The following is a 57,182-nucleotide window of genomic DNA, read 5'->3' on the forward strand; positions in this document are numbered from 1 at the left end:
CGTGAGGCTTGATCCTATAACCAGTGTGTTTTTCCTGGTGTGAGTGTCGTGAAGTGTGCCGATACAACTCACAACCCTACAAACGTAGTACTACGCTTCTTCCGAATTGGTTTTGTTGAGCCTCGCTCAGCAGAACATACAAGTTATGCCTGATGACCATAGCGAGTTGGAACCACCCCTTCCCATCCCGAACAGGACCGTGAAACAACTCCACGCCGATGATAGTGCGGATACCCGTGTGAAAGTAGGTAATCGTCAGGCTCCCCCTAAAAACCCCTTGCTAACTCGTGTAGCAAGGGGTTTTTGCTTTTCTGGGAAATTCCGCCTGGATCGATATCCATTTCTCGCTTAGCATCTGGCCTCGGGGTTAGCGAAAGTTCGGGGAGCGAAACAGGTGGTCGATCAGGATCGGAGCAAGCGCCATGCAAGATGGCGTGCGGGAGCTGCGTGGGTTGTTACCACCATGGTTGTCTGGGGACTCGGTGGGTGTACGTCGCAGGGAACGTCTTCGAAACACACCTCGGCGTTGACTTCGACGGTACAGAGCGGTGACATTGCCCCGCTTTCCGCTGCCGTGACTCCGGAGGGATTGCCGCCGCACTGGGAGACATATCTCGTCACCCGCAACAAACGGCTCACCCATTATGAGCAGACGATCGACAGCCAAGGCATCGCGGTGATTCGCGCCTCGGTCGATAGATCCGCGTCCGGCATCGCACAGAAGCTCAACGTCCCGGTGTACCCGGGCGCCAAGCTGACGTGGCGCTGGCGTGCCGATGCCATCCCCGCGAGTGCCGATATTCGCACGAAGGCATTCGACGATGCGCCTGTACGCATCGCCCTTGCGTTCGATGGCGATCCCGCAAAACTCACCATGCAAGATCAACTGCATCGCGAATTGGCGCGTATGGTCAGCGGTCGCGACTTACCGTTTGCGACCCTGATGTACACCTGGGGCGATGATAAATTCTCGGTGGACGATATCGTCACCAATTCTTATACCGGTCGTATTCGCTCCCTCGTTGTCGAGCGCGGTGACGAGCACCTTGGAAGATGGCAAACGTATTCTCGCGATATCGCCAGGGATTATGAGAAAGCGTTTGGCGAACCTCCAGGGCGTCTGATCGGTATTGCAATCATGAGCGACGGTGACAATACTCGATCGAAATTCACCGCATGGTACGGTGACATTCGTCTCGAAACGGATGGTGTTCCCACGACAACGGCCGCGAAATAGCGCGATCTCGTTCGAATCAAAAGCGAAAAAGCCGGCAAGTGATACTTGCCGGCTTTTCTTATTGTCGCCCGAACCCAGGGATCAGGCAGCTTACGGATGGCGTCCAAAATAGGTCTCGACCAGCGTGACCCAGTAGGTGCCGCCAAGGGGGAGCAGATCGTCGTTGAAGTCATAGCTGGCGTTGTGCAGGTTGCACGGTCCGAGGCCGTGGCCCGTGTCCCGGTGGGTGCCGTCGCCATTTCCGATGAAGACATACGCCCCCGGCTTCTCCAGAAGCATGAACGAGAAGTCCTCGGCGCCCATCGTGGGCTCCACCTTGTCGTTGACGTTTTCGTTGCCAACCACCTCGCGCATCACGTCGGCACAAAGCGCTGCCATGCCAGGGTCATTGATGGTCGGCGGGTAGTTGCGAAGGAATTCGATTTCCGCCGAGCAGCCAAGCCCCTTGGCCACGAATTCGGCGATCTCGCGCATACGGGTCTCGATGAGATCCAAGACTTCAATGGAGAACGTGCGAACCGTGCCGCCCAACCATGCCACATCGGGAACCACGTTCGTGGTGTCGCCTGCATGGATCTGCGTAATGGAGAGCACTGCGGCGTCGATCGGCCGCTTGTTGCGCGTGATGATGCTCTGCAACGCCTGCGCCACCTGCACGGCCGCAATCACCGGATCGATGCCGGCATTCGGAATGCCCGCATGGGTTCCCTTGCCGCGAAGCGTGATCTTGAATTCGTTGCTCGAGGCCATCATGGGACCAGGCGTCACGGCGAATGTACCGGTCGGCACGCCCGGCCAGTTGTGCATGCCGAACACTGCCTGCATGGGGAAGCGCTCGAACAGGCCGTCCTTGATCATTTCACGAGCACCGCCGCCGCCTTCCTCGGCCGGCTGGAAAATCAGGTAGACGGTGCCGTCGAAATGGCGATGCGTCTGGAGATATTTCGCGGCGGCAAGCAGCATGGCCGTGTGACCATCGTGACCGCAGGCGTGCATCTTGCCTTCATGCTTCGACGCGTGGTCGAACGTATTGGCCTCACGAATCGGCAGCGCATCCATATCGGCGCGCAGACCGATCGCGCGGTCGCTGCTACCTTGCTTGATGATGCCGACGACGCCGGTTTTACCGAGTCCGCGATGAATGGGGATACCCCATTGGGTCAGCGTATCCGCCACCACATCCGATGTGCGCTTCTCTTCGAAGCACAGTTCGGGATGCGCGTGAATATCACGTCGGATGGTTTGGATTTCGCCGCGAGCGGCGTCGATTTCTGGAATGAGCTTCATGTTCGGGTTTCCTGCGTGGCGCAATGGTCCATCTTACCCCTAATGACCGGGTCTGACACCTTGGTAGGAAACGTCCGAGCGCTGCACCGGACACGTCTGGAAAATGTCGCAAGTGACCGTGCCGCGGGGTGAGGCGGGGGGGAACGTAATACAATATCGTCAACGTCGCGCCGTTGGCGGTCGCGGCAATTTCGTAAAGAGAGGAGTCGTTACATGACGACCAACACCCGCGTCGTTCGGGCCGCATGCCCGCATGACTGTCCCGATACGTGCGCAATGCACGTCACAGTGGAAAATGGCGTCGCGATCAAGGTCCAGGGCGATCCGGACCATCCGACGACCAAGGGCGTCTTGTGTACGAAAGTCTCTCGATACACCGAACGAACCTATCATCCGGATCGCTTGTTGCATCCGCTCAAGCGTGTCGGACCGAAGGGCAGCGGGCAATTTGCGCCAGTCAGTTGGGATGAGGCGCTTGACGAGATCGCCACGCGACTGGGGGCGATTGCGGCACGCGAACCCGAAGCAATTCTCCCGTACAGCTACGCTGGCACGATGGGATTCGTCCAAGGCGAATCGATGGCTGCAAGGTTCTTCAACAAGCTCGGCGCGTCCGACCTCGATCGCACGATCTGTGCGAGCGCAGGCGCTGCGGGGCTGCGATACACATACGGTGCTGGCGTCGGCATGCACGTCGAACACTTTGTCGACAGCAAGCTGATTCTTATCTGGGGCAGCAATCCGATTACGTCGAGCGTGCATTTCTGGGCCATCGCGCAGGAAGCCAAGCGTCGCGGTGCGAAGTTGATCGCCATCGATCCCTATCGTTCGCTCACGGCGGAAAAATGCCATCAGCATATTGCCTTGCTGCCAGGCACGGACGCGGCGTTGGCATTGGGCATGATGCATGTCCTGATCGATGAAGACCTGGTCGATCACGAATATATTGCGCGACACACGGTGGGCTACGCGCAGCTCAAGGAGCGCGTACGACGTTACACGCCGGCTCGCGTCGCGGAAATCTGCGGTATCCCCGAAGACACAATCACGACATTGGCGCGGGAGTATGCGAACGCGAAGCCCGCGGCGATCCGACTGAACTACGGCATGCAGCGAGCCAGAGGCGGCGGGCAGGCGACCCGCGCGGTTGCGTGCCTGCCGGCGCTGATTGGCGCGTGGCGCGACCCGGCGGGCGGGCTGCTGATGTCGACGTCCGGTTACGCACCCGTCGATTCGGTGGCACAGGCACGGCCCGATCTGCGACCGCATCAGAAAAAGCCGGCCCGCGTGGTGAACATGAGCGCGATCGGTGATGCCCTTTGCCATCCGGGCGACGATTCGTTCGGGCCGAAGATCGAGGCGCTGGTGGTCTACAACAGCAATCCAGTGGCGGTGGCGCCGCAGTCGGGAAGGGTGGCAGCGGGCTTCGGCCGGGAGGATCTCTTCACGGTGGTGTTGGAACATTTCCAGACCGATACCGCAGATTATGCGGACTTCGTGCTGCCGGCAACGACGCAGCTCGAGCATCTGGATATCCACAAGGCTTACGGCCATACCTATCTGCTGGCGAACAATCCAGCCATTGCGCCGCTCGGCGAAGCCAAGCCCAACTCGGAAATCTTTCGTCTGTTGGCGGGGCGCATGGGATGGCAGGAGGCCTGTTTCTCCGATACCGACGATCAATTGGCCGCGCAATCCATTCGCTGGGACGATGCTCGCATGGCAGGGGGGGACTGGGAGACCCTCAAGCGTAATGGGTGGATCCGATACGATCTGCCGGACGCGCCTTTTGCGAACGGGCAGTTCTACACGCCGTCGGGCAAGTGTGAGTTTTATTCCGAGCGCATGCTGCAGGAAGGTTTCGATCCGCTACCCGACTGGGTGCCGCCGTACGAATCGGTGGCGAGCAATCCGGATCTGGCGGCACGCTATCCCCTGGCAATGATTTCACCGCCAGCCCGTCACTTCCTGAATTCGAGCTTCGTGAATGTCGATAGCCTGCGTGCCTCGGTGGGAGAGCCGACGCTCGATATTCATCCCTCAGATGCCGCGCCGCGAGGCATTGAGAATGGCGGCGATGTGCGAATCTTCAATGATCGAGGCATCTTGAGCGCAAAGGCTCGGGTGACGGAGAAGGCGCGTGAAGGCGTCGTGGTGGGTCTGTCCATCTGGTGGAAGAAACTCGCCCCGGACGGCAAGAATGCCAACGAGGTCACCAGCCAGCAGCTCACCGATCTGGGACGGGCGCCAACGTTCTACGATTGTCTGGTCGAAGTCGCGCCGGCATAAGACCGGCCGTCACGCCTGCCGATGCCGAGCTGACGCCGAGGAGCCTGTGATGTCTGACCCTGCTGCGATGCCCACACTGTTCCCGGGACTCTCCGCATATCGGCGTTCGACGTTGCGCGCCGCCGTGGGGTTAGCCGCCGGCTGGGCGCTACTGTTCGGTCTTGCCGGATGCGGCCAGGTTGGCTACTACGCGCAGTCGATTAACGGGCACTTCACCGTGTTGCATCAGGCGCAGCCGGTGTCCGATCTGGTTGCCGACCCATCGGTTGCTCCGCATTTGCGCACGCGGTTGATAGAAGCCGAGCAAATCCGAAGCTATGCCGTGTCCGCGCTCAGTGAGCCGGACAACGGGAGTTATCGTAGCTATGCGGACCTCAAGCGACCGTTCGTCGTCTACAACGTCTTCGCCGCGCCCGCGTTATCGCTGAAGCTTCGCGAGTCCTGCCTGCTGGTCGTCGGATGCGTCGAGTATCGGGGCTATTACTCTCGCGAATCCGCCGAGGCTTATGCGGCCGAGTTGCACCGAGATGGCTGGGAGACATTCGTCGCGGGGATTCCGGCCTATTCGACGCTGGGCTATTTCGACGATCCGCTGCTCAACACTTTCATCTATCTTCCACGCGCGGAAGTGGCGCGGATGATTTTCCACGAACTCGCGCATCAGATTCTATTCGTTCGGGGCGATACGGCATTCAACGAGTCTTTCGCCGTGACGGTGGAAACCGTGGGCGTACGGCGCTGGTTGACGGCGCACCCCGACGCAGCAATGGAATATGAGCGATACGACGCGCACCGACGCCAGTTCCGTCACTTGGTGGATGGTTATCGCAAGCGCTTGGAAACCCTGTACGACGGCTCGGAAACGGACGCGCAAAAAATCGCGACCAAGGACGCGCTGTTCGCCAGCATGCGTGCTGACTACGAGCGGTTGAAGGCGTCCTGGGGCGGGTACAAGGGGTTTGACCTTTGGTTTGCGTCCCACCTGAATAACGCCAAGATCGGATCGTTCGCGACGTATAACCAGTGGGTGCCGGCGTTCATGGCGTTATTGGCAGAGGAGCACGACCACTTGCCTGCCTTTTACGCGGCTGTCAAAAGCTTATCGAAGCGGCCAGAGGCTGAGCGCATCGCGGCGCTCACCGCGCTAGACAACACCCCGGCGGCGGCGGCTGCGCGCGACTTACTCGACAAGCCGATGCAGGCGCGGCGCTAGTCTGGCTGAGAAACCCTGCCGAACCTGAATCCGACGGTCGAAGGTCGAAGGGCGAAGGGCGAAGGGCGAAGGGCGAAGGGCGATGCCGAGCCTTGCGCGTCAACGCGGCGCAGGTCGAATGTTGGAGATCTCGGATCTAAAGTGAGCGTAGGTATAGCCGTTTCGGATGGAACACGGCGCCTCGTACCCCTCAGGCAATCACCGACTTCAGGTCGCCCAGCAGGGCATAAAGCTGCTTCTGCCTGTCTTCCGGCAGCCTTCCCAGGCGCTGCTCGATCCACTGCTCATGAGCACGAGCCATATCGGAGAACGCCTTTTTGCCGCGTGGCGTGAGCTTGATCAGAAAGGCGCGCCGGTCGTTGGCGACCGTCTGCCGCGTAACCCATCCCTCCTTCTCCAACTGATCGGTAATGCCTGTGACGTTTCCGCCGGTGACCATCATCCGCTTGCTAAGCTCCCCCATCTTCAGCCCCTCGGGATGTCGGTCGAGTTGCGCGAGCAGATCGAAGCGAGGCAGCGTGCAATCGAACTCCTGGCGCAAGCGCGATCGGATGTCCGTCTCGATCATATTGGCGCAAGTGAGGAGCCGCAGCCATAGCCGCAGGGCATCGTGCTCGCGATCGTGGGCTCGGGTTTCGAGATCGAGAGAGTCGGCGTCGGCGAGGCTCATGTTGGGCAAGGTGAAATTTACAGTATGGAAATTTTAGGTTTGAAATAAACCCTCGGTCAAGCTGGGATCGTCACGAAGTCTCGGCGTACCCTATGCTGGCAAGCGGCAAGCGGCAAGCGGCAAGCGGCAAGCGGCAAGCGGCAAGCGGCAAGCGGCAAGCGGCAAGCGGCAAGCGGCCACTGACGGCAATTGCTTCTTCGCGGGCACCATAAAAAAAGGGCACCCGAAGGTGCCCTCTCGTCAAAGCCTAAGTGACAGAAGCTGTCAGCTTAGAACTTGTGACGAATACCAGCCGTAACGGCGAACTGGTTCGTGCTTTGTGCAAAGCCTTGGCCGTTCATCGAAGCGCCGCCAGGAGCATCGTTGTTGGCGTGTTGCCACAGACCAACCAGGTACGTGTCCGTGCGCTTCGACAGGAAGTAGTCGACGCCCAGGTTGACTTGGTGGTACTTCGGCGACAGGTCGGTCGTGCCCGATGCCAGCTTCGTCCAGGTGTACGTGTAAGCCAGGCCCAGTTGCAGAGCCGGGGTCAGCATGTACTTGCCGTTCAGTTCGACGTTGTCGAACTTCCAGCTGCCGCCGCCGATGTAGTCATACTTGCTGTGGCTGTACACCAGGCCGACCGTAGCCGGACCGAAGGCGTACGAACCGCCTGCCGAAGCAATGTATGCCTTGTCGCTCGTGCCGCCAGCCGACATCGCCGTGTTCTGGTCGCCGCTCAGCAGCACGCCGCTCGAGTTGCTGCCCGGTGCGCCGAGATACAAGTAGCCAGCGCCCAAGGTCAACGGACCGTTGGCGTAGCCCATACCAACCGACCATGCACGGTTGTTCGCGAAGCCCGTGCCCGTCGAACCATTGTTGGCCGAGTTCGAGAAGCCGTACAGAGCGCCAGCGCTGAAGCCGTTGTAGTTGGCGGTCGTGTACTTGATCGAGTTGTTGACGCGGAACGAGTTGTTCAGGTTGTCGTTATCGAACGGGTGAGCGCCCGAATACGTTGCCCATTGGCTACCCGAAGCGAACGGGCCAACGAAGTCAACCACGGAGTCGTACTGACGACCGATCGACACCGTGCCAGCCGTTGCGCTGCTCAGGCCAACGTAAGCTTGACGACCGAACAGGCGACCGCCTTGTGCCGACATGCCGTTGTTGACGTTGAAGCCGCTTTCCAACACGAAGATCGCCTTCAGGCCACCGCCCAGATCTTCAGCGCCCTTCAGGCCCCAACGCGAACCTTGCAGGTTACCGCTGTTCAGCGAGATGTTCTTGGAGGTGTTGGCGGTGCCGGCAACGTTGCCGCCCGTCTTGTTCACGTACGTGAAGCCACCGTCGATGATACCGTACAGGGTCACGCTGCTTTGAGCGTGAGCAGCGCCAGCGAATGCGCCGAGCACACCCAGAGCGAGAAGCGACTTTTTCATTGAGTGATCTCCAAAGGATTGTGAGATTTGTTTAACAAGGTCACTAGTGATAACGTCCTTGCTAATCAACTTCGCGAGAAGTTGGACGTAATGTAACAAATTCACTGTGGGCGGCAAAGGAAAAGGCCCGTTTTGCGCGGGTTTGCGGCGTCCTTTGTTTCGTTTACGCAACAGCCCGCAAACCGGCGTCCAGCGGGGCTTTCATGCGTTTGCACCCGCGCAAGGCACGCCGGACAAAGGCGCGTATCATCCGTGAAGGGCGTGATGCAATCGTCTGACGTCCCACATGGTGAAAAATTGAAGTGAGTTGAAAGTACGATGTTTTCCGACAACCTGATCTCCGAACTTGACCGCGGCCTGCGAGCGATCGCCGGCGTTACGCAAGCCTCCCGCCCGACACCTGCTGTCGATGCTTCCCTCTCTTCTATATTGAGTGACGCACCGATCGGCGACGACGCGTTGACGCCGCAAGAGCGGCGGCACGTTGCGGGTCTCATGCGCGTGAATCACGTGGGAGAGGTTTGCGCGCAGGCGCTTTATCAGGCACAGAAGCTGGCGACAACACGTCCGGAGTTGCGCTCCGCCTTCGAGCACGCCGGCAAGGAGGAAGAAGATCACCTCGCCTGGACGGCGCACCGTCTCTCGGAACTCGGCTCGCGCCCGAGCCTGCTCAACCCGCTTTGGTACGCCGGCGCGTTTGCCATCGGCTTCGTGGCGGGCAAGTGCGGCGACAAAGTCAGCCTGGGCTTCGTGTCGGAGACGGAGCGTCAGGTCGAGCACCATCTTGATAGCCACCTCAACGACTTGCCACCGCACGACCTGCGCTCGCGCGCCATCGTCGACCAGATGCGCCGGGACGAGATCGAGCACGGTCAGGCGGCGCGCGACGCCGGCGGGATCGAGCTGCCGGCCCCCGTGCAGCGTGTGATGCGCGCCGCTGCCAAAGTCATGACGACGACCGCCTACCATATATAGAGCGTCTGACGCGTTTCCTCGACTGACCCCCACCTTTCGTGTCGATCTTCCCCTTGTGTGACGCGTGCCGGCCGGCAATTGCCGCGCCCTGGCTCGGCGTAAGCGCGCACTACGCGGTAGCGATAGTGCTGGCGGGCCTCCCGCAAGGCGGCGTCTAAAGTTTGAGGTTCCACATTCACTATCGCAGTTATGTCTTTAATTTTCCTGACAAAATTCCGTTTTCCGGCTTTAGGAAAGTGAGCTAAGTCATTGTTCTGTCTGACAAATTCCCTCCGAAATTCGGGTGAAACGCTTGACCGCCCAAACACTCTCCTCTAAAGTGGGAAATAGTGTGAGAAAGTGTATTTTTGTGTGGTGTAGGGCACAAAATCTTTCTCTTTCGGCATGACGGGCAGGCGGACGAAACCTCACGGGAGCGCACGTGTTTCAGGGAGCCTCGGCACTTTCACTGGATGCGAAGGGACGGATGTCGATTCCGGCCCGGCATCGTGACGTGCTGCAAGGCGACGCGCAAGGCAAGGTGACGATCACCAAGCACCCCGACGGATGTCTGCTGCTGTTCCCGCGTCCCGAATGGGAAATCTTCCGCGGCAAGATCGCCGCACTGCCGATGGACGCGCACTGGTGGCGACGCATCTTCCTGGGCAACGCTGCCGACGTCGAGATGGATTCGGCGGGGCGTGTCCTGGTGGCGCCCGAGTTGCGCGCGGCCGCGGGCATGGACAAGGAAGTCATGCTGCTGGGCATGGGCAGTCACTTTGAACTCTGGGATGCCGCGACGTACGCCGCCAAGGAACAGGCGGCGATGGCGCAAGGCATGCCGGATGCACTGAAAAACTTCACTTTTTGACAGATCAGGTGGTCCGACGAGCATGACGCACGCGGTGGAAACGGTTATGCAGCACCGCACGGTCCTGCTTGAGGAGGCCGTGGATGCCTTGCTGTGGCGCGACGACGGCGTCTACGTCGACGGCACCTTCGGCCGCGGCGGGCACAGTCGCAGGCTTCTTGAGCGGCTGGGCGCCAAGGGGAGGCTGATCGCGTTCGACAAGGATCCCCAAGCGATCGCGGAGGCGGCAAAAATTGCCGATCCGCGATTTTCGATTGAACACGACAGCTTTGCGACGTTGCGCGAGGCATTGGCCCGGCGCGGTATCGACAAGGTGTCGGGGGTGTTGCTGGATCTGGGCGTGTCGTCACCGCAGGTCGACGACCCCGCGCGCGGATTCAGTTTTCGTTTCGATGGCCCGCTCGACATGCGCATGGATCCCACGCGCGGTGAGTCGGCCGCCGATTGGCTGGCCCGGGCAACGCTGGAAGACATGACGGAGGTCATCAAGGACTATGGGGAAGAACGGTTTGCTTTTCAGATTGCAAAGGCGCTTGTTGCTCGCCGGGCAAACGCCGATCGCCTCGGTCCACTCGTCAGCACACGCGAGCTTGCCGAGATCGTGGCGGGCGCCGTCAAGACCCGTGAGAAGGGCAAGGACCCGGCAACACGCACCTTTCAGGCTCTACGGATTCACGTCAATCAAGAGCTTGCGGACTTGCAGATAGCCCTCGACGTAGCGGCCGATGTCCTCGAACCGGGAGGCAGACTCGTGGCGATCAGCTTTCATTCGCTGGAAGACCGCATCGTGAAGCGCTTCATGCAAGCGCGCTCGAGTGCGCCGGTGGTGGATCGCCGCGTGCCCTTGCGCGCCCACGAAATCCCCGAGCCGCCGTTCAAGGCCAGCCGCAAGATCAAGCCGTCCGCCGCCGAGGTGGAGGCGAACCCGCGTTCGCGCTCGGCGATCATGCGGGTCATGGAGCGGGTGTCGACATGAGCCGGCTCAATGCGCTTCTGCTCGTGTTGCTCATCGGCTGCGCGCTGTCGCTGATCAATGCCCAGTATCGGGCGCGCGGTACGTTCGTCGAGCTCAATCGCGAGCAGGCGCTCGAGCATCAATTGTTGCAGGACTGGGATCGCCTCCAGTACGAACAGAGCTCACAAAGCAAGAGCGCCCGCATCGAAAGCGTTGCACGCAACGACCTGAAAATGCAGGCCGTCTCGCCCGGACGCACGCAATATCTGTCCGCACCGGCCGGTAGCGCCGGCGCGATGGTCGACGTGCCGGTGCCGAGCGCGAGTGCCGCGTCCGCGCCCGAGAGCGGAGGCAAGCGATGATTCGTCGCAAGGACGCCAAGGCCAAGACCAAGGATGTGCAGTTCTCTGCCAGCCCGGTTCTGTCCGTGCGTCTGCCGATGTGGCGCTCGAAGATGCTCGTCTTCGTGATTTTCGGCGCATTCGGATCGCTGGTCGCGCGCGCCTTCTGGATTCAGGGCCCGGGCAACGCCTTCTATCAGCGCCAGGGTGAGAGCCGTTACGAACGCACACTGGAGATGTCCGCCACGCGCGGCAAAGTGTTCGACCGTAACGGACAGGTGCTTGCCACCAGTCTGCCCGTCAAGGCCATCTGGGCCATTCCCGAAGACGTGCCCGACGATATCTCGACGCAACAGGTGCGCCAGCTCGCGCGTCTGCTCGAGATGGGCGAGCCGGATCTGCGCCGGAAGCTGAATCAGGAAAAGAGCTTCGTCTACGTGAAGCGCCAGGTGTTGCCGGACGTGGCCAAGCAGGTCGCCGATCTGGACATCCCGGGCGTGTACCAACGCAAGGAATACAAGCGCTTCTATCCGGAAGGCGAGATTGCGGCCCACGTGGTCGGCTTCACGAACGTGGAAGATATCGGGCAGGAAGGCGTGGAACTGTCGATGCAGAAGGATCTGGCCGCCACGCCGGGAAGCCGTCGCGTCATCAAGGATCGTCTCGGCCGGGTGGTCGAGGGCGTCGACATCCTGGCGCAGCCGCGCGACGGCCATGACATCACGCTCTCGATCGACAGCAAGATCCAGTTCCTCGCCTACAGCGAACTGAAAGACGCCATCGAGCGCACCGGCGCGAAGGCCGGCAGCGCCGTGGTGCTCGATGTGCGCACGGGGGAAGTGCTGGCGCTCGCGAACCTGCCGACATACAACCCGAACAACCGCACCAACCTGACCGGCGCGCAGTTGCGCAACCGGGTGATGACCGACACGTTCGAGCCGGGCTCGATCATGAAGCCGATCACCATTGCCGCCGCCCTCGAAAATGGGCACGTGACGCCGACGTCGACGGTGATGACGACCGGCCGGGCCAACTTCTTCGGCGCGAACATCACGGACACGCACGACTACGGTCTGCTTACCGTGGCGGGCGTCATCCAGAAGTCCAGCAACATCGGCACGGCCAAGATCGCGCTGCAGATGAAGCCGCAGGAAATGTGGGACATGTTCACGAGCGTTGGCCTCGGTCAAGCGCCGAAGATCGGTTTCCCCGGTGCGGTGGCGGGACGTTTGCGTCCGGCCAAGAGCTGGCGTCCGATCGAGCAGGCAACGATGGGCTACGGCTATGGCCTGTCGGCGTCGCTGATTCAACTGGCGCGTGCCTATACCGTGTTCGCGCATGACGGCGAGCTGCTGCCGATCTCCATCTACAAGACAGATGGCAGCGTCGTGAAGGGCACGCCAGTGATTTCTCCCGCGACGGCCCGCGAAGTGCGCAAGATGCTGGAAATGGTGACGTCGCCCGGCGGTACCGCCACGCGGGCGCAAGTGATCGGTTATCGCGTCGGTGGCAAGACCGGCACGGCGTACAAGCAGTCGGGCAAGGGATACGACAAGAGCAAGTATCGCGCGTCGTTCGTTGGCATGGCGCCGATGTCCGAACCGCGCATCATCGTAGCCGTGACGCTCGACGAACCGGGGCGCGGGTCGCACTACGGCGGCGTGGCCGCCGGTCCGGCGTTCTCGGCGATCGTGGGCGGCACATTGCGCGCGTTGAATGTGGTGCCGGATTCGCCGGTAACGAAGCTCGTCGTGAGCGACAAGGTGGAGGAGAGCGAGCCATGGGCACCGTGACCCCGACGCCGCAAAACCCCGCCACGCTCGCCCTCATCGCAGACGCCGCCGAGCGCGCCACGCTGACGCAGGCGTGGGACTGGCTACGCCGTACGGTGCCGGCCGGTGCAACACTGCAGGCCGACAGTCGTCGCGTGACGTCGGGCGACGTCTTCGTCGCGTACGCTGTCAAAGGCGCCGACAGCCGCGGCTTCATCGCCGACGCCGTGGAGCGAGGCGCCGCCGCAGTGCTTTGGCAGAGCGGCGACTTCACCTGGCCGGCGTCGCTGGGCAGTCTCGCGAACGTGCCGGCGTTCGGCGTGCCGCGACTCGACTGGCTGGCGGGCCCGCTGGCCGCGCTCTGGTGCGGCGAACCGAGCGTCGGCATGACGACGTTGGGCGTGACCGGCACGAACGGCAAGACATCGTGCAGCCAGTGGCTCGCACAACTGCTGTCGAAGGCCGGCACGCGCAGCGCGGTGATCGGCACGCTGGGCAGCGGCTTTCCCGGCCATCTGACGGTGACCGGGTTCACCACGCCCGATGCGGTCCAGTTGCAGCGCAGCCTGGGCGACCTGCGGGCGCAGGGCGCGGCGGCGGTCGCGATGGAAGTGTCGTCGCACGGTCTCTATCAGGGGCGCGTGAACGGCGTGGCCTTCGACATCGCTGTCTTTACCAATCTGACGCAAGACCATCTCGATTACCACGGCACGATGGCCGAGTACGAGGCGGCGAAAACACGTCTGTTCGACTGGCCGGGCCTGAAGGCTGCGGTCATCAATCGCGACGACGCGATGGGGCAACGCCTGCTCGCGCGTCTGACCGGGAAGACGCCGGTCTATGAGTACGGCCTGCATGGCGACGCGAAGTCGGCGCATGGCAACATTGTGCTGCGCGCCGAGGATATCCGCGCGACCACTGCAGGTACGCGCTTCACGCTGCATCTCGGCGATCACAGCCAGCAGATCACCGTGCCGCTCATCGGCGAATTCAATGTGAGCAACGCGCTCGCCGTGCTGGGTGCGGCGCTTGCCGCCGGTGTGCCGCAAGACACCGCCATTGCCGGGCTCGCCGCACTCACCCCCGTGTCCGGGCGTATGGAGCAAATCGGACAGCCAGGGCAGCCGCTGGTCGTCATCGACTACGCGCACACCCCCGACGCGCTCGACAAGACGCTCGACGCGCTGCGGCCAGTGGCCTCGGCGCGTGGCGGCAAACTCGTCTGCGTGTTCGGTTGCGGTGGCGACCGCGATACGGGCAAACGTCCGCAAATGGGCGCAGTGGCGGAGCGTCTGGCCGACGCCGTCGTGCTCACGAGCGACAACCCTCGCACGGAAGTGCCGGCCGACATCATCGCGCAAATCGCCGCGGGCCTTGCGCACCCGGGCGCGGCACGTTGTATCGAAGACCGGGCGAGCGCGATTCTGCAGGCCGTGCGCGGAGCGCAAGCCGCCGATGTCGTGCTTATCGCCGGCAAGGGACACGAAAGTACGCAGGAAATTATGGGTAAGAAACGGCCGTTCTCCGACCAGGAACATGCGCGTCTGGCACTCGCCGCGCGTGCGACCACCGTGCGCGGAGGTGGCGAATGACGATGATGTGGCGATTGAGCGATGCGCAAGCCGCTGTGAGCGATTCGCGCGTGACGGGCGAACCCACGACCGGCTTCTCGCGCGTCGTGACCGACAGTCGCTCGGTGCAGCCGGGCGATCTGTTCGTGGCGATCCGGGGCGAGCGCTTCGACGCGCACGACTTTCTGGCCGACGTGGCGCGCGCAGGGGCTGCCGCGGTGGTTGCGTCGCGCGTGCCGGAAGGGTTCGCGACGCCGGCGCTCATCGTGCCCGACACGCGCGTCGCGCTGGGCGAGCTGGCGGCCGCGTGGCGCCGCCGCTTTGCGATTCCCGTGGTCGCCGTCACCGGCAGTAACGGCAAGACCACCGTCAAGGAAATGATCTCGGCGATCTTTGCCGAGGCGGTGGGCGGCGAGGCGCGTCTGGCGACCGCCGGCAACCTGAACAACGACATTGGCCTGCCGCTCACGCTGTTCCGTCTGAAGGACAGCGACAAGCTTGCGGTGCTCGAGCTGGGCATGAATCACCCCGGCGAAACGGCGTACCTCGCGGCGATTGCACAACCGACGGTGGCCGTCATCAACAACGCGCAGCGAGAACATCAAGAGTTCATGGTGAGCGTGGCCGCGGTCGCTGAAGAGCATTCAGCCGTGCTGGCAGCGCTGCCCCACGACGGGGTTGCCGTGTTTCCGGCGGAGAGCGAATTTGCGCCGATGTGGCGCGAGATCGCCGGCAAGCGCCGTGTGCTCGACTTCGCGCTCGATGGCCGCGCCGCTGTCTCCGGACGCTACGACGTCGCCACGCGCGTACTGCGTGTGGCGTCGCCCGCCGGTGAGTTTTCGCTTGCATTGCCGCTGCTCGGTGAGCACAACGCGCGCAATGCGTTGGCTGCGATTGCCTGTGCGTTGGGCGCGCATGTCGACATTGGCTCGATCGTACGGGCACTCGAAGGGTTTTCCGCCGTCAAAGGCCGTCTCCAGGTGTCAACGCTCTCCAAGGGCCCGCTCGCGGGTGTCACATTGATCGATGACACCTATAATGCGAACCCCGATTCGGTCCGCGCCGCAATCGACGTTCTGGCGCAGACGCCGGCCCCACGGGTGCTGGTGCTCGGCGACATGGGCGAAGTCGGCGACAACGGACCGGCGTTTCATCGCGAGGTGGGCGAGTATGCCGCCCAGCGCGGTATCGATCGTTTGCTCGCGATGGGCGAGCAGACGACAGCCAGTGTCGCGGCCTTCGGCGACGGCGGCGAGCATTTTTCCGACGTGACGGATGTGGCGCCGCTCGTGGCCGAGCTGAATGCCACGTTGAGCGCGCCGGCCACGATATTGGTCAAGGGAAGCCGCTTCATGCGGATGGAGCGCGTGCTTGAGCAGTTGCGCGCGACGAGTGAAAGCGGGGGCGGCAACGCCCCTGCCAAGTGATAAAGGATTGATGGAATGTTGCTGACGTTGGCGCAATGGCTGCAAGCGGATGCGAGCTATTTGCGCGTGTTCAACTACCTGACGTTTCGGGCCGTGATGGCAAGCCTCACGGCGCTGGTGATCGGCCTCGCGTTCGGGCCGATGGTCATCCGCAAGCTCGCCGAAATGAAGGTGGGCCAGGCGGTGCGTACCGATGGCCCGCAGACTCACCTTGTGAAGTCGGGCACGCCCACGATGGGCGGTGTGCTGATTCTCATCGGCATCACGGTCGCCACGCTGCTGTGGGCGGACCTGAGCAACCGCTTCATCTGGATCGTACTGACGGTCACGCTGGGCTTCGGCATCATCGGCTGGATCGACGATTACCGGAAGGTCGTCTACAAGGACCCCCGCGGCATGTCGTCGCGCGAGAAGTACTTCTGGCAATCGATCATCGGCCTGTTCGCGGCGATCTATCTGGCGTTCTCCGTGTCGGAGACGAGCAATCTGAAGGTCTTCGAGCTGTTCATCAGCTGGGTGCGTAACGGCTTCCCGCTCGATCTGCCCCCGAAGGCCGACTTCATCGTGCCGTTCTTCAAGACGATGAGCTATCCGCTGGGCGTGTTCGGTTTCATTGCGCTTACGTACTTCGTCATCGTCGGCTCGTCCAACGCGGTGAACCTCACCGACGGTCTCGACGGTCTCGTCATCATGCCGGTTGTGCTGGTCGGCGCGGCCCTCGGCGTGTTCGCGTATGTGATGGGTAACGTCGTGTACTCGAAATACCTGCTGTTTCCGCACATTCCCGGCGCGGGCGAATTGCTCGTGTTCTGTTCTGCGATGTCGGGCGCGGGGCTTGCGTTCCTCTGGTTCAACACACACCCGGCCCAGGTGTTCATGGGCGACGTGGGGGCACTGGCGCTCGGCGGTGCGCTCGGCACGGTGGCCGTGATCGTGCGTCAGGAAGTCGTGCTCTTCGTGATGGGGGGCGTGTTCGTGGTGGAGACGTTGTCGGTGATGTTGCAGGTGACGTGGTTCAAGTACACGAAACGGCGCTTCGGGGAAGGGCGACGCATCTTCAAGATGGCGCCGCTGCACCACCACTTCGAATTGTCGGGATGGAAGGAAACGCAGGTGGTGGTTCGCTTCTGGATCATCACGTTGATGCTGGTGCTGATCGGTCTGTCGACGCTGAAGCTGCGCTGACGAGGCCAAGGCCTGCGGAACGGCGACCTTGTGAAATGACAATGTCGCCTTTTCGCAAAGCGGACTCAAGGTTAGGTCGCTCGTGCCGATAGCGGAATATCGGTGTCGTTGAGGCGATGCATTCGTCGGTGGTTTGAATCGATAAAAGGGAAAGAGCGACGTGTTCGGCGAGAAGTTTGGTGAATCCTGGCAACCGCGTGTCCTGATCCTGGGTCTGGGAGAGTCCGGCCTGGCGATGGCACGTTGGTGCGCGCGTTACGGCTGCCGTGTGCGCGCGGCCGACACGCGCTTTGCGTCGTCGGAGACACCGCCGAATGTTCTTACCTTGCGTGCCGACGCTGCGCAGGCCGAGTTCGTCGGCGGTGCATTCGGGGCTCAGGTCGACGCGTTGCTCGCCGACATCGAGCTGATCGGTATCAGCCCAGGCCTCTCGCCGCTCGCCGCCGATGTGGCGGCGCTGTTGACGGTGGCGGCCGAGCGCGGCATTCCGGTGTGGGGCGAGATCGAATTTTTCGCGCAGGCGCTGCGCCACATGCACGCGACGAGCGGCTACGCGCCCAAGGTGCTGGCCATAACCGGCACGAACGGCAAGACGACGACAACGAGTCTGACGGGGCTGCTGTGCCGTCGCGCCGGCAAGCGCACGGCGGTCGCGGGCAATATCAGCCCGACGGCGCTCGACCGTCTGAGCGAATGCATTGCCGACGCCACATTGCCCGATGTCTGGGTGCTCGAACTTTCCAGCTTTCAGCTCGAGGCCACGCATTCGCTTGCGCCCGATGCGGCCGCGATTCTCAATATCACGCAGGACCATCTGGACTGGCATGGCGATATGGACGCCTATGCCAATGCCAAGGCGCGCATTTTCGGCCCGCAGACCGTTCGCGTGCTCAACCGCGACGATGCTCGCGTGATGGGCTTCGCCACGCCCGAGGCCAATGTCGTGACCTTCGGCACCGGCAAGCCCGAGGCCGTGGGCGACTTCGGACTGGAGATGGAGGGCGGCATGTCGTGGCTGGTCGAGGGCTTCTCGCGCGACGACGCCCCGCCGGCGCCGAAGCGCCGCAAGGCCGGTGCCGTGGAGGCTGCGGTCGAGGTGATCGGCAAACGCCTCATGCCCGCCGACGCGCTGCGCATCCGAGGTCAGCACAATGCCGCCAACGCGCTGGCGGCGCTCGCGCTCACGCGCGCCATCGACCTGCCGATGGCCAAGCTCTTGCACGGCTTGCGCGAATATCCGGGCGAGCCGCATCGCGTGCAGCTCGTCGGCGCGATCAACGAAGTCGAGTATTACGACGACAGCAAGGGCACCAACGTGGGCGCGACGGTCGCGGCCATCAACGGCCTGCAAAAGACGTTGCTGCTGATCGTCGGCGGCGACGGCAAGGGGCAGGACTTCTCGCCGCTGGCCAACCCCGTGGCGCATCACGCGCGCGCCGTGTTGCTGATCGGCCGCGACGCGCCGCGGCTGCGCGAAGCGCTGGCCGACACGGGCGTCGATCTGATCGATGCCCCGACGCTCGAAGCCGCCACGCGAGACGCTGCGAAGCTGGCCCAGCCGGGCGACGCGGTGCTGCTCTCGCCGGCCTGCGCGAGCTTCGACATGTTCCGCAACTACGAGCATCGCGCGCAAGTGTTTCGCGACACCGTGGTTGATCTGGCCGCCGACGCGGGGGTGATGCTATGAACCGTATCAAGTCGTTCTTCAGCAAGAAGCGTCAGGCCGGCTTCGCCGGGGCAGGTGCGGCGGCCGCTCCGGGCGCCGCGACGCATGCCGCGAGCCGTACGCTCGGCAGCATCAAGCCGACCCGCTCGCGCATGCTCGAATACGATCACGCGCTCGTCTGGGTGGTGATTTCGCTGCTGTCGCTGGGGCTGGTGATGGTGTACTCGGCATCGGTCGCGCTGCCGGACTCGCCCAAGTACAGCGGATACACGACCTACCACTTTCTCGTGCGTCACATTGTCTCGCTGACGATCGGACTGGTCGCGGCCCTCATTACGCTGCGTATTCCGGTCAAGACACTCGACAAGCTCGCGCCCAAGGTCTTCCTGCTGGCGCTGATGTTGCTCGTGATCGTGCTGATCCCGCACCTGGGCAAGGGCGTGAACGGTTCGAAGCGCTGGATTCCGTTCGGCGTGCTCAATATGCAGCCGTCGGAAATCATGAAGCTCGCGGTCACGCTGTACGCCGCGAACTACACCGTTCGCAAGCAGGAATTCATGCAGAGTTTCCGCAAGGGCTTCTTGCCGATGGGCATCGCCGTTGTGTTCGTCGGCATGTTGCTGCTGCTCGAGCCGGACATGGGCGCCTTCATGGTGGTCGCGGCCATCGCGATGGGCGTGCTGTTCCTCGGCGGGGTGAACGGTCGCCTGTTCGGCGGGCTGGCGCTCACGGCCGTAGGCACGTTCTCCATGCTGATCTGGTTGTCGCCATGGCGTCGCGAGCGGATTTTCGCGTATCTCGATCCGTGGCGCGAGGACTACGCGCTGGGCAAGGCTTACCAGCTTACGCATTCGCTCATCGCGTTCGGACGCGGTGAATGGACTGGCGTGGGGCTGGGCGGGAGCATCGAGAAACTGCACTACCTGCCCGAAGCGCACACCGACTTCATCCTCGCGGTGATCGGCGAAGAGTTCGGCTTCGTGGGCGTGCTGATCGTCATTCTGCTCTTTTACTGGATGGTGCGCCGCGCGTTCGAGATCGGGCGCCAGGCACTGGCGCTCGAACGCACGTTCGCCGGCTTGCTCGCGAAGGGCGTGGGCGTGTGGCTCGCATCGCAGACCTTCATCAACATGGGCGTGAATCTGGGCCTGCTGCCGACCAAGGGTCTCACGCTGCCGCTGGTCAGCTACGGCGGCTCGGGCATCTTGCTCAACTGTGTGGCCGTGGCGATTCTGCTGCGGGTCGATTACGAGAACCGCGTGTTGATGCGGGGAGGAAAGGTATGACCGAGCGCGCCACCGCGATGCCGGCCCCGGAAACGAAGACGCGCACGCTGCTGGTCATGGCCGGCGGCACGGGCGGTCACGTCTTCCCGGGGCTCGCGGTTGCCAACTTCCTGCGTGTGCAGGGGTGGCGCGTGGTGTGGCTTGGGAATGCGGCCGGCATGGAAGCGACGCTCGTGCCGAAGTACGACATTCCGATGGCGTTCGTGAAGTTCGGTGGCCTGCGCGGCAAGGGTCCGATGACCAAGGTGCTGTTGCCGCTCAATCTGCTGCGCGCGTTTTGGCAGAGCCTCCGGGCGATCCGTCGCGTGAAGCCGAACGTGGTGCTCGGGATGGGGGGCTACATCACGTTCCCGGCGGGCATGATGGCGTCGCTGCTGGGGCGTCCGCTCGTGCTGCACGAGCAGAATTCGGTGGCCGGCATGGCGAACAAGGTGCTCGCGCGCGTGGCCGACAAGGTGTTGCTCGCGTTCCCCGACACCATCGCCGGCGGCGAATGGGTCGGCAATCCGATCCGTGCCGACTTCGACGAGATGGTGCCGCCGGCCGAGCGCTACCGCGCGCGCACCGGGCCGCTGCGCATTCTGGTGGTGGGCGGCAGCCTGGGCGCGACGGTGCTCAACGAGATCGTGCCCAAGGCGCTGGCGAAGCTGGCGCGCGACGCGCGTCCCCAGGTCACGCATCAGGCGGGCGTCAAGCATATTCAGACGCTGCAGGCGAACTACGCGGCGGCGGGAGTGACGGTCGATGCCGTGCCGTTCATCGACGACATGGTCGCGGCTTACGCGGCGGCGGATCTGGTGATCTGTCGGGCGGGCGCGATGACGGTGGCCGAAGTCGCGGCGGCCGGCGTGGCGGCGTTGTTCGTGCCATTCCCGCATGCCGTCGACGACCATCAGACAACCAATGCGCGTTTCCTCGCCGACAAGGGCGCGGCAACGCTGATCGACCAGCGCGAGCTGTCGGTCGAGACCCTGGCCGAGTGGCTGCGCCGTCAGACGCGCGAATCGCTGCTCGCGATGGGAGAGAAAGCCAGGGCGCTCGCCAAGCCGGACGCCACCGAACAAGTGGCGCGCGTGTGCGCGGCTCTGGCCAAGGATTGAAATGAAACACATCGTCAAACACATTCACTTCGTCGGCATCGGCGGCTCCGGCATGAGCGGTATTGCCGAGGTGTTGCTCAACCTGGGGTACCAGGTGAGCGGCTCCGATCTCGGCGACAACCCGGTGACGCAGCGCCTTGTCAGCCTTGGCGCGCGCGTCGCCCGAGGCCATGCGGCCGAGCATATCGAAGGCGCGGACGCCATCGTCGTGTCCACCGCCATCACGGCGGACAATCCGGAAGTCCTCGCGGGTCGTGCCCGCCAGATCCCCATCGTGCCGCGCGCGCTGATGCTCGCCGAACTCATGCGCCTGAAGCAGGGCATCGCCATCGCCGGCACGCACGGCAAGACAACCACGACGAGTCTCGTGGCGAGCGTGCTTGCGCAGGGCGGGCTTGATCCGACGTTCGTGATTGGCGGTCGTCTGAACAGCGCCGGCGCGAACGCCAAGCTCGGCACGGGCGACTTCATCGTGGTCGAGGCCGACGAATCGGACGCCTCGTTCCTGAATCTGAATCCGGTCATTGAAGTCATCACCAACATCGATGCCGATCACATGGACACCTACGGACACGACTTCGCGCGTCTGAAGCAGTCGTTCGTGGCTTTCACGCAGCGCTTGCCGTTCTACGGTATCGCCGTGCTGTGCGTGGACGATTCGAACGTGCGCGAGATCCTGCCGTTCGTCTCCAAGCCGATCGTGCGTTACGGCCTGTCGGACGACGCGCAGGTGCGCGCCATCGATGTGCGTGCGGACGCCGGCCAGATGCGCTTCACCGTGCTGCGCCGGTTCGGCGCTGGTGCCGCACCGCTCGACATCACGCTGAACCTGCCGGGCGAGCACAACGTGCGCAACGCGCTGGCGGCGATTGCGATCGCGACCGAACTGGAAGTACCCGATCACGCGATCCAGCAAGCGCTGGCCGAATTCAATGGCGTGGGCCGGCGCTTCCAGCGCTATGGCGACATTGCGCTGCCGAAGTCGAGCGGCGGCGGCACGTTCACATTGATCGACGACTACGGACATCACCCGGTCGAGATGGCGGCGACGCTTGCTGCCGCGCGAGGTGCTTTCCCGGGACGTCGCATTGTGCTGGCCTTCCAGCCGCATCGATACACGCGCACGCGCGATTGCTTCGAAGACTTCGTGATGGTGTTGTCCGACGCCGACGCCGTGGTGCTCGGCGAAGTCTATTCGGCCGGGGAGGCCCCCATCGTGGCGGCCGACGGTCGCGCACTGTCGCGCGCCCTGCGCGTGGCGGGCAAGGTGGAACCGGTTTTCGTGGAAGACGTTGCGCAACTGCCCGACGCCATTCTGCAAGTCGCCCGGGCGGGCGACGTCGTGATCACCATGGGTGCCGGCTCCATCGGCGCGGTGCCCGGCAAGTTGCAAGTTCAGCAAGGAGTTTGAAGTGAGTGCTTTCGATCCGAAACGTTTCGGCAAGGTGGGCGTCCTGATGGGCGGGCGCTCGGCCGAGCGTCAGATCTCGCTGATTTCGGGCAATGGCGTGCTCGAAGCCCTGCGCTCGCGCGGGGTGAACGCGCATGCGTTCGATACCGGCATGCACGACCTCGCGGCGCTCGCCGCGCAGAAGTTCGACCGGGTGTTCATCGCGCTGCATGGCCGCTATGGCGAAGACGGCACGCTGCAAGGCGCGCTCGAACATATGGGGGTTCCGTACACCGGCAGCGGCGTGTTGGCCTCCGCGCTGGCGATGGACAAGGAGATGACCAAGCGCGTGTGGATCAACGAAGGGCTGCCGACGCCGCGCTTCGCGATGCTGAGCTCCGACAGCGACTTCGATGCCGTGGCCCGCGATCTCGGCCTGCCGCTCATCGTCAAGCCGTCGCGTGAAGGCTCGACCATTGGTCTGACGAAGGTCACCGAGGCGTCGCAACTGAAGGCGGCCTTCGAGAAGGCCGTCGCCCTGGATCCGGACGTCCTCGCCGAAGAATTCATCGATGGCGACGAGCTGACCGTGCCGGTGCTTGGCGTGGGCACGAAGGGCGCGGCGGCCGCGCGTGCGCTGCCGGTGATCCGCATCGTGGCGCCGGACGCGAACTACGACTACCAGAACAAGTATTTCAAGGACGACACCCGCTACGAATGCCCGCCGCCGCTCTCGGTGTCGTTGCAGGAGGAGGTGCAGCGCCTGGTGCTGCGCGCCTATCTCGTGCTGGGCTGTCGTGGCTGGGCGCGCGCCGACGTGATGCTGCGCAAGCGTGACAACAAGCCGTTCCTGCTGGAGATCAATACTTCGCCGGGCATGACGGGCCATTCGCTGGTGCCGATGTCGGCGCGCGCGGCGGGTCTGTCGTACGAAGACCTGGTTGTCGAAATCCTGGCCACCGCGACGCTCGATCTGCATCCGAACGCGCAGTGGAAACCCGAGTAAAACCTTGAACGCGTTGAAGAACGCCCCGATACGGAAAGCAAATCGCCATGTGGCAAAACGTACGCCTGCTCAACGCCATCGCGAGTGCGCTCGTCGCACTCGTCGTGCTGGCGGCGCTCGCTGCGGGCGGCCATTGGCTGATTCAGCGGCCGATCTTCACGCTGACGGCGGTGCAGATCGATGGGGACGTGTCTCACATCAACGGTCCGACCTTGCGCGCGAATGCCGTCTCGCGCCTGAAGGGCAATTTTTTCACGATCGATCTGGACGCCACGCGAGCGGCGTTCGAGGCCGTGCCGTGGGTGCGCCATGCAAGCGTGCGACGTGTGTGGCCGAACCGGCTCTCGGTGACGATCGAGGAATACAAGCCGCTGGCCACGTGGAACGATGGCCGTCTGGTGAGTGTGGACGGCGAGCTGTTCGCGGCGAATCTGGCCGAAGCCGAGGACGACGGCAAGCTGCCCGAGTTCGCCGGCCCGCCGGGCAGCGAAAAGGATGTGACGGCGCGGTACTACGACTTCGTGAGGTGGTTCGCGCCGCTGAAAATGAAACCCGAAGCGGTCGCGCTGTCGAATCGTTACGCATGGAGCGTACGGCTCTCCGGGGGAGTGCAACTGGCGCTGGGACGGGAGCGAACCGCCGAATCCCTCGCCACACGCAGCAGGCGTTTCGTACAAGCGTATCCGCAAGTAGCGGCACGCTGGGGAAACCAGATCGAGTATGCCGATCTGCGCTACCCGAACGGTTTTGCAGTGCGTGCAGCCGGCATGCGTTTCTTGAGCGAAGAACAGGCCAAGAAGCTTGCCGCGGCACCGGTGCAAAAGCGGGATTCGCAAAAGCCGGCAGTTGCGCAACCTGCCGCGCGGCAGAAGCGAAGCCAGTGAGACTTCAGGACTTACACACGCTATGAGCAAAGATTACAAGGATCTGTTGGTCGCCCTCGATATCGGCACGTCGAAAGTCGTGGCGGTGGTGGCCGAACTGCGCCCTGAAGGCCGCTATGAAGTGATTGGCCTCGGCCAGAGCGAATCGCGCGGGCTGAAAAAAGGTGTCGTGGTGAACATTGAAGCCACGGTGCAGTCCATTCAGCGTGCACTCGAAGAAGCCGAGCTGATGGCCGACTGCAAGATCACCAACGTGTTCACGGGCATTGCCGGCAGCCACATTCGCAGCTTCAATTCGAGCGGCATGGTGGCGATCAAGGACAAGGAGGTGACGCAGGCCGACGTGGCGCGCGTCATCGAGACGGCCAAGGCGATCAACATCCCCACTGACCAGCAGGTGCTGCATATCCTCACGCAGGAATTCATCATCGACGGTCAGGAAGACGTGCGCGAGCCGATCGGCATGAGCGGCATCCGGCTTGAAGTGAAGGTGCATATCGTGACCGGCGCCGTCTCGGCGGCGCAGAACATCGTGAAGTGCGTGCGCCGGTGCGGCCTCGAAGTGAACGACCTGATTCTGCAACCGCTCGCGTCGAGCATTTCGGTGCTCACGGAAGACGAGAAGGAACTGGGCGTGGTGCTGATCGACATCGGCGGCGGCACGACCGATATCGCGATCTTCAGCGAGGGCGCGATTCGTCACACGGCCGTGATTCCGATCGCGGGCGATCAGATCACGAGCGACATCGCGATGGCGGTGCGCACGCCGACGCCGGATGCGGAAGACATCAAGATTCAGCACGGCATCGCCAAGCAGTCGCTGGCCGATCCGGACGAAATGATCGAAGTGCCGGGGCTGGGCGAGCGCGGTCCGCGCACGCTCTCGCGTCAGGCGCTGGCGGCGGTGATCGAGCCGCGCGTCGAAGAACTGTTCTCGCTGGTGCAGCAGGTGGTGCGCGAGTCGGGGTACGAAGAACTGCTGTCCTCGGGCATCGTGCTCACCGGCGGCGCGGCGATGATGCCGGGCATGGTCGAGCTGGGCGAGGACATCTTCCTCAAGCCGGTGCGCATTGGCGTGCCGGAGTATGCCGGCGGTCTGGCCGACGTGGTGCGCAGTCCGCGCTACGCGACCGCGATGGGCCTGCTGCTCGAAGGACGTTCCCAACGCATGCGCGGGCGCAAGGTCGCGGTGCAGTCGGGGCAAGCGAATCAGGTCTGGTCGCGCATGCGCGACTGGTTCTTCAGCAATTTTTAAGGGTGTTTTTTGAGGGGTGTGGATTCGGCGTTGAAAACACGTGTGGCTTACCCGAGCTGCCCGTGACCCGCAATACCGGATCTGCTTTTATATCACTGGAGGCGCTATGAACTTTGAAATGTTGGAAACGGAAACCAACGGCACCATCATCAAGGTGGTGGGTGTTGGTGGCGCTGGCGGCAATGCCGTCCAGCACATGATCAACCGGGGTGTGCAGGGCGTGGACTTCATCGCCATGAACACCGACGCTCAGGCACTCGGCCGCTCGCAGGCCAGCGTGAGCATCCAGCTCGGCAAGACGGGTCTGGGCGCAGGCGCCAAGCCGGAGATGGGACGTGCGGCGGCTGAGGAAGCCCGTGAGCGCGTGGCCGACGCCCTGCGTGGCGCGCACATGGTGTTCATCACCGCTGGCATGGGCGGCGGCACCGGCACGGGCGCGGCACCGGTGGTGGCGCAGATTGCCAAGGAAATGGGCATTCTGACCGTTGGCGTGGTGTCGAAGCCGTTCGAGTTCGAGGGCGGCAAGCGCATGCGCGTGGCCGAGACGGGCGCGCAGGAACTGGAAGACAACGTCGACTCGCTGATCGTGGTGCTCAACGACAAGCTCTTCGAAGTCATGGGCGACGACGCGGAGATGGACAAGTGCTTCCAGTGCGCCGACGACGTGCTGCATAACGCCGTGGCCGGCATTGCCGAAATCATCAACGTCGACGGTCTGGTGAACGTCGACTTTGAAGACGTGAAGACGGTGATGGGCGAACAAGGCAAGGCCATGATGGGGACGGCGACGGTGGCAGGTGTCGATCGTGCGCGTCTGGCGGCCGAGCAAGCCGTGGCGAGCCCGCTGCTCGAGGGCGTGGACTTGTCGGGTGCGCGCGGCGTGCTGGTCAACATCACGGCATCGCGTTCGCTGCGTCTGTCGGAAACGCGTGAAGTGATGAATACCATCAAGAGCTACGCCGCCGAAGACGCGACCGTGATTTTCGGTACGGTCTACGACGACAAGATGGGCGATGCGCTGCGCGTGACCGTCGTGGCAACCGGCCTGGGCCGTGCTGTCGCGAAGAAGGCTGCCGCACCGATGACGTTGCTCAAGACCGGTACCGACAATATGCCGATCGCTACCGGCCACGTGCCGAATGTCGGTCAGGCGGGGGGTACGGATTACGGCGCGCTCGATACGCCGGCCGTGTGGCGCAGCACGCGCGAGACTGCGGCGTCGCACGTTGCCGCATTGCAGGAAAAGGGTGTCGACACGTACGACATTCCGGCCTTCCTGCGCAAGCAAGCCGACTGACAGGGTCGCGCGCGGACCAGGTGCCAGTGCCTGGTGCCGCCGCACCTTGGGAATCGCGAGGCCTATGCAGGTCGTCGTGAGGATTCGTCGTCGCTCCAACGACCATGCCGTGTGGCGTGGGGATGGCGCGCCGCAGTACGAGTCCGCATGACGATACGGCGAGGTTGTGAAGACGCGAGATGCCGTATGGCTGCGACAACCAGCGTCGCAAGCGGTGTCCACGCTTCATAGGTCACGAACGTTACGGGTAAGCGTTCGGATCCCTGACCCGGTCTCGCGAATCTGTCCCCCGACCGCTGCGGCATGCCTCCGTCGCGGTGGTCGGGGTGTCCCGACGATGGGTGATGTCCGGGCTTCGGCCTGACGTCGATTTCTGAAACGGCCTATTTCGTGTCGCGATATCGGTGTGGACGAGTCGATGCGGCAGAATTCGGAATGTTTAGTAACGAAACGTTGCGTTTGTGGCACAGCGATGAAGGCTTCCATCTGGTATAATTACATCTATGATCATTAGCGTCTGATAGTTTAAATAAATAGCATGCTCAAGCAGCGCACTCTCAAATCCATCGCCAAGACAGTCGGCATCGGCTTGCACTCCGGTCGCAAGGTCGAGCTGTCGCTGCGTCCGGCGCCGCCCAACACGGGCATCGTCTTTTGCCGTACCGATCTGAATCCTCCTGTAGAGATTCCGGCGTCGGCGATGGCGATTGGCGACACGCGTCTTGCGTCGGTGTTGCAGAAAGAGGGAGCGCGGGTGTCCACCGTGGAGCACCTGATGTCGGCATGCGCGGGGCTGGGTATCGACAATCTGTATGTCGATGTGACGGCCGAAGAAATTCCGATCATGGACGGCAGCGCAGCAACGTTCGTCTTCCTGATTCAGTCGGCCGGCATCGAAGAGCAGGCGGCCGCCAAGAAATTCATTCGTGTGACGAAGCCAATCGAGATTCGCGAAGGCGACAAGTTCGCCCGTCTCGAGCCGTACGAAGGTTTCAAGCTCAAGTTCACCATCGATTTTCGTCACCCGGCGGTGGATCGCACCGGGCAGGCGCTGGAGATCGACTTTGCCGATACGTCCTACGCGAAGGAGATTGCGCGCGCCCGTACGTTCGGCTTTGCGCATGAGGTCGAGATGCTGCGTGAACTGGGCCTGGCGCGCGGCGGCAGCATGGACAACGCCATCGTGCTCGACGAGTACCGCATCCTGAACAACGATGGTCTGCGTTACGACGACGAGTTCGTGAAGCACAAGATGCTCGACGCCATCGGCGACCTGTACGTGATTGGACATCCGCTGCTGGCGTCTTACACGGCGTACAAGTCGGGGCATGGCCTGAACAACCAGCTCTTGCGCGAGCTTCTCGCACAAGAAGCCTACGAGATTGTCACGTTCGAGCACGCCGAAGACGCACCGCGCGGCTTCCAGTTCGAGCCACAGACACAGTTCGCGTAAATCACGCAGGACGCATGACGCGCCGGCGGGTGCGGCGCGGATGTAACAAAACGAAAGCGCCGACTCTGCGGCGCTTTTTTATTTGACGCGCGAGTCAAACCGACGTTGTGCGTGAATGAGTCGCGCCATGGCGAGCGAAGGGTTCAAGGCTTGCGCGGACCGCCGTAGGAATGGCGGGACACGAGGCGAGCGAGGGCGTCACGAAGCGGGGACGGCTCGAGCGCGTCGCGCAGATCGCGCAGACTGACGAGGCCCTGTCGCGAAAGGCGTGCCTCCTTGGGGGGCTTTGGGGGCTCGGGCGCTGTGATGCTCACTCGGATCCGGATCGTGCGAATCAGCCAACCGCGCGTCGCCAGACCCTCGATCAGCGACGGCGTTTGCTGGCGCAGCCGAGCGGCCAGCGCATTATTGGCGACGAGGAAGACCAGCGCGCCCTCGCGCGGCGGCGCTAGTCGGACGCTGCCGCTGAGCGCGGCGGGCAACAACGCGTGTACGTCTCGCTCGAGTCGACCCAGTTGTTCGGCGGCGGCCAGCAAAGAGCCGGCGCCGTCGGAGGCACACAGCAGATCGGTGAGCGGGCGGGCAACGCGGGGAGCTTTGGGTCGTTTCATATGATGAGACAGAGGTTGCCGCATATTTTACCCCGCCATCGGGCGTCGCCTCGGCCCGGATGCCGAAAACGCCGGATGGCCCGCGTCCGAGGCCAGCGGGACGCGCCATGACAGCATGCTAGAATCCTTTTTTTAGTATAGGTATCGAACCGGTGCGAGGCCTGAGTGCCAAACACCGGTGACCCGCAGCGCGCAGGCGCGTTGGGCGGTTCGACACGCGTGGGGCACAACCCCTGAAGCGTCCCGTTCCGTTTGCCGACCGACTGCACGATTGCGAACGACATTTGCCGCCCTAACCAGTGATCCGATGATTCCCGGTCTTCTTAAAAAAGTATTTGGCAGCCGTAACCAGCGGCTTATCAAGCAGTACCAGAAAACCGTCTCGGCGATCAACGCCCTCGAGCCGCAGATCGCCCAACTGAGCGACGAGCAACTGCGCGGCAAGACCGAGGAATTCAAGCAACGTATCGCCCAGGGGGCGAGCGTGGATTCGTTGCTGGTCGAAGCCTTTGCGGTGTGCCGCGAAGCCGGCAAGCGTGTCCTCAAGATGCGCCACTTCGATGTTCAGCTGATTGGCGGCATGGTGCTGCACTTCGGCAAGATCGCCGAAATGCGTACGGGCGAAGGCAAGACGCTCGTCGCGACATTGCCCGCCTATCTGAACGCGCTTTCGGGCAAGGGCGTGCACGTCGTGACCGTCAACGATTACCTGGCCCAGCGCGACGCCGAGTGGATGGCGCGTCTGTACAACTTCCTCGGCCTGACGGTGGGTATCAACCTGTCGCAGATGCCGCATGACGAGAAGCAGACGGCGTACGCGGCCGACATTACGTACGGCACGAACAACGAGTTCGGCTTCGACTACCTGCGCGACAACATGGTCTACGAGACCGAGCAGCGGGTGCAGCGCACACTGAACTACGCCATCGTCGACGAAGTGGACTCGATCCTGATCGACGAGGCGCGCACGCCGCTCATCATCTCCGGCCAGGCCGAAGATCACACCGAACTGTACGTGAAGATGGATCGCTTGCCGGCGATGCTCGAGCGTCAGATCGGTGAAGAGAAGTCGGACGGTACGGGCGTCGAGGTGCCGGGCGATTACACGCTCGACGAGAAGGCGCGCCAGGTGTTCCTGACCGAGCGTGGCCACGAGAAGGCTGAGCAACTGCTCGCCGAGTGGGGCATGATCGCCGAGGGCGACAGCCTCTATGCGCCGCAGAACATTACCCTCATGCACCATGTGTACGCCGCCCTGCGCGCGCACACGCTGTTCCACAAGGATCAGCACTACGTGGTGCAGAACGACGAGATCGTCATCGTCGACGAGTTCACCGGCCGTTTGATGGCCGGTCGCCGCTGGTCCGAAGGGCTGCACCAGGCGGTGGAAGCAAAGGAGCGCGTCTCGATCCAGCATGAGAACCAGACGCTGGCCTCGATCACGTTCCAGAACTACTTCCGCATGTACGCCAAGCTCTCGGGCATGACCGGGACGGCGGATACCGAAGCGTTCGAATTCAACGAAATCTATCGTCTCGAGACGGTGGTGATCCCGACCAACCGCCCGCCCAAGCGGATCGACCGTCAGGATCAGATCTACAAGACGTCCAAGGAAAAGTACGACGCGGTCATCAAGGACATCCGCGATTGCGTGGAACGTGGTCAGCCGGTGTTGGTGGGCACGACGTCGATCGAGACGTCGGAGTATCTCTCGCAACTGCTCACGAGCGCGAAGCTGCCGCATCAGGTGCTCAACGCCAAGCAACACGAGCGCGAAGCCGAGATCGTCGCGCAGGCGGGGCGTCCGGGCGTCATTACCATCGCCACCAACATGGCCGGCCGTGGTACCGACATCGTGCTGGGCGGCAACGTCGAGAAGCAATCGGGCTTCATCGAAATGGATGCGAGCCTGTCCGACGCGGACAAGCAAGCCCGCATCCAGCAATTGCAGGACGAATGGCACGGCCTTCATGAGCAGGTGAAGACGGCCGGCGGTCTGCACATCATCGGTACCGAACGCCACGAATCTCGCCGTATCGACAACCAGTTGCGCGGCCGTTCGGGCCGTCAGGGCGATCCGGGCTCGTCGCGTTTTTACCTGTCGCTGGAAGATCCGTTGTTGCGCATTTTCGCCGGCGACCGCGTTCGCTCGATCATGGATCGTCTGAAGATGCCGGAAGGCGAAGCCATCGAGGCCGGCATCGTCACGCGCTCGATCGAGTCGGCGCAGCGCAAGGTCGAAGCGCGCAATTTCGACGTGCGCAAGCAACTGCTCGAATACGACGACGTGTCCAACGATCAGCGCAAGGTGATCTACCAGCAGCGGAACGAACTGCTCGAAGCGCAAGACGTCTCGGAAACCATCGCAGGCATGCGTCAGAGCGTGTTCCAGGATCTGGTGCGTACCTGCGTGCCGGCCGGTACGGTCGAAGAGCAGTGGGACCTGAAGGGGCTGGAGACGGTGCTGCGCGAAGAGTGGCAGCTCGACTTGCCGCTGCAGTCGCGCATCGAAGGCTCGGAAGAAATCGACGACGAGGACATCCTCAAGGAAGTGATGGACGCGGCCGAAGCGTCATACCACGCCAAGGTCGAACTGGTGGGACGCGAGTCGTTCTCCGGGTTCGAGCGCTCGGTCATGCTTCAGAGCGTGGATTCCAACTGGCGCGAGCATCTGGCCGCGTTGGATCACCTGCGTCAAGGCATCCATCTGCGCGGTTACGCGCAGAAGAATCCGAAGCAGGAATACAAGCGCGAAGCATTCGAATTGTTCGCCCAACTGCTTGAGACCATCAAGCTCGAAGTCACGCGCGTCATCATGAACGTGCGTATCCAGTCGCAGGAAGAGCTCGAGCAGGCGACGGAAGCGCTTGACGACAGCGCGGGCGGTCTGATCAACGTCGAGTTCAAGCACGACGAACTCGAGACGGTCGGCGGCGACGGCGAAATCGACGAAGACGCGGGGCGGCCGGTGGTCTCGGCGCTGGCCCAGGCGGCGAGCGCGGCGATGGCCGGCGGCGAGTTGTTGCCGAAGGTTGGCCGCAACGATGCGTGCCCGTGCGGCAGCGGCAAGAAATTCAAGCACTGCCACGGCAAACTGTCTTAAGATGTGAACCGATCGACGCGGCGCCGACTCAGGATCGGCGCCGCGTCGTTTGTAGCGCCGGTTTTTCGACCGGCCGCACCGATCAACCGCCGCCCCGGCGGAGTGTCGTGCCGACATCGCCAGGGCGGGAGCTGTAACGCTCATCTCTCGCGGGCGAACCCACATGGCCGTCAATTTCCCCTCGATCGAAGCCTCCCAACTGCACGCCGTTCCCGGCGTCGAACTGGGCTGGGCCGAAGCCAATATCCGCAAGCCGAACCGTAAGGACGTGCTGGTCATGCGACTGGCCCCCGGTAGCACGGTGTCGGGCGTTTTCACGACGAACCGCTTTTGCGCCGCGCCGGTGACGGTCTGCAAGACGCATCTGGCCGCGCACGCGGGCATTCGCGCGCTTGTCGTCAACACGGGGAACGCCAACGCGGGCACCGGCGAACCGGGCATGGTCGCCACGCGTGCGACGTGCGACGCGCTCGCCAAGCTGCTGTCGGTCAACCCGAACCAGATCCTGCCGTTCTCGACCGGCGTGATTCTCGAGCCGCTGCCGGTCGACCGACTGGTCGCCGGGTTGCCGCAAGCCATTGCCAATCTGGCGCCCGCGCACTGGTATGAGGCAGCACAATCGATCATGACGACCGATACGCTGCCGAAAGCCGCGTCGCGCGAGATCGTGATCGATGGCAAGACCCTCGTCCTCACCGGCATCAGCAAGGGAGCGGGCATGATCAAGCCGAACATGGCGACGATGCTCGGCTTCGTGGGCACCAACGCGCGCGTGGCGCAGCCGGTACTCGATGCGCTCGTGAAGTACGTGGCGGATCGCTCGTTCAACGCCATCACCATCGATGGCGATACGTCCACCAACGATTCGTTCATTGTCGCAGCGACCGGCCAGACCGATCTGCCGGAAATCGCCAGCACGGACACGTCGGCCTTTGCTGCATTCCGCGACGCCTTGCTGTCGATCTCGCAGGAATTGGCGCAATTGATCGTGCGCGACGGCGAAGGTGCGACCAAATTCATCACCGTGACGGTCGAGGGTGGCCGCGATGTGGCGGAGTGCCGTCAGATCGCCTATGCCATCGGGCATTCGCCGCTGGTGAAGACGGCGTTTTACGCGTCCGATCCGAATCTGGGCCGCATTCTGGCCGCCATAGGCTATGCGGGCGTGAACGACCTCGACGTCAGCAAGGTCGACCTCTATCTCGACGATGTGCTGGTCGCCCGCGCGGGCGGCCGCAATGCCGACTATCGCGAGGAAGAGGGACAGCGCGTGATGAAGCAAAGCGAAATCACGGTCCGTGTGGTGCTCGGCCGCGGCGACGCTGCCGCCACGTTGTGGACGTGCGACCTCTCGCACGATTACGTGAGCATCAACGCAGATTACCGTTCCTAAGCCCTGACGCGACCGCCGCGCGCCTCCCACCGGGGGCGCCGCGGGTCGATGCCGGATCGGCATCGACCCGCGCCGGCAGGTGGCAAAAGCACCACGGCGGGCAGCGAAGGGAAACGACAACACGACGCAGCATCGACACAAGCGCCCGTGAGCGGCGCGGGGATTTCGAAGCATGGACAAGTTGGAGCAGTTCCTCACGCGCGCGGAAGGCGTGCTGGCCCGGTTGGAGGTGATGTTGCCGCCGGCCACTCCCGAGATCGACTGGCGCGCCGCGGTGGCTTTTCGCTGGCGCAAAAGGCAGGGACGCGGATTTCTGCAACCCGTGACGCATTTGCCGACGATTACGCTAGGCGATCTGCAGAATATTGAACGCCAGAAAGGGCTGATCGAGCAGAATACGCGCCAGTTTGTGCGTGGCGAGCCGGCCAATAATGTATTGCTCACCGGAGCGCGCGGTACGGGCAAGTCGTCGCTGATCAAGGCTTGTCTGAATCAGTACGCCTCGGAAGGCCTGCGTCTGATTGAAGTCGACAAGGACGACCTGGTCGACTTGGGCGATATCGTCGATCTGATTTCGCAGCGTCCCGAGCGCTTCGTCGTGTTCTGCGACGACCTCTCGTTTGAAGACGGTGAGTCGGGCTACAAGGCGCTGAAGGTCGCGCTCGACGGCTCGGTGGCCGCACAGTCGGACAATGTGCTGATCTACGCGACGTCGAATCGCCGTCACCTGTTGCCCGAGTACATGAAGGACAACGAAAGCTACCGCCACACCGATGACGGTGAGATTCATCCGGGTGAAGTGATCGAGGAGAAGATCTCGTTGTCCGAGCGATTCGGGCTGTGGGTGAGCTTCTACCCGTTCAAGCAGGACGACTACCTGACGATTGTCGGTCACTGGTTGCAGCATTTTGGCGTGCCGGCCGATCAAACGGAATCGGCGCGTCATGAGGCGCTGATCTGGGCGCTCGAGCGCGGCTCGCGATCGGGGCGCGTGGCTTTCCAGTTCGCGCGCGACTGGGCGGGCAAGCTTCGGAGTGCGTCACACGCCTCGTAATGTGCGGGTGAGCGGGGCGCCGTGGCCTATCGGCCAAGGCATGCGTCGCTCGACCGGGAAATCCGCAGGCAGCGCAGATGGCGCAAGGATGGCGAAGGACTATGACAGTTTCGAAACGATATGCGCCAGATGGGCGTCCCATCACGGAAGTGGCCGTCGGCGTGATGGTGCGCGCGGATGGCTCGGTGCTCCTCGGTCAGCGTCCGGCAGGCAAGCCGTACGCGGGCTATTGGGAGTTTCCGGGTGGCAAGCTGGAGGCGGGCGAATCGGTTGCTGCGGCGCTCGCGCGTGAGCTGCACGAGGAACTGGGTGTGACGGTGGAGCGTTGCGCGCCGTGGCGCGTCCTCGAGCACGATTACCCCCATGCCTATGTGCGTCTGCATTTCTGCAAAGTCACCGCATGGCAGGGCGAGCCGCACGGCAAGGAAGGGCAGGCGCTGGCATGGCAGCGCCCGCCGGTGAGCGTGGAGCCGTTGCTGCCGGCGGCTCTGCCGCCGCTGAGCTGGCTCTCGGAGGAGCTCGCCGCGAAGTCGTAGGGGGCGGCCGCAGCGGCAGGTCGCGATGCTGCCGAGTGATCGGTTGACCGGTGACGCCGCGCTTCCGAGCACGCGCCCAGACGCACAAAAGGCACCCGTGAGGGTGCCTTTTGCGTTGGGTGGGGCGATTGACGTTCGTGCGCGTTTGCGGCACCAGCGCATCAGCGCTGCGTCGGATCGAGCGGGGCGTCTTGCGAGGGATCGTCGGGCGAGTCGGCGGGGATGGTGTACTTCTCCGCCGCCCAGGCGCCGATGTCGATCTGCTTGCAGCGTTCCGAACAGAACGGGCGGAATTTCGCCTCGGGTCCCCAAACCACTTTCTTGCCGCAGGTCGGGCAGTTGACGACGGTCGTCATGGATTTAGAGATTGCAGAGCGTGAGCAGGAACGGCACGTCGCTGTCGACCGGACGCGGTTTGAGGTCGCCGTCCTGTGTGGTGAAGCGCACCCACAGCATGTACTTGTTGGCGCTGGCTTCGGGAATGACGCGCAACTCGGGCGCCACTCTCACCTGCATGAGCTGATAGACACGGCCGGTCAGCATCTGCTGGTAGCTGCCCTGCTGCGCCATCGCCTTGCTGGCGTGACCGGACTCCCGGGCGAGCCCCAGCACGATGCCAAGCGCGTCGCGTATCGGAAACAGCGGGCCGATCCATTTGTCGATGTCCTGACGGCGCTGCTCGGCTTCGTTGTGACGCCAGGCGTAATACGACGGCAGGTCGAAGCGGCACGTGCCACCGGGGATCACCGAGCGACTGCGAATGCTGGCGAGCCATTCGTTGTCGTTCAGATGTTGGCCGGGCTTGCCGGGAATCTGGTTGAGGTTCGCGATGGCCAACTCGACTTCGCCGATGAACTGTTCGAGCGCGTCGGAGGCGATATCGGGATTGCCGCGATAGGTGGTGAGCGTCTGACGTTGCCGGTCGAGTTCCTTGACCAGTTCGTTCTTCAGGTCGGTGCGCCCGGCGATGTCGGCAATCTCGAACATCGTGATCAGCGCCGCGTGATGATCGAGCGGCTGATCCTGCCCGACGAAAAAGGCAAAGCGCCCGAACAGCTCTTCCAGCCGAAGCAGCGTGCGAATGCGTTCGTTGAGCGGATATTCGTACAGGATCAAGCGCGTTGGCCCAGAAGTTGGCGCTTTTCAGCGTAATGGCGACATTCTAATGCCGGAATCTGTCGAGGCGCAACGCGCGTGGCCGCTCATTCGAGGGACGGGCGTGCGAGAAGCGCCATTCACGCGAGCGGCAACGTCGATCAACGGCCTTCCGCCTGCGCCGCGAACTTCAGATACGCCGCATGCAAACGGTCGACCTGCGGAGCGAGTGGGGCATGCCGGGCATCGTTGTCGATGACGTCGTCGGCGGCGGCGAGCCGCTGCGCCCGGTTTGCCTGACGCGCCATGATCGCCTGCACCTGATCGCGCGTGAAGCCGTTGCGGGACATAACGCGTGCGATCTGCGTCTGCTCGGTGCAATCGACGACGAGCACGCGCTGCACGCGCTCTCGCCACTTCCCGGATTCCACCAGCAGGGGCACGACGAAAATCAGATAGGGCCCTCGGGCGTCGCTGGCGGCACGCTCGCACTCCGTGCGAATCAGCGGGTGGGTAATGGCCTCCAAACGCGCTTTGGCGGCATCGTCCGTGAAGACGGCCTCGCGCATGCGCGCGCGGTCGAGCGCCCCGTCCGGGGCGACAAAGGCGGCGCCGAACTCGCGCCGGATCGCGGGCATGGCCGCGCCGCCCGGGGCGGTGATGCTGTGCGCGATGGCGTCGGTGTCGATGATGGCGATGCCGTGCGTGGCGAACAGGTTGGCGACGGTCGTCTTGCCGCTGCCGATGCCGCCGGTCAGGCCGATGGCGTAAGTCATGGCGTTCCTCCAATCCAGATCATCAGGCCATTGCCGCCGAACAGCGTGGCGATGCCTGCCGCGGCGAGAAAGGCGCCGAAAGGAAACATTTGATCGCTGCGCAGCCGTCCGGTGAGCCAGGCGGTGCCGGCGATCACAACGGCGAGCAGACAGGCGATCATGAGGATCTGTAGCAAGGCGGTCCAGCCGAACCACGCACCCAGCGCCGCGTAGAGCTTGAAGTCGCCGAAGCCCATGCCCTCACGACGACGCAGCCACCAGTACACCCAATACAACGCCCACAGACTCAGATAGCCGGTCGCGGCCCCAACGACCGCCGCCGGGAGCGCGGCGAACCAGTGCCCGAGGTTGCACAGCAGCCCTGCCCACAGCAGCGGCAGCGTGAGGATGTCGGGCAGGAGCTGCGTATCGTGGTCGATGTACGCGAGCGCGATGAGCGTCCAGACGAGTCCAAGTGCACCGAGGCTCTGCCAGGTCGGGCCGAAGCGCCACGCCACGGCGACGCTCAGCGCGCCGCTGAGGAGCGAGAGTTGCCAGCGGCGAGGCACGGCGGCGTCCGCGAGTGGGGCGGTTGGGGGGGCGAGTGGGGCGGTGAGCGCCATCGAGGTGGATGGCAGTGTGGCTTGATGGAAAGGGGCGTGCAGGGCCGATGCATTCGTGGTATCGACCGCCTGCATCTCTTCCATCCACGCCCGTTCGATCGCCGCGGGCACGCGCCGTACGACGGCATCGAGGCCGAGTCCGGCGACAACGCCCACGGCGGCGAACAGCGCGAAGCGCCAGTGAGGTTCCAGTTGCGCCAGCCAATCGACCTGTAGCAGCTCTGCGTAACCGTTCATGCGACACCGTATCCGAGTTGGAACATCGGCAGGTACATGGCGAGGACCATGCCGCCGATCAGCAGGCCAAGAAACGTAATCATCATGGGTTCCAGCGTCGCACAGGCACTGACCAGCGCGTGCGAGGCGTCTTCGTCGAGCAGGCCAGCGGCCTGGTTGAGCATGCGCCCGAGTGTACCCGATTCCTCCCCGATGACGGTCAGTTGCGCGATGACCAGGGGCCAGTGCGCATCGGCCTCGAGCGAGGTCGCAAGACGCGCACCTCGGGCGACCGCCCGGTGCACGTCATGCGCCGCACGCTGCATGACGAGGTTGCCGCATGCGCTCGCGGCGGCGTCCATCGCGTCGGGAAGCGCGACGCCCGCGTCGAGCAACGTGCCAAGGGTTCTGGCCCACCGGGCAGCGCTCAACATGCACAGGATGCGTCCGGCGCCCGGCAGTAGCAAGAGCACGCGATCACGGAGACGCCGCATTCGGGGACTGCGGCGCAATGCCGCCGCGACGATCAGCCCCGCGGCGCCCAGGCCGACCAGCAGCCACGGCCCGTTGGTCAGCGACGCCCGCGAGAGGTCGATGAGCCATCGCGTGAGCGGCGGCAGGGGCATGCCGCCACCGGCGGCGCTGGCGAACAGGCGCTCGAACTCCGGGATCACCCACTGCAGCAGCGCCATCACGACGGCCAATGCGACGACCAGCACCGTCAGCGGATAGGCAAGCGCGCGCTGGAGTTTCTCTCGCACCGTTCGCGTGTGATCGTACTGCGCGCTCAGACGCGCCAGCGTTGGGCCGAGCTGACCGCTCAGTTCCGCGGCGGCAATCAATTGGCAGTCGACGCCACTGAAGCGGCGGCTGGCCCGCGCCATGGCCTGTGCCAACGGATGCCCGCGACCGACGTCCAGTCCGATATCGGACGCCAGCCGCTTGAGCCCTCGCGTATGGGCGCCACGCGCGAGTACGTCGAGGGCAGACGTGAGCGGCACCCCTGCACCGAGCAACGTGGCGAGGCGCCGGACCAGATCGGTGGCATCGGCCGTTCCGACGCGCCCCGATGGGGTATGCCGGCGACCCGGGCGCAGATGCGTGATCGTCAGGGGCTGGCGGCGCAGCAGCAAACGCGCCGCGGCTTCTCCGTGGGCGAGCACCTCGCCGCGTCGGCGGTGCCCCTCGGCATCGTGACCTTGCCAGTGCCAGCGCCGGGGCTGCGTCATGCGCGACATGGTCGTTCTCTGCGCCAGGTGGCAAGCGGCAATGGGCGACCCGATCCTATCGCGGCTCGGCACGCGGCATGTGCCGATGGGACCGGCGCGTTATGTCGCGCGCGCGGTTGATGTGAATCAGGCCGGAGTCGTCGCATCGACGTCCTCCTCGCTGACGGTGCCTGCTGCGCAATGCCAGAGACCGGCTTCGCGCAAGGTCATCACACCTTCGCGTTGCGCTTGCGCCGCGAGTGCGTGTGGACTTCGGGCCTGCGCAATGTTAGTCGCCTGCGTCGCGCTGATGGGCATCACCTGGAACGCACCAATGCGCCCGGCGAAGCCGGTGCCGTGACAGCGCATGCATGGGCGGCCGGCCTGGGCGATGTCCGCTGGCGCGCGACCGGGTTCGCAGCCCGCCGGGCATCGACGCCTGAGCAAGCGCTGTGCGCTGATGAGCAGCAGCGTCGACGACAGGTTGAACGGTGCGACCCCGAGATCGAACAGTCGGGCGAGTGTGCTCGTCGCATCGTTCGCATGGACGGTTGCGAATACGAGGTGCCCGGTCTGTGCGGCCTGCACGGCGATCTCGGCGGTTTGCGCATCGCGAATCTCGCCGACGACGAGCACGTCCGGATCCTGTCGGAGAAACGCGCGCAAGGCGGTCGCGAAGTCGAGCCCGGCGCGCTCGTTGAGATTGACCTGCGTGACGCCTGGCAAGCGGATTTCGACTGGGTCTTCGATGGTGACGATATTGCGCGAGGTGTCGTTGAGCCGCTTGAGGCAACTGTAAAGCGAGACGGTCTTGCCGCTGCCCGTCGGGCCGGTCAGCAAAACCATGCCGTGCGGCCGGGCAATGGCGCGCGTGAGCGCGAGATACTGCTTCGGTGTGTAGCCGAGTCCTTCCAGCGAGAGCGGGACCTTCGCGCCGTCGAGCAGGCGCACGACAAGTTTCTCGCCGTGCAGCGTGGGCAATGCGCTGACGCGGCACTCCACGGGTTCGCCCGCTTCGCGCCACACCATACGCCCGTCCTGCGGCAGACGCTTCTGCGCGATATCCAGATTGGCGAGCACCTTGAGGCGTGAGACGAGCATGTCGCGCCACGGGTTGGGTACATCGCAGCGCTCGTAAAGATGGCCGTCGATCCGCAGTCGAATGCGAAAGCGTTGTGCCATCGGTTCGAAGTGCACATCGGACGCGCCAGCGCGAACCGCCTCGCCCAGCAGTTGTTCGAGAAACTGCAAGGGGGTGCTGGCGTCGAGCGGCGTGCGCGACGTGGCCGCGAGCGGCTCGGTCGTTGTCGCCGTGGCCGCGGATTCAGAAAAATGAAATGACATGACAGGGTCTGACGAGTGCTGCGTGAAACGTCAGTCTCGTCAAAACCCTGGAGCGGCTCAATCGGAATTGCCCGAAAAATGGGCGGGTGTCACGTGCAGTGAACGAGGGCGACTCAATCTTGCGACGGCGTTCGTGTGCCCGGCTTGAACAGGCGCACCATCTTGATGGCCTGATTGTCGATTTGCACGATTTCCATGCGAACGCCGCTGATCTCGAGGCTGACCGTGGCCTCGGGGATCTCGCGCAGCACTTCGAGGATCAGTCCATTGAGCGTCTTCGGACCGTCGGTCGGCAAATGCAGGTTCAGCCGGCGGTTCAGGTCGCGCAGCCCTACGCCGCCGCTGACCAGGCAATCGTCATCCGATGTCCAGCCTGAACGGCTGCCCCCCGTACCCGGCATGCTCGTCGTGAACTCGCCGATGAGTTCCTCGATGATGTCCTCGGTGGTGAGCAGTCCTTCGACTTCTCCGTATTCGTTGACGACCAGCCCGACGCGCCGATGGTTCTCCTGGAAATACTGCAGTTGCCGCAACGCAGGCGTGTCGCTCGGGATGAAATATGGCTCGACGAGCAACGCGCGCAACGTGTCGGCCGAGAGATCGTCCGGGTGTTGCAGGGCGGCCAGCGTGCGGCGCACCGGCAGAATACCGATGATGCGATCGATGTCGCCGTCGTAGACCGGCAGCTTGTTGTGATAGCACGTCGCGAGCTGCGACAGGAGGGTGTCGAGCGGCGCCGAGATGTCGAGCGCCTCGATGCGCGCGCGCGGCACCATCACGTCGTCCACCGCGATGTTTTCGAGATCGAGCAGATTGAGCAGCACGCTGCGCGGCTTGGTCGGCATGTAGTTGCCGGCCTCTAGCACGATGGTGCGCAGTTCTTCCGTCGTGAGACGGACTTCGCCTTGCTCGCGGCGCGTGTCGATGCGCAGCACGCGCAGCATGCCGCGCACGAAGCCGTTGAGCACCCACACGAGCGGCGCGGCCACGGTCACGATCGGCTTGAGCAATCGGCTCGTCGGCAGGGCAATGCGTTCGGGATACGTCGCACCGACAATCTTCGGACCGATCTCGGCAAAGATAATGATGAGCAGCGCAATGAGTGCCGTCGCGACCGACAGCGTGATCGCGTCGTTGCCGAAATAGCGCACGGCGATCGACGTGGTGAGCACGGGGACGACGGTATTGATGACGTTATTGCCGACGAGAATCGTCGAGAGCAGGTCTTCGGTGCGAGAGAGCAGGCCTTGCGTTGCCCTGGCACCGTGCACGTCCATCCGGACGAGATGTTTCAGGCGATGGCGGTTGAGCGCCATCATGCTCGTTTCGGAAATGGAAAAGAATCCCGAGCAGACGATCAGGAGGGCGACGGCGCAAATCTGCGCCCACAAGGGCAAGGCTTCCAAGCGTTTGGGTGCGCAAATGGCGCGGGCGGGTGGCAATGAGTTGCCACTATAGCAGAGGGGATGCTGCCGTCGGCCGTGTCGGGCGCCGGGTGGGTTTTGCCGGCGCGAATGCGTTGGACGCCAAGCCATTCGCGCAACGTGCTTGACGCTTCGTGATGATGCGCCGATGACGTGTGCAACAGACATAAAAAAACCGCCGGACGCGTCCGGCGGTTTTTTGCTTTGCTCGCGAGCAAAGGTAATTCTGGTCGGGGTGAGAGGATTCGAACCTCCGGCCTCTACGTCCCGAACGTAGCGCTCTACCAGGCTAAGCTACACCCCGCTTTCGATACTGCTACTTCGCCGTTAAGTGCGTCGCGCTATCGAGTAAGAACACAATTCTAGCAGGCTATTTTTGTATTTGGAAGAGGGCAGCGCAGAAATTGTTTGTGCCGCAGCGTCGGCTTCTTCTTTGGCACGTGCCAACGTGTAATCGAGTGCGCCCGTGCGCGTGATCGCGGCGAGGATCGGTTCGAACTTGTCGGTGCCGCCATTCTCGATGGCTTCACGCACGAGTGCGCGCTCGTCGTCGGTGCCATGTTGCAGCACGTGAATGAGCGGCAGCGTCGGCTTGCCCTCGCGCAGATCGTCGCCGGCGTTCTTGCCCATTGCGTCGGTGTCGCCCGCGTAGTCGAGCCAATCATCCATCAACTGGAATGCGGTGCCGAGACGTCCGCCGTATTCGCGCACGGCCGCTTCGGTTTGCGCGTCGGCGTTGGCGAGCACGGCAGCGAGTTGGGTTGCCGCTTCGAACAGCGTGGCCGTCTTGTACTGGATGACCTGCAGATAGCGCGCTTCGTCGACGTCCGGGTCGTGCATGTTCAGCAACTGCAACACTTCGCCTTCGGCAATCACGTTGGTGGCGCGCGCGAGAATCTGCATCACGCGCATGTTGTCCACGCTCACCATCATTTCGAAGGAGCGTGAATACAGGAAGTCGCCCACCAATACCGAAGCCGCGTTGCCGAACAGCGCGTTCGCCGTTTGCTTGCCGCGACGCAGGTCGGATTCGTCGACGACGTCGTCGTGAAGCAGTGTCGAGGTATGAATGAACTCGATGACCGCCGCCAACTCGAAGCGATGCGGCGAGCTCACGCCAAGCGCACCGGACACGAGCAGCAGCAACGCCGGGCGCAGCCGTTTGCCGCCCGAATTGATGATGTATTCCGAGATCTGATTGATCAGGACCACCTCGGAGGCCAGCCGGTGGCGGATAAGCTGGTCGACGGCACGCATGTCGTCGGCGATGGCGGCCAGTACGTTCTGGGAAGAAGTCGAAGCAGTCAAGACAAGGCTCGGGTGAGGAAAATTTCGCCCCAAATTATATAGTGGGCGCGGCGACTTTCGGGGACCAGCCCCGCGGTTTGACAGGTTTCACGGAAGTCTTTGACGCAAAAGGAGAAAGTCTGTATAATCTTCCGTTTTCGTGCGCGCATTCGTTGCGTCAAGTCCGAGAATACCTAGGTATGGCGGTCTGCGGCGGTGCGATGGGCTGGTAAGTCGAGTCCTTTCGGGACCCTCGGCCTGCACGGAAAATTCTCTTGTTTATGAGTGAGGTTCAACAATGTACGCGGTCATAAAAACCGGCGGCAAGCAATATAAGGTTGCTGCTGGCGAAAAACTTAAAGTAGAACAGATACCGGCTGACATTGGCGCTGAAATCACCATCGACCAGGTTCTCGCCGTAGGCGAGGGCGAATCGATTAAGTTCGGTGCGCCGTTGGTCAGTGGGGCTTCCGTCAAGGCTACCGTTATCGCCCAGGGTCGTCACCCCAAGGTGAAGATTTTCAAGATGCGCCGTCGCAAGCACTACCAAAAGCGTCAAGGCCATCGCCAAAACTACACCGAGCTGCGTATCGACAGCATCAACGGCTAATCGATCGAGCTAGGTAAGGAGTTAAGTCATGGCACACAAAAAAGCAGGCGGATCGTCCCGTAACGGCCGCGATTCAGAGTCGAAGCGCCTCGGCGTGAAGGTGTACGGCGGTCAGGCGATCCTGGCTGGCGGCATCATCGTTCGCCAACGTGGTACTCGTATGCATGCCGGCGAAAATGTCGGTATTGGTAAGGACCACACGCTGTTTGCACTGGCCGACGGCCACGTGCAATTCGCCATCAAGGGCGCAGCGAAGAAGCAAGTGGTTAGCGTGGTGCCGGCAGCGTAAGCTAAGCCTTTTGCCACCAAAAGGCTCCGCTCCCATGCGGAGCCTTTTTTGTTTTTCCCGCCGGTGCGCGGCGAGCATTCTGCGCGTGCGTCGGGCCATTACACAGAATTAGGATCGTCTGCGGACGGTCGATTGAGCGGAACGGACCCCCATGAAATTCATTGACGCAGCGCGTATCGAGGTGATCGCCGGGAACGGCGGCAACGGCTCGGCATCGATGCGCCGCGAGAAATTCGTGCCGTTCGGCGGACCCGACGGCGGCGACGGCGGTCGCGGCGGCAGCGTGTTTGCCGTGGCGGATCGCAATATCAACACCCTGATCGATTACCGTTATGCGCGCAAGCACCTCGCAAAGCACGGGGAATCCGGTCGAGGCGCAGATTGCTACGGCAAGGGGGGCGAGGACGTCTACTTGCGCATGCCCGTCGGCACCATCATCAGCGACATGGACACCGGCGAGACCATTGCGGACCTGACCGAACACGGTCAGGAAGTCGTGCTCGCACAAGGCGGTGCGGGCGGTTTGGGCAACCTCCATTTCAAGTCGAGCACGAACCGCGCGCCCCGTCAGAAGACGGACGGCAAGCCGGGCGAGCGTCGCATGCTCCAGCTCGAGCTGAAGGTGCTCGCAGACGTCGGTCTGCTCGGCATGCCCAATGCGGGCAAGTCGACGTTCATCGCTTCGGTGTCGAACGCGCGCCCGAAGATTGCCGATTATCCGTTCACGACGCTGCACCCCAATCTGGGGGTCGTGCGCACCGCGCCGGGCAAGAGCTTCGTGATTGCGGATATTCCCGGCCTGATCGAAGGCGCGGCCGATGGGGCCGGCCTCGGTCACCAGTTCCTGCGCCACTTGCAACGCACGGGCCTGTTGCTGCACATCGTGGACATCGCGCCGTTCGACGAAGGTGTCGATCCGGTGGCGGATGCCAAGGCCATCATCCTGGAACTCCAGAAGTACGACGAGGAACTGTTCCAGAAGCCGCGCTGGCTGGTGCTCAACAAGGTTGACATGGTGCCGGAAGCGGAACGTGCCGAGCGCGTCGCCGACTTCCAGAAGCGCTTCGCCTGGGACGGCCCGACGTTCGAGATTTCCGCCTTGACCGGTGAAGGCTGCGAAAAGCTGTGCCTGGCCGTGCAAGAGTATCTGTACCAACAACGCGGCGCCGTGGAAGAAGCGATGGAAGACGCCGCGCAGGATCCGCGTTTTCGCGCGGGCAGTGCCGCCCCGGCGGCCGACGTCGCCCCGCCGACGCTCCCGGACGACGCGCCAAAGGCGTAAACTCCTCGTCACTCAAACGCTGGCGATGGCGCTGCCTGTCATCGCGCCAGCGCCAGCGATCCGGCTGCGGTAGCGCCGTCTTCCCAATACATTCGCAGGAGAATCCAGTTCCATGCGTTCGGTCATCGCCGATGCCAAGCGGCTCGTGGTGAAAGTGGGATCCAGTCTCGTGACCAACGATGGTCGCGGGCTGGACGATGTCGCGATTGCGCGATGGGCACAACAGATCGCCGCGCTGCGGCATGGTGGCGACGCTCGCCCGCCAAAGCAGGTGGTGCTCGTCAGCTCGGGTGCCATTGCCGAGGGCATGCAGCGCCTCGGCTGGGCGCGCCGTCCGACCGCCATCGACGAATTACAGGCGGCGGCGGCCGTGGGGCAAATGGGCCTCGCGCAGGTCTATGAGACGCGCTTCGCCGAACACGGCGTGCGCACCGCGCAGATTCTGCTCACGCACGCCGATCTGGCCGACCGCGAACGCTATCTGAACGCGCGAACGACCTTGCTCACATTGCTCCGTCTGGGTGTGGTGCCGATCATCAACGAGAACGACACGGTCGTGACCGACGAAATCAAGTTCGGCGATAACGACACGTTGGGTGCACTCGTGACGAATCTGATCGACGGTGACGCACTGGTCATCCTGACCGATCAGTCGGGCCTGTACACGGCCGATCCGCGCAAGGACCCCAAGGCCGAGTTCGTCCACGAGGCAGATGCGGGTGACGAGCGTCTCGAAGCGATGGCCGGTGGCGCGGGCACCAATATCGGACGCGGCGGCATGCTGACGAAAATCCTGGCGGCCAAGCGTGCGGCGACCAGCGGCGCGCACACCGTGATCGCGTCGGGGCGCGAGAACGACGTGCTTGTGCGTCTGGCGAGCGGCGAGGCCATTGGCACGCAATTGGTCGCGCGCACGGCCGTGCTCACCGCTCGCAAGCAATGGATGGCCGATCATTTGCAGGTGCGCGGTCGCGTGGTGATCGATGCGGGCGCGTGCAAGAAGCTGACGCAAGAGGGCAAGAGCCTGCTGCCGATCGGCGTGATCGATGTCGAGGGCACGTTTGCTCGCGGCGAAGTGATTGCCTGCGTGGACGAGGGCGGCCTTGAAGTCGCGCGCGGGCTGTCGAATTACAGCGCCTCGGAGGCACGTCTGATTCGGCGTCACCCGAGCAGCGACATCGAGCAGGTGCTGGGCTTTGCGAACGAGCCCGAGCTGATCCATCGCGACAATCTGATCTTGCGCTGAGCCGCAGGGCGGGTCCGATGGCCTCGCGCCTGACAGACAAAACGCCGGCACGCATTTGAAGTGCGTGACCGGCGTTTTTCATCTCGTCGGTCAATCGTTATCGACCGTGCGTCGACGGCTTAACGATAGTTCTGGTTCTGATCGAACTTCGGGTAGCGCAGGTTCTGCACGATTTCCTTGGCGTCGCCCAATGGGGCCTTGTCCCGACAGAGATAGTCGCGGAACAGGATGCCCTGATAGGCGGTTGCACCATACGGACGAATCGGACGCCATTCGCTGTTGCGTGCCGCAACCCATGTGCCATCCGGCCGGCCCGTTGCGTACAGACGCGACTCGAACGACGAGCAATGAATGCCTTCGAACGAGACGTTGCGCGCCCCTTGCTTGCTGCGGATCACGGCGACGTAGCGAACCACGCCGTCGGCCGTCACCTGCACCGACTTGGTGTCGATGGCGTAGTCGAGCGTGGCGCTCGGCAGGGTGGGGAAGCTCACGAGATCGGCGTCTTGCGGGGCCTTCGCCGGCAGGGTGAATTCCGCTTCCTTCCACTTGCCCTTGGACGCTTCCTGCTGGGCAACGTATTCGTCGTAGTCCTGGACGGGCTGCATCGTGCCGCTACAGGCGGTCATCAGCGCCAGTGCGGCCAAAGGGGCCAGAGCGGTCAGGCGCGGGGCGCGGCGAACTAAGGAAAGACGCATGGATTGGGATCGAGAAGTCATTTGGACGGCGGATCATCGCTAGCGGACGATCCGCCCGGTATCCCGTAGGATGCCTGGTCAAAGGGAGGGCGCGGGCGTGACGCCCGCGACCGATGATGGGACAAGCCGGCGGCGGCCCGGTTCAGTGCTCCCGAGGTGGTGTGCCGACAGTGGTGGCGCCTGCCATTTCACTGGCCTCGTCGCCACAACGGCCGCCGTCGCAGGCGTCGTCATCCGCAAGGCTTGCGCCCGGCGGCAATTCGCCGACCCGGGCCCCGGCGCGCGGAAAGCGTCGCCGATCCTGCGGCGCGCGCGCTGCCGAGCGTCGCAGATAACGCGAGAGTTCATTCAGCGCGAGTTGGTAGACCTCACGCTTGAACTCGATCACGGCGTCCAGCGGCACCCAGTATTCGTTCCAGCGCCAGGCATCGAACTCCGGATGCTCGGTGGCGCGCAGGCAGATATCGCAGTCGCGACCGACCATGCGCAGCAGGAACCAGATTTGCTTCTGGCCCCGGTAATGTCCGCGCACTTCGCGCTTGATGAATTTGTCCGGCACCTCATAACGCAGCCAGTCGCGCGTGCGACCGATGATTTTGACGTGTTCTGGCTTTAGCCCGGTTTCTTCGTGCAATTCTCGGAACATGGCTTGTTCGGGCGTTTCGCCGTACTTGATGCCGCCTTGCGGGAACTGCCAGGAGTGCTCGCCCAGCCGCTTGCCCCAGAACACTTCATTGCGTGCGTTTAAGAGGATGATGCCGACGTTCGGGCGAAAGCCTTCACGGTCAAGCATACAACCACCCTTGAATCCTTTAAAATTGCTTCGATTATAAACAGATAATCACCGGCGCGGCGGCCGGCGGCGGCTCGGGTGACCGGGGCGGCGTGTACGGCCGGCGGGTGTCTCAGGGGCGGCGACGAGGTTCGGGCGCGCTCTGGCCTCGCTCCCGGCAACAGACCGAACCGCCGCCCGTGCCGTTGACCCTCATTTTTCCCGGAAATCTGCATGAAAGCCTCTCGTTTCTTCATCGGCACCCTCAAGGAAGCGCCCGCCGACGCCGAGATCGTCAGCCACAAGCTGATGATGCGCGCCGGCATGATTCGCCGCGTGGCCGGCGGTATCTACGATTACCTGCCGATCGGCCTGCGTTCGATTCGCAAGGTTGAAGCCATCGTCCGCGAAGAAATGAACCGCGCCGGCGCGCTCGAACTGCTCATGCCTGCCGTCCAGCCCGCCGAACTGTGGCAGGAGTCGGGGCGCTGGAACCAGTACGGTCCGGAACTGCTGCGATTGAAGGATCGCCACGACCGCGATTTCGTCGTCGGCCCGACCCACGAGGAAGTCGTGACGGACATCGCGCGCCGCGAGATCAAGAGCTATCGCCAACTGCCGGTGAACTTCTATCAGGTGCAGGCGAAGTTCCGCGACGAGATTCGTCCGCGTTTCGGCGTGATGCGCGGGCGCGAGTTCATCATGAAGGACGCCTACTCCTTCGATAAGGACCGTGCCGGCCTGCAGGTTTCCTATCAGAAGATGTTCGACGCCTATGTGCGCATCTTCACGCGCCTGGGGCTGGCGTTTCGCGCCGTGGTGGCCGACAACGGCTCGATTGGCGGGTCCGGCTCGCACGAATTCCATGTGATCGCCGATACCGGTGAAGACGCCATCGCCTACTGCCCGGCGTCCGACTATGCGGCCAACGTCGAAATGGCCGAGGCGCTTGCCCCGCAGCGCGAGCGCGCCGCGCCCGCCGAGGCGCTGACCAAGACGGCCACACCGGGCAAGGCCAAGTGCGAAGCCGTTGCGGAACTGCTCTCGATCCCGCTGGCGCGCACGGTCAAGTCGATTGTACTTGCCACCGACAGCGAAGAGGCCGGCACGACCGTCTGGCTGCTGTTGCTGCGCGGCGATCACGAACTGAACGAGATCAAGGCGAGCAAGGTACCGGGACTGGCGGGCTTCCGCTTCGCGAGCGAGGCCGAGATCGTCGATCGGTTCGGCACACCGCCGGGCTACCTGGGCCCCATCGGTACGAAGCAGCCGGTCAAGCTCGTGGTCGATCGCACGGTCGCAAAGATGAGCGACTTCGTGGTTGGCGCGAACGAGGTCGACTTCCATATCACCGGGGTGAACTGGGGGCGCGATCTGCCCGAGCCGGAAGTCGTGGCCGATCTGCGCAACGTCGTGCCTGGCGACATGTCGCCGGATGGGAAGGGCGAGATTGCCCTGTGCCGTGGCATCGAAGTGGGGCACGTGTTCCAGTTGGGGACCAAGTATTCGGATGCCATGAATGCCACCTTCCTCGACGAGACCGGCAAGCCTGCACCGATGGAAATGGGCTGCTATGGGATTGGCATCACGCGAATTCTTGGGGCAGCCATCGAACAGAACTTCGACGATCGCGGCATCATCTGGCCGGAATCGATTGCGCCGTTCGAAGTCGTGCTGTGCCCGATGGGCTATGACCGCAGCGACGCCGTGCGTGCGACGGCCGATAAGCTCTATGACGACCTGGTGGCTGCGGGTGTCGACGTGATTCTCGACGACCGTGGCGAGCGTCCCGGCGTGATGTTCGCGGATTGGGAGCTGATCGGCGTGCCGCATCGCGTGGTGATCGGCGACCGAGGGCTGAAGGAAGGCAAGCTCGAGTATCAGGGCCGCCGCGACGAACAAGCGCAGTTGCTCGACGTCGCCGCCGTGGCGGATGTCGTCGCCGGAAAGGTGCGCGCCGCCAAGACGATCTGATCAGGTGACATGCCGGTGGGCGAGGGCTCGCTCGCCGGCGCACCCAAACGACAAAGGGGCCTCGCAGGCCCCTTTGTCGTTTGGTGGATACGGAACGCTGTCCCGCTGGCGGCGCTCAGCGCGGCGTGGTCAAGGCGCGGATCGCCGGCAGGTTGCGCCAGTAGCCCTTGGCATCCATGCCGCAGCCGAAGACGTAGCGGTCCGGCACCGTGAAGCCACAGAAATCCGGACGCGATGGCTTGTCTTTCGTCAGAATTTTCTCGCACAGCACGGCGCTGTAGAACTTCGATGCGCCCATTTCCAGGATCCGATCGCGAATCGCCGCCATGGTGGCGCCTTCGTCGAGGATGTCGTCGAGCACGAGCACCACGCGATCGCGCACCGAGTCGCGCGGCGCCACGCGCCATTGCATCGCGCCGCCCGTCGTGGTGTTGTTGTAGCGCGAGAGGTGGATGTAGTCGAACTCCAGCGGGAAGTCCAGGCGCGGCAGCAGCATGCCGGTAAAGACGGCCGCGCCGCCCATGACCGAGAGCACCATCGGGAACTCGTCGCCAACGGCCTCCTTGATGGCCTTGGCCATCGTGTCGATGGACCGGCCGACCTCGTCGGCCGAGACGATCTCTTCGGAATTACGGAAAACTTCGAGGGCTTCTTCGCGGTTCATATGGGGCAACCCTGTGGAACGTGTTGCGGGGAGATGTCGCTATGTGCGGCCCGGAGTATATACGGAATGCCCGCCCGCGTGACGGGGGGGGCAACCGGGCATCGGATCCGGTCAGCGCATCCCGGGCATCATGCCTTTCATGCTGCGCATCATCTTCATCATGCCGCCGCCCTTGAGCTTCTTCATCATGGTGCGCATCTGGTCGTACTGATTGAGCATGCGATTGACCTCCTGCACCTGAACGCCCGCACCGGCGGCGATGCGGCGCTTGCGGCTCGCCTTGATCAATTCCGGCTTGGCGCGCTCGGACGGCGTCATCGCGTTGATGATGCCCTCCATGCGCCGCACCTGCTTCTCGGCCTGATCCATATTGGTCTGGCTGGCGGCGGCCTGGAATTGCGCGGGGAGCTTGTCCATGAGCGACGACAGGCCGCCCATATTCTTCATCTGGCCGATTTGTGCCTTGAAGTCGTTCAGGTCGAAGTCGCCGCCCTTCTTGACCTTATCGGCGAGCTTTTGCGCGGCCTGCACGTCGACGCCGCGTTGCGCTTCCTCGACGAGTGCGAGAATGTCGCCCATGCCGAGAATCCGGTTCGCCATGCGATCCGGGTAGAAGACCTCAAGGCCGTCGAGCTTTTCGCCCACACCGACGAACTTGATCGGCTTGCCGGTGATGTGACGCACCGACAGCGCCGCACCGCCGCGCGAGTCGCCGTCGAGTTTGGTGAGCACCACGCCGGTGAGCGGCAGCGCGTCGTTGAAGGCGCGGGCCGTGTTGACGGCGTCCTGGCCGAGCATGGCGTCGACGACGAACAGCGTTTCGATCGGTTTGAGCTCGGCATGCAGGGCGCTGATTTCCTGCATCATCGCTTCGTCGATGCCCAGACGGCCGGCCGTGTCGACGAGCAGCACGTCATGGTGATGGCGTCGCGCCCAGTCGACGGCCGCGCGGGCGATGTCGACCGGCTTCTGATCGGGTTGCGACGGGAAGAAGTCGGCGTCGACCTGCTTCGTCACCGTCTCCAACTGGGCAATCGCGGCGGGGCGATAGACGTCGGTGGAGACCGTGAGAACCTTCTTTTTCTGCGCGCGCAGCAGCTTGGCGAGCTTGCCGACGGTGGTCGTCTTGCCGGCGCCCTGCAGACCGGCCATCAGGATGACGGCGGGCGGCGTGGTCGCGAGATTGAGTTCGGCGGCGCGGCCTTCGTAGTCGCCGCCCATGAGCGCCGTCAGTTCGCGTTGCACCACGCCGACAAGCGCCTGGCCCGGCGAGAGGCTGGAAATGACTTCCTCGCCGAGCGCCTTTTCCTTGACCTTGGCGACGAAATCGCGCACCACGGGCAGGGCGACGTCGGCCTCGAGCAGCGCGAGACGCACTTCACGCAGCATTTCCTGCGTGTTGGCCTCGGTCAGGCGAGCTTCGCCGCGCAGCGTCTTGACGACCTTGGCGAGGCGCGTAGTGAGATTGTCGAGCATGAAACGTATCCTGTAAGACCTGCAGCGGCCCCGTTCGCCCTGCCGTTCGGCCCCGGAGGGTCGGTGGCGGGGACGGCAGCGCGCCCGTCATGGGCTGGTGTAAACTTCAAACATGACTATTTTACTGTATGCGCTGACCGCCATCCTCTACGCCGGGTTGGCGGTTTGTTCGTGGCAAGGGTATCGGCGCAATGCCGCACTCGCACTGGCGGGCGGACGAGTCGCGCCTGCGCCGGTCGCGGGCACGCCGTCGCGCTGGTCGATGCAGCTTTCGCTGTTCGTCACGCTCGTGCTGCACGGGGTGTTGCTGCATCAGACGATCTTCCGCTCGGATAGTATGCACTTCGGTTTCGCGTACATGCTCTCGGCCATGCTGTGGCTCTCGGTCGGCATCTACTGGATCGAGAGTTTCTTCTTTCCGCTCGATAGCCTGCGCTTGATGGTCACCCCGGTGGCCGCGGTGGCTTGTGTGCTGCCGATGATTTTTCCGGATGTGCGCATTCTCGGCTTTGCGGCGGAACCGATTTTCAAGGCGCACTTCATCATCGCCAACATGGCCTACGGGTTGTTCGCGCTGGCGGCGCTGCATGCGCTGTTGATGCTCTACGCCGAGCGGCAACTGCATCCTTCGCGTCGCGGCGAGACGACCGGCTGGCTGGCGCACTGGCTCGAGACGCTGCCGCCGCTGCTGACGATGGAAAAGCTGTTGTTTCGGCTCATCGGCGCAGGGTTCGTGCTGCTGACCCTGACATTGATCTCCGGCGTGATGTTCTCCGAGGCGCTGTTCGGGCGCGCGGTGCGCATCGATCACAAGACCGTGTTCGCGGTGGTGTCGTGGCTGATGTTCGGCGCGGTGCTGCTGGGCCGGCATTTTTATGGGTGGCGCGGCAAGGTCGCGCTGCGTTGGGTTCTGGCGTCGTTCGTGGCGCTGTTGTTGGCGTATGTCGGTTCTCGCTTCGTGCTTGAGGTGGTGCTGCATCGCATGACGGAGACTTGAAGCGCGATGCGCAATATCTTGTTGTTACTGGTGCTCCTGATCGTTGGCACGTGGTGGATGCGAAGCAACGAGCGCAAGCGCAATACCGAGCGCATGCGCCCGCCAGGGGCAAACGATGCGCGCACGACGGCGCGGCAGGCGCTGCCGCCCGCCGAGCGCATGGTGCGATGCAGCGAGTGCGATACCTATCTTCCCGAGAGTGAGTCCGTCGCTGGCGCGGGCGGTCAGCATTTTTGCAGCGGTGAACACCGCGACGCCTATCTGATGCGCGAACACCGCATCTGAGTCGCGCTGCGCGGCCACGCCGCGCAGCGATGTTCCCGTTCTTCCGCCCTTCCCGTTGTGGCACCTGTACGTGCCGGCTTGCGCATGCCTGCCGCATGCACTAAAACACAGTAACCGGCCCCGCTCACAAACAGAATAATCATCGAGGGGCGCGACGACAGGAGGGCGCAATATGCTAATGCGCAGACGGATGTACTTTCTGCTTCCCGATCTGGCGAGTGCCCAGCGCACGATGAGCGACTTACTGCTCGCCCGGGTCGAGGAACGTCACATCCACTTTATGGCACGTGACGAAATGGACCTGGAGGGACTGCACGAGGCTAACCTGCTACAGACTTCCGATATCGTGCACGGCGCCGAAGCCGGGCTCGTCATCGGCGGGTTCTGTGGTCTGGCAGTCGGTGCAGTCGCCGCGTTTTTCCCCATCGTGGGCACGCGTCCCCAGTGGGAGTTGATGATCGTGACGGCACCGCTCGGTGCGCTCTTCGGCGCCTGGGTGTCGAGCATGATCGGCGTTTCGGTGCCGAACTCGCGACTCAAGACGTTTCGTGAGCCGCTCGAGCGCGGCATGATTCTGCTGATGGTGGATGTGCGCGACGGTCGCGTCGATGAGATTCGAGAGATGCTCAAGGCCCATCATCCTGAAGCGCACATGGAAGGGGTGGAATCCGCCATTCCTGCCTTTCCTTGAACGATGGCGATCATGGCAATAAGCGAGGGCACCGTATCGAAAGCGATGACAGCGTTGGCGAAGACGATAAGTGTCACCGGCCGGAAACGGTCAAAAGCGTCGCACCTGTGAGCGGCGCGGGATGGTGAGCGTGTCGATCGACACGCGAGCGATATCATCCCTGGGCGTGGTCACGCCTACGGAAGCCTCTCGGCCAGGCAAGGCGGGAGGCTTCTTCATTGGACATTCCCTTTCACCGCATGACGACGATTGACGAAACGCCGGCCGCGCGTGAATGGGCTGAGCGTGAGCGGGCTGAACCTCGCGCGCGCCCGACATGCCGCCGACGGCGTCACGCCAAGTGGGCTACAATGGCGCCCCTCGCTCTACGGGAGCCCGCTGTGCCCGTCATGTCCCAGTCATCCACGTGCCCTCACGTTGTGCTCCGGTCGTGCAATTGCGTCACGACGCGTGCCTTGCTGCGGCGAGGTGACGCATGAGTGCGCCGACCCATGTCCCGGTACTCACGCTCGATGCCGACGGATGGATACGCGAAGCCGAGCGACTGCCGTCACCCAACTTCGATGGGCGTCCGGCGGACACGCCGACCGACCTGCTCGTGGTGCACAACATTTCGTTGCCGCCAGGACAATTCGGGGGCGGCGAGATCGCAGCGTTCTTCCAGAATCGGCTCGATCACGATGCGCATCCGTTCTTCGATGAGATCCGCGGTGTTCAGGTCTCGTCGCACTTCCTGGTGCGACGCGATGGTGCGTTGCAGCAGTTCGTGTCGTGCAACGCGCGGGCCTGGCATGCGGGGGCATCGTCGTTCAAAGGGCGAACGCGCTGCAACGATTTTTCGATCGGCGTGGAACTCGAGGGCACCGACGACCTGCCGTATGCGGCTGCGCAGTACGTCACGCTGGCGGCGCTCACGCGAGCGTTGCGTGAGCATTATCCGATTCAAGCCGTAGTCGGACATGCCGATATCGCACCGGGACGCAAGACGGATCCGGGGCCTTGCTTCGAGTGGCAGCGATTGCGCCGGATGGCGGCGCTGAGCCCCCAGACATTGCCGTTTCAGCCGGCCGACTAATCCCCTTCCAGGGACAGGTTTTGCTTGACACGGCGATGCCACGGGCCTTCCCGGCGAGAGAAATTTTTGGGTTTGCGGAGTGCGTCATCTCCACTATACTTAGTGAAAATTCAGGTGCCGACCACTACATCTAGTGGTTGATGTCAGGTTCGGCACAGAATGCAATCGCCATCAATACCGTGCTTTTCCTGCGGCGTTTTTGCGGGGCGGCACAGCAGCAAAGCCGTGCAGCGGACACCTGAAACCTTGGCCGTCCGTCGGTCGTGCGGTATCCAGCACTTCGCTCCACCGGCGTCCCTAGGGCGCATTTTTGCCGGCCGTAACCCTGGTAAGAACGCGCTAACAGCACCATCTCATTGGAACGGGAGTTTTTACATGCAGACTAACGAAAACCTCACCCGCCCGACCCCGACGCCTGCCGCGACCTCCGGCAATGGTGCGGGTGCGTCGGCGCCCCAGACGACGGGTGCCTTCGAGCCGGCGACCAACGCCGACTTCAAAGTGATTCGACGCAACGGCGCGGTGGTGGGTTTCGAGCCGTCGAAGATCGCGATCGCCGTGACGAAGGCGTTCCTCGCCGTGAACGGCGGACAGGGCGCGGCGTCGGCCCGCGTACGCGAACTCGTGGAGCAGTTGACGGGGCACGTCGTGCGCGCCCTGATGCGCAGCCGCCCGAACGGCGGCACGTTCCACATCGAAGACATCCAGGATCAGGTCGAACTCGCGCTGATGCGTGAAGGCGAGCACAACGTGGCGCGCGCCTATGTGCTGTACCGCGAGAAGCGTTCACAAGAGCGCGCGCACGCGGTTGAGGCCACGCAAGAAGCGGCTACGCCCGATGGCCCGGTGCTCAATGTCACCGACAACGGCGTGGTGCGCACGCTCGATATGTCGGTGTTGCGCGGCGTGGTGCAGGCTGCCTGCGAAAATCTCGGCGACGAAGTCGTGGCCGAACCGATCGTGACCGAGACCCTCAAGAACCTGTACGACGGCGTGCCGCTGTCGCAGGTCTACGACTCGGCGATCCTCGCTTCGCGCACTCTCATCGAGAAGGAACCGGCGTACAGCCAGGTCACGGCGCGAATCCTGATGCACACGATCCGCCGCGAGATCCTCGGCGAAGAAGTGCCGCAGGGCGAAATGGCCGCGCGCTACATCGAGTACTTCCCGCGCTTCATCAAGCAGGGTGTCGACGCCGAACTGCTCGACGAGCAACTGCTCTCGTTCGACCTGGCCAAGCTGAGCGCCGCGCTCGACGCATCGCGCGATCTGCAATTCAACTATCTGGGCCTGCAGACGCTCTACGATCGCTACTTCCTGCATATCGACGGTCACCGCATCGAAATGCCGCAGGCGTTCTACATGCGCGTGGCGATGGGGCTGGCGCTCAATGAAGTCGAGCGCGAAGCGCGTGCGATCGAGTTCTACCAGATTCTGTCGAGCTTCGACTTCATGAGTTCGACGCCGACGCTGTTCAACTCGGGCACGCGTCGCTCGCAACTCTCGTCGTGCTACCTGACGACGGTCTCGGACGACCTGGAAGGCATCTACGAAGCCCTCAAGGAAAATGCACTGCTCTCGAAGTTTGCCGGCGGCCTGGGCAACGACTGGACGCAGGTTCGCGCGCTCGGCTCGCACATCAAGGGCACGAACGGCAAGAGCCAGGGCGTGGTGCCGTTCCTGAAGGTGGTCAACGACACGGCCGTGGCCGTGAATCAGGGCGGCAAGCGTAAGGGCGCGGTGTGCGCCTACCTGGAAACGTGGCACCTGGACATCGAGGAATTCCTCGAGCTGCGCAAGAACACGGGCGACGACCGTCGCCGCACGCACGACATGAACACGGCGAACTGGATTCCCGATCTGTTCATGAAGCGCGTGATGGAAGGCGCCGAGTGGACGCTGTTCTCGCCGGCGACCTGCCCGGACCTGCACGACAAGTACGGCAAG

At 63.3% G+C, this 57,182-nt stretch carries 51 protein-coding genes, 1 tRNA gene and 1 rRNA gene (1 of these 53 running past the window's edge); 35 read left to right on the plus strand and 18 right to left on the minus strand.

Going from position 1 to position 57,182, the window contains the following annotated elements; genetic code table 11:
• The first annotated feature begins 148 nt into the window (after positions 1-148).
• A 5S ribosomal RNA gene (rrf, locus tag PSO31014_RS03960) occupies positions 149-261 on the plus strand.
• A 265-nt stretch (positions 262-526) separates the two neighbouring features.
• Positions 527-1,237, plus strand: a complete 711-nt coding sequence (locus PSO31014_RS03965; RefSeq protein ID WP_174976381.1) for a DUF3047 domain-containing protein — start codon at positions 527-529, stop codon at positions 1,235-1,237.
• Positions 1,238-1,327: 90 nt separating this feature from the next.
• Here PSO31014_RS03965 and PSO31014_RS03970 read toward each other — a convergent pair whose 3' ends face one another.
• A complete protein-coding gene (locus PSO31014_RS03970) occupies positions 1,328-2,524 on the minus strand; it encodes a M20 aminoacylase family protein (protein ID WP_150550445.1) in 1,197 nt (398 codons plus the stop codon).
• A gap of 213 nt (positions 2,525-2,737) precedes the next feature.
• On the opposite strand from PSO31014_RS03970, the gene PSO31014_RS03975 reads away from it, so the two are divergent.
• Positions 2,738-4,813 carry a molybdopterin-containing oxidoreductase family protein gene (locus PSO31014_RS03975; protein WP_150550446.1) on the plus strand — a complete coding sequence of 692 codons (2,076 nt, stop codon included), beginning with the start codon at positions 2,738-2,740 and terminating at the stop codon, positions 4,811-4,813.
• Positions 4,814-4,880: 67 nt separating this feature from the next.
• Positions 4,881-6,026 carry an aminopeptidase gene (locus PSO31014_RS03980; protein ID WP_150550828.1) on the plus strand — a complete coding sequence of 382 codons (1,146 nt, stop codon included), beginning with the start codon at positions 4,881-4,883 and terminating at the stop codon, positions 6,024-6,026.
• A gap of 190 nt (positions 6,027-6,216) precedes the next feature.
• Here PSO31014_RS03980 and PSO31014_RS03985 read toward each other — a convergent pair whose 3' ends face one another.
• Together PSO31014_RS03985 and PSO31014_RS03990 are read right to left on the minus strand one after the other, a co-directional pair.
• A complete protein-coding gene (locus tag PSO31014_RS03985; RefSeq protein ID WP_425494846.1) occupies positions 6,217-6,705 on the minus strand; it encodes a MarR family winged helix-turn-helix transcriptional regulator in 489 nt (162 codons plus the stop codon).
• Positions 6,706-6,965: 260 nt separating this feature from the next.
• A complete protein-coding gene (locus PSO31014_RS03990) occupies positions 6,966-8,114 on the minus strand; it encodes a porin (RefSeq protein ID WP_150550448.1) in 1,149 nt (382 codons plus the stop codon).
• 318 nt (positions 8,115-8,432) lie between these two features.
• Between PSO31014_RS03990 and coq7 the strand changes: the two genes are divergently transcribed.
• From coq7 to lpxC, 17 genes are all read left to right on the plus strand, one after another.
• Complete coding sequence (gene coq7 / locus PSO31014_RS03995; RefSeq protein ID WP_150550449.1) at positions 8,433-9,089, plus strand: 2-polyprenyl-3-methyl-6-methoxy-1,4-benzoquinone monooxygenase; 657 nt, start codon at positions 8,433-8,435, stop codon at positions 9,087-9,089.
• A 421-nt stretch (positions 9,090-9,510) separates the two neighbouring features.
• Entirely contained in the window at positions 9,511-9,939 is a 429-nt protein-coding gene (gene mraZ / locus PSO31014_RS04000; RefSeq protein ID WP_026132111.1) for a division/cell wall cluster transcriptional repressor MraZ, read from the plus strand.
• Between the two features lie 22 nt (positions 9,940-9,961).
• Positions 9,962-10,915: a 16S rRNA (cytosine(1402)-N(4))-methyltransferase RsmH gene (rsmH, locus tag PSO31014_RS04005; RefSeq protein WP_150550450.1), complete on the plus strand. Its 954-nt coding sequence runs from the start codon at positions 9,962-9,964 to the stop codon at positions 10,913-10,915.
• Positions 10,912-11,256: a cell division protein FtsL gene (ftsL, locus tag PSO31014_RS04010; RefSeq protein ID WP_150550451.1), complete on the plus strand. Its 345-nt coding sequence runs from the start codon at positions 10,912-10,914 to the stop codon at positions 11,254-11,256. The genes rsmH and ftsL overlap by 4 nt, the downstream gene beginning before the upstream one ends.
• Entirely contained in the window at positions 11,253-13,028 is a 1,776-nt protein-coding gene (locus PSO31014_RS04015) for a peptidoglycan D,D-transpeptidase FtsI family protein (RefSeq protein WP_150550452.1), read from the plus strand. Before ftsL ends, PSO31014_RS04015 begins: the two co-directional genes overlap by 4 nt.
• Positions 13,016-14,599, plus strand: coding sequence for a UDP-N-acetylmuramoyl-L-alanyl-D-glutamate--2,6-diaminopimelate ligase (locus PSO31014_RS04020; protein ID WP_150550453.1), 1,584 nt, complete (start codon positions 13,016-13,018; stop codon positions 14,597-14,599). The genes PSO31014_RS04015 and PSO31014_RS04020 overlap by 13 nt, the downstream gene beginning before the upstream one ends.
• Positions 14,596-16,005, plus strand: coding sequence for a UDP-N-acetylmuramoyl-tripeptide--D-alanyl-D-alanine ligase (locus PSO31014_RS04025; protein WP_150550454.1), 1,410 nt, complete (start codon positions 14,596-14,598; stop codon positions 16,003-16,005). Before PSO31014_RS04020 ends, PSO31014_RS04025 begins: the two co-directional genes overlap by 4 nt.
• Positions 16,006-16,020: 15 nt before the next feature.
• Positions 16,021-17,190, plus strand: a complete 1,170-nt coding sequence (mraY, locus tag PSO31014_RS04030) for a phospho-N-acetylmuramoyl-pentapeptide-transferase (RefSeq protein WP_017234757.1) — start codon at positions 16,021-16,023, stop codon at positions 17,188-17,190.
• Between the two features lie 160 nt (positions 17,191-17,350).
• Positions 17,351-18,877, plus strand: coding sequence for a UDP-N-acetylmuramoyl-L-alanine--D-glutamate ligase (murD, locus tag PSO31014_RS04035; protein WP_150550455.1), 1,527 nt, complete (start codon positions 17,351-17,353; stop codon positions 18,875-18,877).
• On the plus strand, positions 18,874-20,142 hold the full coding sequence (gene ftsW, locus PSO31014_RS04040; RefSeq protein ID WP_150550456.1) for a putative lipid II flippase FtsW: 1,269 nt from the start codon (positions 18,874-18,876) through the stop codon (positions 20,140-20,142). Before murD ends, ftsW begins: the two co-directional genes overlap by 4 nt.
• Positions 20,139-21,242, plus strand: a complete 1,104-nt coding sequence (gene murG / locus PSO31014_RS04045; RefSeq protein ID WP_150550457.1) for an undecaprenyldiphospho-muramoylpentapeptide beta-N-acetylglucosaminyltransferase — start codon at positions 20,139-20,141, stop codon at positions 21,240-21,242. The genes ftsW and murG overlap by 4 nt, the downstream gene beginning before the upstream one ends.
• 1 nt (position 21,243) lies before the next feature.
• Complete coding sequence (gene murC, locus PSO31014_RS04050) at positions 21,244-22,653, plus strand: UDP-N-acetylmuramate--L-alanine ligase (protein WP_150550458.1); 1,410 nt, start codon at positions 21,244-21,246, stop codon at positions 22,651-22,653.
• A gap of 1 nt (position 22,654) precedes the next feature.
• Complete coding sequence (locus PSO31014_RS04055) at positions 22,655-23,638, plus strand: D-alanine--D-alanine ligase (RefSeq protein ID WP_150550459.1); 984 nt, start codon at positions 22,655-22,657, stop codon at positions 23,636-23,638.
• A 47-nt stretch (positions 23,639-23,685) separates the two neighbouring features.
• Complete coding sequence (locus PSO31014_RS04060; protein WP_150550460.1) at positions 23,686-24,522, plus strand: cell division protein FtsQ/DivIB; 837 nt, start codon at positions 23,686-23,688, stop codon at positions 24,520-24,522.
• A 22-nt stretch (positions 24,523-24,544) separates the two neighbouring features.
• Entirely contained in the window at positions 24,545-25,777 is a 1,233-nt protein-coding gene (gene ftsA, locus PSO31014_RS04065) for a cell division protein FtsA (protein ID WP_017234751.1), read from the plus strand.
• A 106-nt stretch (positions 25,778-25,883) separates the two neighbouring features.
• Positions 25,884-27,074, plus strand: coding sequence for a cell division protein FtsZ (ftsZ, locus tag PSO31014_RS04070; protein WP_017234750.1), 1,191 nt, complete (start codon positions 25,884-25,886; stop codon positions 27,072-27,074).
• 538 nt (positions 27,075-27,612) lie between these two features.
• Complete coding sequence (gene lpxC, locus PSO31014_RS04075) at positions 27,613-28,527, plus strand: UDP-3-O-acyl-N-acetylglucosamine deacetylase (RefSeq protein WP_017234749.1); 915 nt, start codon at positions 27,613-27,615, stop codon at positions 28,525-28,527.
• A 143-nt stretch (positions 28,528-28,670) separates the two neighbouring features.
• On the opposite strand, the gene PSO31014_RS04080 is transcribed toward lpxC, so the two are convergent.
• Positions 28,671-29,138: a DciA family protein gene (locus tag PSO31014_RS04080; protein WP_174976382.1), complete on the minus strand. Its 468-nt coding sequence runs from the start codon at positions 29,136-29,138 to the stop codon at positions 28,671-28,673.
• A gap of 307 nt (positions 29,139-29,445) precedes the next feature.
• Here PSO31014_RS04080 and secA point away from each other — a divergent pair, with 307 nt between their 5' ends.
• The 4 genes from secA (at position 29,446) to PSO31014_RS04100 (ending at position 35,224) form a co-directional block, all read left to right on the plus strand.
• Positions 29,446-32,241 carry a preprotein translocase subunit SecA gene (gene secA / locus PSO31014_RS04085; protein WP_150550462.1) on the plus strand — a complete coding sequence of 932 codons (2,796 nt, stop codon included), beginning with the start codon at positions 29,446-29,448 and terminating at the stop codon, positions 32,239-32,241.
• 163 nt (positions 32,242-32,404) lie between these two features.
• Positions 32,405-33,634: a bifunctional glutamate N-acetyltransferase/amino-acid acetyltransferase ArgJ gene (gene argJ / locus PSO31014_RS04090; RefSeq protein ID WP_150550463.1), complete on the plus strand. Its 1,230-nt coding sequence runs from the start codon at positions 32,405-32,407 to the stop codon at positions 33,632-33,634.
• Between the two features lie 172 nt (positions 33,635-33,806).
• Positions 33,807-34,688, plus strand: a complete 882-nt coding sequence (locus PSO31014_RS04095) for an ATP-binding protein (RefSeq protein WP_150550464.1) — start codon at positions 33,807-33,809, stop codon at positions 34,686-34,688.
• A 101-nt stretch (positions 34,689-34,789) separates the two neighbouring features.
• Positions 34,790-35,224, plus strand: a complete 435-nt coding sequence (locus tag PSO31014_RS04100; protein ID WP_150550465.1) for an NUDIX domain-containing protein — start codon at positions 34,790-34,792, stop codon at positions 35,222-35,224.
• A 161-nt stretch (positions 35,225-35,385) separates the two neighbouring features.
• Here PSO31014_RS04100 and yacG read toward each other — a convergent pair whose 3' ends face one another.
• From yacG to PSO31014_RS04145, 9 genes are all read right to left on the minus strand, one after another.
• Positions 35,386-35,580, minus strand: a complete 195-nt coding sequence (yacG, locus tag PSO31014_RS04105; protein ID WP_017234743.1) for a DNA gyrase inhibitor YacG — start codon at positions 35,578-35,580, stop codon at positions 35,386-35,388.
• A 4-nt stretch (positions 35,581-35,584) separates the two neighbouring features.
• Positions 35,585-36,340, minus strand: coding sequence for a cell division protein ZapD (gene zapD / locus PSO31014_RS04110; protein ID WP_150550466.1), 756 nt, complete (start codon positions 36,338-36,340; stop codon positions 35,585-35,587).
• A 140-nt stretch (positions 36,341-36,480) separates the two neighbouring features.
• The gene (coaE, locus tag PSO31014_RS04115) at positions 36,481-37,095 is read right to left on the minus strand and encodes a dephospho-CoA kinase (protein ID WP_150550467.1); all 615 of its coding nucleotides are present in this window, start codon (positions 37,093-37,095) and stop codon (positions 36,481-36,483) included.
• Positions 37,092-37,934: a prepilin peptidase gene (locus PSO31014_RS04120; RefSeq protein WP_150550468.1), complete on the minus strand. Its 843-nt coding sequence runs from the start codon at positions 37,932-37,934 to the stop codon at positions 37,092-37,094. The genes coaE and PSO31014_RS04120 overlap by 4 nt, the downstream gene beginning before the upstream one ends.
• Positions 37,931-39,151, minus strand: a complete 1,221-nt coding sequence (locus PSO31014_RS04125; RefSeq protein WP_150550469.1) for a type II secretion system F family protein — start codon at positions 39,149-39,151, stop codon at positions 37,931-37,933. Before PSO31014_RS04125 ends, PSO31014_RS04120 begins: the two co-directional genes overlap by 4 nt.
• A 117-nt stretch (positions 39,152-39,268) precedes the next feature.
• Positions 39,269-40,465 carry a GspE/PulE family protein gene (locus tag PSO31014_RS04130; protein ID WP_150550470.1) on the minus strand — a complete coding sequence of 399 codons (1,197 nt, stop codon included), beginning with the start codon at positions 40,463-40,465 and terminating at the stop codon, positions 39,269-39,271.
• A gap of 113 nt (positions 40,466-40,578) precedes the next feature.
• Complete coding sequence (locus PSO31014_RS04135; RefSeq protein ID WP_174976383.1) at positions 40,579-41,871, minus strand: HlyC/CorC family transporter; 1,293 nt, start codon at positions 41,869-41,871, stop codon at positions 40,579-40,581.
• 245 nt (positions 41,872-42,116) lie between these two features.
• A tRNA-Pro gene (locus PSO31014_RS04140) sits at positions 42,117-42,193 on the minus strand.
• Between the two features lie 23 nt (positions 42,194-42,216).
• Complete coding sequence (locus PSO31014_RS04145) at positions 42,217-43,146, minus strand: polyprenyl synthetase family protein (RefSeq protein WP_246176318.1); 930 nt, start codon at positions 43,144-43,146, stop codon at positions 42,217-42,219.
• A gap of 328 nt (positions 43,147-43,474) precedes the next feature.
• On the opposite strand from PSO31014_RS04145, the gene rplU reads away from it, so the two are divergent.
• From rplU to proB, 4 genes are all read left to right on the plus strand, one after another.
• A complete protein-coding gene (gene rplU / locus PSO31014_RS04150) occupies positions 43,475-43,786 on the plus strand; it encodes a 50S ribosomal protein L21 (RefSeq protein WP_010803930.1) in 312 nt (103 codons plus the stop codon).
• A 28-nt stretch (positions 43,787-43,814) separates the two neighbouring features.
• Positions 43,815-44,075, plus strand: a complete 261-nt coding sequence (gene rpmA / locus PSO31014_RS04155; protein ID WP_017234735.1) for a 50S ribosomal protein L27 — start codon at positions 43,815-43,817, stop codon at positions 44,073-44,075.
• 151 nt (positions 44,076-44,226) lie between these two features.
• Positions 44,227-45,357 (plus strand): Obg family GTPase CgtA, encoded by a 1,131-nt coding sequence (cgtA, locus tag PSO31014_RS04160; protein ID WP_150550472.1) that lies wholly within the window; start codon positions 44,227-44,229, stop codon positions 45,355-45,357.
• A gap of 112 nt (positions 45,358-45,469) precedes the next feature.
• Positions 45,470-46,603 carry a glutamate 5-kinase gene (gene proB, locus PSO31014_RS04165; RefSeq protein WP_150550473.1) on the plus strand — a complete coding sequence of 378 codons (1,134 nt, stop codon included), beginning with the start codon at positions 45,470-45,472 and terminating at the stop codon, positions 46,601-46,603.
• 119 nt (positions 46,604-46,722) lie between these two features.
• Here proB and PSO31014_RS04170 read toward each other — a convergent pair whose 3' ends face one another.
• Both PSO31014_RS04170 and PSO31014_RS04175 read right to left on the minus strand, forming a co-directional pair.
• Positions 46,723-47,301 (minus strand): CNP1-like family protein, encoded by a 579-nt coding sequence (locus PSO31014_RS04170; protein WP_174976384.1) that lies wholly within the window; start codon positions 47,299-47,301, stop codon positions 46,723-46,725.
• 142 nt (positions 47,302-47,443) lie between these two features.
• Positions 47,444-48,094 (minus strand): RNA pyrophosphohydrolase, encoded by a 651-nt coding sequence (locus PSO31014_RS04175; protein WP_150550475.1) that lies wholly within the window; start codon positions 48,092-48,094, stop codon positions 47,444-47,446.
• Between the two features lie 213 nt (positions 48,095-48,307).
• Between PSO31014_RS04175 and PSO31014_RS04185 the strand changes: the two genes are divergently transcribed.
• On the plus strand, positions 48,308-50,047 hold the full coding sequence (locus PSO31014_RS04185) for a proline--tRNA ligase (RefSeq protein WP_150550477.1): 1,740 nt from the start codon (positions 48,308-48,310) through the stop codon (positions 50,045-50,047).
• 115 nt (positions 50,048-50,162) lie between these two features.
• On the opposite strand, the gene PSO31014_RS04190 is transcribed toward PSO31014_RS04185, so the two are convergent.
• Complete coding sequence (locus PSO31014_RS04190) at positions 50,163-50,711, minus strand: hypoxanthine-guanine phosphoribosyltransferase (RefSeq protein ID WP_150550478.1); 549 nt, start codon at positions 50,709-50,711, stop codon at positions 50,163-50,165.
• A 111-nt stretch (positions 50,712-50,822) separates the two neighbouring features.
• Positions 50,823-52,187 carry a signal recognition particle protein gene (gene ffh, locus PSO31014_RS04195; protein WP_150550479.1) on the minus strand — a complete coding sequence of 455 codons (1,365 nt, stop codon included), beginning with the start codon at positions 52,185-52,187 and terminating at the stop codon, positions 50,823-50,825.
• A 112-nt stretch (positions 52,188-52,299) separates the two neighbouring features.
• Here ffh and PSO31014_RS04200 point away from each other — a divergent pair, with 112 nt between their 5' ends.
• The 3 genes from PSO31014_RS04200 to PSO31014_RS04210 all read left to right on the plus strand — a co-directional run bounded on the left by PSO31014_RS04200 (position 52,300) and on the right by PSO31014_RS04210 (position 54,160).
• Positions 52,300-53,184 (plus strand): cytochrome C assembly family protein, encoded by an 885-nt coding sequence (locus PSO31014_RS04200; protein ID WP_150550480.1) that lies wholly within the window; start codon positions 52,300-52,302, stop codon positions 53,182-53,184.
• Between the two features lie 6 nt (positions 53,185-53,190).
• Positions 53,191-53,469 carry a PP0621 family protein gene (locus tag PSO31014_RS04205; protein WP_150550481.1) on the plus strand — a complete coding sequence of 93 codons (279 nt, stop codon included), beginning with the start codon at positions 53,191-53,193 and terminating at the stop codon, positions 53,467-53,469.
• Positions 53,470-53,647: 178 nt separating this feature from the next.
• The gene (locus tag PSO31014_RS04210) at positions 53,648-54,160 is read left to right on the plus strand and encodes a DUF1269 domain-containing protein (protein WP_026132105.1); all 513 of its coding nucleotides are present in this window, start codon (positions 53,648-53,650) and stop codon (positions 54,158-54,160) included.
• Positions 54,161-54,250: 90 nt separating this feature from the next.
• On the opposite strand, the gene PSO31014_RS22820 is transcribed toward PSO31014_RS04210, so the two are convergent.
• A complete protein-coding gene (locus PSO31014_RS22820; protein ID WP_281349050.1) occupies positions 54,251-54,379 on the minus strand; it encodes a hypothetical protein in 129 nt (42 codons plus the stop codon).
• A gap of 256 nt (positions 54,380-54,635) precedes the next feature.
• Between PSO31014_RS22820 and ampD the strand changes: the two genes are divergently transcribed.
• Positions 54,636-55,235 carry a 1,6-anhydro-N-acetylmuramyl-L-alanine amidase AmpD gene (gene ampD / locus PSO31014_RS04215; protein ID WP_150550482.1) on the plus strand — a complete coding sequence of 200 codons (600 nt, stop codon included), beginning with the start codon at positions 54,636-54,638 and terminating at the stop codon, positions 55,233-55,235.
• A 375-nt stretch (positions 55,236-55,610) separates the two neighbouring features.
• On the plus strand, positions 55,611-57,182 hold the 5' portion of the coding sequence (locus tag PSO31014_RS04220) for a ribonucleoside-diphosphate reductase subunit alpha (protein ID WP_150550483.1). It continues 1,383 nt past the right edge of the window; only the first 1,572 of its 2,955 coding nucleotides appear in the window; the start codon lies at positions 55,611-55,613; its stop codon lies beyond the right edge, outside the window.

The sequence above is a fragment of the Pandoraea soli genome (genome assembly GCF_902459595.1).
Lineage (GTDB): Bacteria > Pseudomonadota > Gammaproteobacteria > Burkholderiales > Burkholderiaceae > Pandoraea > Pandoraea cepalis.

Excerpts from the sequence above, each read along its gene's own strand:
- ftsL (WP_150550451.1), top strand. The coding sequence starts at position 10,912 with ATGAGCCGGCTCAATGCGCTTCTGCTCGTGTTGCTCATCGGCTGCGCG.
- PSO31014_RS04020 (WP_150550453.1), top strand. The coding sequence starts at position 13,016 with ATGGGCACCGTGACCCCGACGCCGCAAAACCCCGCCACGCTCGCCCTC.
- PSO31014_RS04205 (WP_150550481.1), top strand. The coding sequence starts at position 53,191 with ATGCGCAATATCTTGTTGTTACTGGTGCTCCTGATCGTTGGCACGTGG.
- secA (WP_150550462.1), top strand. The coding sequence starts at position 29,446 with ATGATTCCCGGTCTTCTTAAAAAAGTATTTGGCAGCCGTAACCAGCGG.
- PSO31014_RS04060 (WP_150550460.1), top strand. The coding sequence starts at position 23,686 with ATGTGGCAAAACGTACGCCTGCTCAACGCCATCGCGAGTGCGCTCGTC.
- ftsA (WP_017234751.1), top strand. The coding sequence starts at position 24,545 with ATGAGCAAAGATTACAAGGATCTGTTGGTCGCCCTCGATATCGGCACG.
- PSO31014_RS04130 (WP_150550470.1), bottom strand. The coding sequence starts at position 40,465 with ATGTCATTTCATTTTTCTGAATCCGCGGCCACGGCGACAACGACCGAG.
- ftsW (WP_150550456.1), top strand. The coding sequence starts at position 18,874 with ATGAACCGTATCAAGTCGTTCTTCAGCAAGAAGCGTCAGGCCGGCTTC.
- PSO31014_RS04125 (WP_150550469.1), bottom strand. The coding sequence starts at position 39,151 with ATGTCGCGCATGACGCAGCCCCGGCGCTGGCACTGGCAAGGTCACGAT.
- PSO31014_RS04145 (WP_246176318.1), bottom strand. The coding sequence starts at position 43,146 with ATGCGTGCCGTCGACCAGCTTATCCGCCACCGGCTGGCCTCCGAGGTG.
- PSO31014_RS03980 (WP_150550828.1), top strand. The coding sequence starts at position 4,881 with ATGCCCACACTGTTCCCGGGACTCTCCGCATATCGGCGTTCGACGTTG.
- PSO31014_RS04025 (WP_150550454.1), top strand. The coding sequence starts at position 14,596 with ATGACGATGATGTGGCGATTGAGCGATGCGCAAGCCGCTGTGAGCGAT.
- PSO31014_RS03990 (WP_150550448.1), bottom strand. The coding sequence starts at position 8,114 with ATGAAAAAGTCGCTTCTCGCTCTGGGTGTGCTCGGCGCATTCGCTGGC.
- ffh (WP_150550479.1), bottom strand. The coding sequence starts at position 52,187 with ATGCTCGACAATCTCACTACGCGCCTCGCCAAGGTCGTCAAGACGCTG.
- PSO31014_RS04080 (WP_174976382.1), bottom strand. The coding sequence starts at position 29,138 with ATGAAACGACCCAAAGCTCCCCGCGTTGCCCGCCCGCTCACCGATCTG.
- cgtA (WP_150550472.1), top strand. The coding sequence starts at position 44,227 with ATGAAATTCATTGACGCAGCGCGTATCGAGGTGATCGCCGGGAACGGC.
- rsmH (WP_150550450.1), top strand. The coding sequence starts at position 9,962 with ATGACGCACGCGGTGGAAACGGTTATGCAGCACCGCACGGTCCTGCTT.
- coq7 (WP_150550449.1), top strand. The coding sequence starts at position 8,433 with ATGTTTTCCGACAACCTGATCTCCGAACTTGACCGCGGCCTGCGAGCG.
- proB (WP_150550473.1), top strand. The coding sequence starts at position 45,470 with ATGCGTTCGGTCATCGCCGATGCCAAGCGGCTCGTGGTGAAAGTGGGA.
- PSO31014_RS04190 (WP_150550478.1), bottom strand. The coding sequence starts at position 50,711 with ATGAACCGCGAAGAAGCCCTCGAAGTTTTCCGTAATTCCGAAGAGATC.
- PSO31014_RS04170 (WP_174976384.1), bottom strand. The coding sequence starts at position 47,301 with ATGCGTCTTTCCTTAGTTCGCCGCGCCCCGCGCCTGACCGCTCTGGCC.
- mraY (WP_017234757.1), top strand. The coding sequence starts at position 16,021 with ATGTTGCTGACGTTGGCGCAATGGCTGCAAGCGGATGCGAGCTATTTG.
- lpxC (WP_017234749.1), top strand. The coding sequence starts at position 27,613 with ATGCTCAAGCAGCGCACTCTCAAATCCATCGCCAAGACAGTCGGCATC.
- PSO31014_RS04185 (WP_150550477.1), top strand. The coding sequence starts at position 48,308 with ATGAAAGCCTCTCGTTTCTTCATCGGCACCCTCAAGGAAGCGCCCGCC.
- coaE (WP_150550467.1), bottom strand. The coding sequence starts at position 37,095 with ATGACTTACGCCATCGGCCTGACCGGCGGCATCGGCAGCGGCAAGACG.
- ampD (WP_150550482.1), top strand. The coding sequence starts at position 54,636 with ATGAGTGCGCCGACCCATGTCCCGGTACTCACGCTCGATGCCGACGGA.
- PSO31014_RS04210 (WP_026132105.1), top strand. The coding sequence starts at position 53,648 with ATGCGCAGACGGATGTACTTTCTGCTTCCCGATCTGGCGAGTGCCCAG.
- PSO31014_RS04100 (WP_150550465.1), top strand. The coding sequence starts at position 34,790 with ATGACAGTTTCGAAACGATATGCGCCAGATGGGCGTCCCATCACGGAA.
- rpmA (WP_017234735.1), top strand. The coding sequence starts at position 43,815 with ATGGCACACAAAAAAGCAGGCGGATCGTCCCGTAACGGCCGCGATTCA.
- PSO31014_RS04015 (WP_150550452.1), top strand. The coding sequence starts at position 11,253 with ATGATTCGTCGCAAGGACGCCAAGGCCAAGACCAAGGATGTGCAGTTC.
- PSO31014_RS04095 (WP_150550464.1), top strand. The coding sequence starts at position 33,807 with ATGGACAAGTTGGAGCAGTTCCTCACGCGCGCGGAAGGCGTGCTGGCC.
- rplU (WP_010803930.1), top strand. The coding sequence starts at position 43,475 with ATGTACGCGGTCATAAAAACCGGCGGCAAGCAATATAAGGTTGCTGCT.
- ftsZ (WP_017234750.1), top strand. The coding sequence starts at position 25,884 with ATGAACTTTGAAATGTTGGAAACGGAAACCAACGGCACCATCATCAAG.
- PSO31014_RS22820 (WP_281349050.1), bottom strand. The coding sequence starts at position 54,379 with ATGAAGAAGCCTCCCGCCTTGCCTGGCCGAGAGGCTTCCGTAGGCGTG.
- murC (WP_150550458.1), top strand. The coding sequence starts at position 21,244 with ATGAAACACATCGTCAAACACATTCACTTCGTCGGCATCGGCGGCTCC.
- PSO31014_RS04175 (WP_150550475.1), bottom strand. The coding sequence starts at position 48,094 with ATGCTTGACCGTGAAGGCTTTCGCCCGAACGTCGGCATCATCCTCTTA.
- PSO31014_RS04200 (WP_150550480.1), top strand. The coding sequence starts at position 52,300 with ATGACTATTTTACTGTATGCGCTGACCGCCATCCTCTACGCCGGGTTG.
- argJ (WP_150550463.1), top strand. The coding sequence starts at position 32,405 with ATGGCCGTCAATTTCCCCTCGATCGAAGCCTCCCAACTGCACGCCGTT.
- PSO31014_RS03975 (WP_150550446.1), top strand. The coding sequence starts at position 2,738 with ATGACGACCAACACCCGCGTCGTTCGGGCCGCATGCCCGCATGACTGT.
- PSO31014_RS04120 (WP_150550468.1), bottom strand. The coding sequence starts at position 37,934 with ATGAACGGTTACGCAGAGCTGCTACAGGTCGATTGGCTGGCGCAACTG.
- PSO31014_RS03970 (WP_150550445.1), bottom strand. The coding sequence starts at position 2,524 with ATGAAGCTCATTCCAGAAATCGACGCCGCTCGCGGCGAAATCCAAACC.
- murG (WP_150550457.1), top strand. The coding sequence starts at position 20,139 with ATGACCGAGCGCGCCACCGCGATGCCGGCCCCGGAAACGAAGACGCGC.
- yacG (WP_017234743.1), bottom strand. The coding sequence starts at position 35,580 with ATGACGACCGTCGTCAACTGCCCGACCTGCGGCAAGAAAGTGGTTTGG.